Consider the following 56,368-nt stretch of genomic DNA (forward strand, 5'->3'; position numbering starts at 1 on the left):
GCGGCTCAATGAATTGCTGAATTAACTGCTGCAACTAAAAAGTTGCTTTGGTCACTTCATCAGACATTGAAAATCAAAAATTGTTTTTGATGCTCGATGCTGTGAGTGCCCACACAGATTGCTTGATTCAAATTGTTAAAGAGCAACGCAGCTTTTGACTGCTGCGGGAGTGGCATTCTACTCAACCGCCTTCTCGAGTCAAGCCTTATTTTTACAGGCTTTTCGAGGCTATCGACTCAGGCTTTCTGCGTTGCCGCTTGCCCTGTCGATGGAGGCGAATTATAGGGAGCGAATTCGTTCTGGCAAGGAGATAATTGCAAAAAGATGGCTTTCATCGTTCAACCGCTCACAAAGCCACCGCAGTGATGTATTAATGCACGAAAAGGATCTGCAGATTGATATTTCGGATGCTGTATTGAGGCTTGCAGGTTGGCAGATCAAGCTTGTGTCGATTTGGCTTTCCCCTGCTGCACAACCATGATGATCGGCTTTCCGCCTTCGGGTAACATAGCGCCCCTTTGCGATTCTCACACTCTTGGGCTTTGGAGAGTTTAATGCCTTTTGCACTTGGCCAGCGTTGGATTAGTGATACAGAGACGGATCTGGGTTTGGGGACTGTCGTTGCTGTTGAAGGACGCATGGTTACCCTGTTGTTTCCGGCTACCGGTGAAAACCGCATGTATGCCAAAGAAGAGGCGCCGGTGACCCGGGTCAGCTTCAATGTGGGCGATCAGATAGCCAGTCACGAAGACTGGACCATGACGGTCGAAGAAGTGCAGGAGAAAGACGGCCTGCTTATATATGTGGGTGTGCGCACCGACAATGATGAGCCCGTTGCCCTCAAGGAAGTGTTTCTCAACAACTTCATCAAGTTCAACAAGCCGCAGGATCGCCTGTTCGCCGGCCAGATTGACCGGATGTCCCGCTTTACCCTGCGCTACGAAGCGCTGGTCAACCAGCACCAGCGTCGCCGCAACCCGACTCGCGGCCTGGCTGGCGGGAAAGTCAGTCTGATCCCGCACCAGCTCTACATCGCCCATGAAGTGGGTCACCGCTACGCCCCGCGCGTATTGCTGGCAGACGAGGTGGGTCTGGGCAAGACCATCGAAGCAGGCATGATCATTCACCAGCAGTTGCTCTCCGGCCGCGCCCATCGGGTGCTGATCCTGCTGCCCGAAACGCTCCAGCACCAGTGGCTGGTCGAGATGCTGCGCCGTTTCAACCTGCACTTCTCCCTGTTTGACGAGGAGCGCTGCATCGAGGCGTTCGCCGATGCGGAGAACCCCTTCGAGACCGAACAGCTGGTGATCTGCAGCCTCGACTTCCTGCGCAAGAAGCGTCGTCGCTTTGAACAAGTGCTGGAAGCCGAGTGGGATCTGCTGGTTGTCGACGAAGCGCACCATCTGGAGTGGAGTGAGGAGGCCCCCAGCCGCGCCTACGAAATGGTGGAAGCGCTGGCCGAACAAGTACCGGGCGTGCTGCTGCTGACCGCGACCCCTGATCAGCTGGGCCACCAGAGTCACTTTGCTCGTCTGCGCCTGCTCGACCCGGAGCGTTTCTACGACTACGACGCCTTCCTCGCCGAGGAGCAGGCCTACGGTCAGGTCGCCGGCGCAGCCCAGGAGCTGCTGGATGGCGAGACCCTGAGCGATGACGCTAAAAGAATCCTTGCCAGCCAGTTGGAAGGGCTGGACTTAAACGATGCAGCCGCCCGTCAGCAGGCGGTCGCCAAGCTGCTGGATCAGCATGGCACCGGCCGGGTGCTGTTCCGTAACAGCCGCGCCAATATTCAGGGCTTCCCGGAGCGCCACCTCAACGTCTACCCCATGCCGCTGCCGGAGCAGTACAAGACCGCCATCAAGGTGATGGGCATGATGGGTGGCAATGGCGGCGATCTGCAGACCCGTGCCTTGCGCTACCTCTATCCCGAGAAGATCTTCCAGCAGTTCGAAGGCGACAACGCTACCTGGACCCAGTTCGACCCGCGCGTCGAATGGTTGCTGGAACTGCTGCTCTCCGCCCGTCAGCAGAAGGTGCTGGTGATCTGCTCCGAAGCAGCCACCGCCAACGCCCTGGAAGAGGCGCTGCGCACCCGTGAAGGGATCCGTGGCGCCGTGTTCCACGAAGGGATGTCGATCCTCGAGCGGGACAAGGCCTCCGCCTATTTCGCTCAAGCTGAGGGGGGCGCTCAGGTGCTGCTCTGCTCCGAGATCGGCTCCGAAGGTCGCAACTTCCAGTTTGCCAGCCATCTGGTGCTGTTCGATCTGCCCCTCAACCCGGATCTGCTGGAACAGCGTATCGGCCGACTGGACCGTATCGGTCAGCAGAATACCGTCGAGATCCACGTCCCCTATCTGGAAGGGACTGCCCAGCGAGCCCTGCAGCTCTGGTATCACGATGGTCTGGATGCATTCGAGCAGACCTGCCCGACTGCCCGCCCGGTGTTCGAAGCAGTACGTGACGAGCTGTTCGAGCTGCTGGCCGCCAACACCGACGAGCAGGGCCCCCTCGACGCCCTGCTGGTCAAGACCCGCGAACTGCACGAGCCGCTCAAGGCCCGGCTGGAACAGGGGCGCGATCGTCTGCTGGAAATCCACTCCAGCGGTGGCACCGCCGCCCAGCAGCTGGTCGACAAGCTCGCCGCCGAAGATGACGACACCGGCATGATCTCCTTCGCACTCAAGATGTTCGACGAGATCGGCGTCAATCAGGATGACAGAGGCGAGAACGCGCTGGTGCTGACCCCGGGGGATCACATGCTGGTCTCCAGCTTCCCGGGCCTGCCGCAAGATGGCATGACCATTACCTTCGATCGCAACACGGCCCTGTCGCGGGATGACATGGCGCTGCTCTCCTGGGATCACCCCATGATGCGCGGCGGTATCGACCTGATCCTGGGCTCCGAGATAGGTGCAACCTCGGTCGCGCTGCTCAAGAACAAGGCGCTGCCCATCGGCTCCATCCTGCTTGAGCTGATCTTCGTCGCCGAGTCTGCGGCCCATCCCCAGCTCTACCGCTTCATGCCGCCGACGCCTATCCGTCTGCTGATGGACAAGAACGGCCAGAATCTGGGCGAGAAGGTAGCGTTCGATGCCTTCAACCGCCAGCTGACCCCGGTCAACCGCCACCTCGGCAGCAAGCTGGTCACCGCGTCCCAGCCGGTGATCCACGGCCTGATTGGCAAGGGCCAGGTCATTGCCGACGAGCTGAAAGCCGGGATTGTCGACAAGGCCCGCGCCCAGATGGCGCAGACCCTGCAGCAGGATCTCGATCGTCTGGAGGCGCTCAAGGCGGTCAACCCGAACGTGCGCGACAGCGAGCTGGAATATCTGCGCAATCTGCAGGCAGAATTGCACCACCTGATCGACCAGACCCAGCTCAAGCTGGATGCCATCCGCTTTATTGTGGTGACCCATAACTGATAAAACGGTGAAATGGCCAAACCCAACGCGAGTTGGCTGCCATGCACTTTTTATCGTGGTAACCCATAACTGATGGGGGCTTGCCCCCGCTTTGACCAAAGATGCGAGACGCTATGTTTGTATACTCACCGCCCCTGGAACCCTGGCTCGATATCCTGTTCAAGGACAAGGACATCATGGTGGTCAACAAGCCCACTGGCCTGCTGAGCGTCCCCGGGCGCGGCCCCGAGAACGAAGACAGCGTGCTCCATCGGGTCAAGCAGCAGCACCCCAAGGCGGCAGCAGCCCATCGCCTCGACATGGCGACCACCGGTGTGCTGGTAATCCCGCTCAACCCCAACTCCCACCGGGAGCTGAGCCGGCAATTCCGCGAGCGGGAGACCGAGAAGCACTACCTCGCCTGGGTGTGGGGTGAACCGGAACAGGATGCGGGTGAAGTGGACCTGCCGCTCTGCGTCGACTGGCCCAACCGGCCGAAACAAAAAGTTGACCATGAGGAGGGGCGTCATGCCCTGACCCTGTGGCAGAAGCTGAAGGTGGAGAACGGCAACAGCCTGATCAAGCTGACCCCGATTACCGGTCGCTCCCATCAGCTGCGGGTCCATATGCTGGAGCTGGGTCACCCCATCCTCGGCGATAACCTCTACGCCAACCCGGATGCGCTGGCGGCGGCACCGCACCTTTATCTGCATGCGGCCAGCCTGACCATCAGCCACCCCCGCAGCGGCGAGCGGATGACCTTCGAGGCGCCAGCCCCTTTCCCGGTCTGAGCCTGACAGGTAACTGCCAAATAAAAAGAAAGCCCCCATCGAGAGATGGGGGCTTTTTTATCGCTCAGACGCGGATATCGATATTGCTTCCGAGGGAAGCGCTGGCCGATGTCGGCGCAGCCGGAGCGGATTGCGCTGCGGTTTGCAGCAATTTCAGTGCGGATTCGCCTTCCTGGGTCTGCTGCTTTTTGGCCAGGCTGGCCACCATCAGTGCAGAACCGAACGACGCATTTGCAGAACTAGAAATATCCATTGTGTACCTCCTGCCAAGAGACTATCGGCCGGGACCGGTGAGACATGAGCCATATCGTTCAACGCAGATATGCCTTGTCCGGCGAGCGCCGGGCCAACCAGCGCTCTTCCATCTCCAGCAATGTCTGATAGGCCTTTTCAGCATGCTCCGGGCGACTGAACAGATATCCCTGCCCATACAGATGTATGTCGGTCAATGAGCGCAGCACATCGAGCTGCCCCTGGGTCTCGATCCCTTCACATACCAGTTTCTTGCCAAGCATGGAGCCCATACGGCAGATGTTGGCGACCAGTTCGGCCGCCTCAATGGAGGTGTCGATACCCTGGATGAAGGACCTGTCTATCTTCACCTTGCTCACCGGCAGCTTCTGCAGATAGCTGAGGGAGGAGTAGCCGGTGCCGAAGTCGTCAAGGGCCAGATGTACCCCCTGCTGGCTGAGATCCTGCATCAACTGCAGCGAGTTCTTGACCTCGCGCATGGTGGTGTCTTCCGTCACCTCCAGCACCAGGCTGGACGCAGGGATATGGTGCTCCATCAGCGCTCTGGCCACCAGCTTCAAGAGGTTGCGCTGGTACATGCCCGGGGAGATGTTCACGCACATCTGCAAGTCCACCAAACCCAGGTGCTGCCACTGATGCAGTTGTTCACATGCGGTATTCAATACCCAGCCACCCAGTTTCTCGGCCAGCTGGAACTCTTCCGCCACCTGGATCACCTCGTTGGGGGGAATAAAGCCAAGCTCGGGATGGCGCCAGCGCAGCAGCGCCTCCACGGCTTCACAGCGGCCACTTTCCAGATTGACGATGGGCTGGTAATAGAGCTCGAGCGCATTGTGCTCCAGCGCCATCACCATGTCAGACGCAAGATGCTTGCGCCTGGCCGTCTCGTTGAGCAGGGAACTGTCATAGATGACATAGGGAACATGGGTCTTGCGGCTGTGAGAGAGGGCCTGCTCCGCCCGGCTGAGCAACTCCTGGGTCTGGTTGCTGTCGGTCGGGAAGAAGGCGATACCAATACCGACCTCAAGCCGGAAAGGGTAGTTGTCGATGATGATGTCTTGCTTGATGGAGTGGAGCACTCTGGCCACGAGCTCCCTGACCTGACGAAGATCGCTCCCCTCCCGTTGCAGCATGGCAAGCTGATCTCCCCCCAAACGCGCCACCCACTCCCCGTTTTCGCACAGGGCGCGCAGCCGCTTTGCCACCTCCTGCAGCAGGAGGTCCCCTGTGTTGTAGCCAAACTTGCTGTTGATATCACGAAAGTCGTTGATGTCGACCAGCACCAGTCCGAAGGAGGTGTCACGGGTGACATAGGCATCCATCTTTTCCAGCAGCGCCAGCCGGTTGGCGAGCCCGGTGAGGGGATCGATCCTAGCGGTCCTGAAATGGCGCCTGGCTTCTCGCACCAGCAGGCCGCTGAGCAGAATGACGGACACCACCAGCCCCGACACCATGAACAACAGGGCATTGCGCAACTGGCCAAAACGCGCGTCGTTGCCCGTATAGACGTTGATGTTGTTCTGCATGACGGAAGCAAGAGAGTAAGAGAGGGGTTCCTGCAAGGGCGCCAGTGTCATCATGACTTGCTGGTAATCCGGCGTCCCCGGTTTGAGCCTGACCAAATCAGGCTCCAGCTTGCGGATACTGCTTTCGGTCAGTTTCACCAGCCGCAGCGTCTTCGGATTGTCCGCGAGGCTTTTTCTCAATTGGCCGCTCAGGAGGATGGGGGTACGACTCCAGAGAATGTCATAGCGGAGCAGCAGGGCTTCCTGGTCTATGCCACCATAGTGGTAAATCTCGACGGCATTGAGAAAGCGGCCCAGCTCGAGCTGCAACTGCATCAATGCCCAAGAGACGTCATAGGTGTACTTCTCCATCACCCGGGTCGCATTTTGTATCTGCACCAGGCAATAGAGGGTGCTACCCGTGAACAACAGAATGGATAGATAAAGAACGCCGAGTAAGGGCCAGGCCCTGGTCTTCGCTTTCACCCAGTACTCCCGTAAACCACCGTTTTTACTGCTGAATGTCGATCGCACTCAGTTGCCAGATCATCATGTCGGTGAACTCGGAACGCCTGAGTTCGGGATGCTGATCCAGTGGCAGGATAAACCAGAGCGGCCCCTTGTCACGTACCCGCATGGTCATCCCGTCATCCTGCCAGGCCAGGATAGGATCGTATTGCTTGACCTTATCCCAGTTGATCCGGATCTGGAAACTGTTCAGGGCGGTGAGCGTGATGCTCTTGCCGTTGGCCTTCACCTCCGTCAGCACGTCCGCCAGTTTCGGCCCCACGTATTTGTGCGGTTTGTCCACCCAGGGATTGCTCGTCACCACCTCATGCTGCGGCAGTGCCTGGATCATGGCCATATCGAACAGCACCTCTCCATCTGCCGGATCGGCAGGGTCCAGATTCCCCGTCACCTTGAGAATGACCGGCCCCTGCGGTGTCGCCTGCGCCATGCCCGGCAAGGCCAGGGAAAGGAGTAACGGGAGAAACCCTAAGTATCGCATGTTCACCTCAGATCATTTCACTATCAACAACTTCAGCTTAGTAGCACTAAAAAAAACGGCCCGCAAAAGCGAGCCGTTTGATGACTTGACGGGATTACATCATACCCATACCGCCCATGCCACCCATATCAGGCATGGCAGGTGCATCTTTCTTCGGCAGCTCGGAGATCATGCACTCTGTGGTGATCATCAGGCCAGCGACGGACGAGGCGAACTGCAGGGCAGAACGGGTTACCTTGGTCGGATCCAGGATACCCATGGCCAGCATGTCGCCGTACTGTTCGGTGTAGGCGTTGTAACCGTAGTTGCCTTCACCGTTCTTCACGGCATTGGCGATGACGGAGGCTTCTTCGCCGGCGTTGATGACGATTTGACGCAGCGGGGCTTCCATGGCGCGCAGGGCAACCTTGATGCCGACGTTCTGGTCTTCGTTGTCACCACGCAGGGAGGCCAGCTTGGCAGCAACGCGCACCAGCGCTACACCACCACCGGCAACCACGCCTTCTTCCACGGCTGCGCGAGTGGCGTGCAGGGCATCGTCAACACGGGCTTTCTTCTCTTTCATTTCAACTTCAGTGGCAGCACCCACCTTGATCACGGCAACACCGCCGGCCAGCTTGGCCACGCGCTCTTGCAGCTTCTCACGGTCGTAATCGGAAGAGGTCTCTTCGATCTGCTGACGGATCTGGGCCACGCGGCTTTCGATCAGGGCAGCATCGCCCACGCCATCGATGATGGTGGTGTTCTCTTTGGTGATGACGATGCGCTTGGCACGGCCCAGATCTTCCAGGGTCGCTTTTTCCAGCTCCATGCCCACTTCTTCGGAGATCACGGTACCACCGGTCAGGATGGCGATATCCTGCAGCATGGCCTTGCGGCGATCACCGAAGCCCGGCGCCTTGACGGCGGCCACTTTCACGATGCCACGCATGGTGTTGACCACCAGGGTCGCCAGCGCTTCGCCTTCCACGTCTTCGGCCACGATGATCAGCGGTTTGCCCGCCTTGGCCACACCTTCCAGCACCGGCAGCATTTCGCGGATGTTGGAGACTTTCTTGTCCACCAGCAGGATGAAGGGGTCATCCAGTTCGACGGAGCCGGTTTCCGGCTTGTTCACGAAGTAAGGGGAGAGGTAGCCGCGGTCGAACTGCATGCCTTCTACCACAGCCAGCTCGTCGTCCAGGCCCTGACCGTCTTCCACGGTGATGACGCCGTCACGGCCGACCTTGTCCATGGCTTCGGCAATCAGCTTGCCGACCTTCTCGTCGGAGTTGGCGGAGATGGTGCCTACCTGGGCGATGGCATTGTTGTCGGCACAGGGAGTGGACAGTGCTTGCAGCTCGGCAACGGCAGCCACAACGGCCTTGTCGATACCACGCTTCAGATCCATGGGATTCATGCCGGCGGCAACGGCCTTCAGGCCTTCGTTGACGATGGCTTGAGCCAGTACGGTGGCCGTGGTGGTACCGTCACCGGCGGCGTCATTGGCCTTGGAAGCGACTTCCTTGACCATCTGGGCACCCATGTTCTGGAACTTGTCTTCCAGTTCGATTTCACGGGCAACGGAGACGCCATCCTTGGTGATGGTCGGGGCGCCGAAGGACTTGTCCAGCACCACGTTGCGGCCTTTCGGGCCCAGGGTCACCTTGACGGCATCGGCCAGGATGTTGACGCCTTCCAGCATTTTGATGCGAGCTTCGTTGCCAAACTTAACTTCTTTAGCTGCCATGTTCTTCAATCCTTAAATCAATTCGGGAAAAGAGGGAGGGTGATTACTCTTCGACAATCGCCAGGATGTCGGTCTCGGACAGGATCAGTACGTCCTGGCCATCCAGCTTTTCGGTCTTCACGCCGTAGCCTTCGTTGAAGATCACCTTGTCACCCACCTTGACGGCCAGTGCTTTGACATCCCCATTGTCCAGAATTCGACCAGTCCCCACGGCAAGAACTTCACCACGGGTGGACTTCTGGGCCGCAGTGCCAGTCAAGACGATGCCGCCAGCGGATTTGGCTTCAGCTTCGATGCGCTTGATGATGACGCGGTCGTGCAGTGGACGAATTTTCATCGATAACTCTCCCAAAATGAGTCTCTGTGTTGCTTGAGGAATGGCCGCAATCGGCCAAATTTGTCATGCCCCTGATCTGGGGCAACAGGGCTAGCCCTTCAAGGGCAAATACAAAAAAAATATTTTCACGTACTATGAACACCTTCGATGGATCACCCATCCCCAATCAGGAAGGCGGATGGAGACGGCCAGCATTCAGGCCCAAAGCACCTAGAGACTCTGCCTTGAGCCGACCCAACCCCATGCTGACCGCCCCCATGACGCCCATGCTGCTGCGCATGACGGGCCCCATGATCCTGGGCATCATCGCCATCCTGGCCTTCAACCTGGTCGATACCTTCTTCATCGGCATGCTGGGTACCCAGGCGCTGGCCGCCATCAGCTTCACCTTCCCGGTCACCTTTGTCGTCACCTCCCTGACCATGGGGCTGGGAGCGGGCCTGTGCGCCCTGCTCGGTCATGCCCTGGGGCAGGGTCGCCATGACGAGGCTGCCCGCATCACCACAGACTGCCTGTTCCTCGCCGTCATCCTGGTGAGTCTGCTTGCCGGACTGGGGGCAATGACCATTACCCCTCTGTTCACCCTGCTGGGGGCCAGCCCCGAGCTCATCTCCCTCATCCACGATTACATGCTCATCTGGTATCTGACCGTCCCTATGCTGGTCGTGCCCATGGTCGGCAATGCGGCCATCCGGACCACGGGGGATACCAAGACCCCCAGTCTGGTGATGGGGGTCGCCGGTCTGGTCAACGGCGTGCTGGATCCTCTGCTCATCTTCGGGCCGGGCCCCTTCCCCGAGTGGGGCATCCGGGGAGCCGCCATCGCCACTTCCCTCTCCTGGTTGATGGCCATGCTGGTCAGCCTCCATCTACTGCGCAAGCGGGAGACGCTGCTGACCTGGCGCCTCTCTCCCCGCCCTCAGCTGCTGGCCCATTGGCGCGCCCTGCTCCATGTGGCTGTGCCCGCATCGTTTACCAACATGCTCAACCCACTGGCCAACGCCGTGTTGATGATCATTTTCGCCGGGCTGGGAACCGAGGTGGTCGCCGCCTACGGCGCGGCATCCCGGGTCGAGGCCTTGCTGCTCATCGTGATGATGGCGCTCTCTTCCGTGCTGGCCCCCTTCATCTCGCAGAACTGCGGCGCCGGGAATCCGGCCCGAGCCAAGGCCGCCCTGCTGCTCTGCATGCGCTTTGCCCTGCTGTTCCAGCTTGGGGTCTACGCGCTGACCTGGCTTCTCGCCCCCTTCATCGCCGATCTGTTCAGCGATCATCCGCAAGTGGTGCGACTCATCGTGCTCTATCTGCATCTGGTCCCCATCGGCTACGGCTTTCAGGGCATGGTGATGCTGCTGGCATCGGCGCTCAACGGCGTCAGGGCATCGGCGGTGTCACTGCTGATAAACGGCATCAGACTGTTTGTCTTCTTGCTGCCAGGGGCCTGGCTGGGGGCAAAACTGGGGGGAGAACAGGGGATCTATCTGGGGATGCTGCTGGCGAACCTGGCCGCCGGATTGCTGGCATGGGGGTATGCCCGCCACAGATTCGAGCGGCTGTGCCATCAGGGGAGATCCTGACGGCACAGCCCGAGGCTCGCGATTACTCTTTGCGTTCGAACTCCCCTTCGATGGTGTTGCCACCCGCTCGCGGGGATTGTCCGGGCCTGTCATCGCCGGGACCCGGCTCGAACGGATGCTGGCGAGCCTGGAAGCCCCCCATCTGCATCCTGAACTGATTGCTGCCAATCAGCTTGTCGGCCAGCATGTTGCGCAGCCAGGGCTGCAGCAGCAGGATGCCGACAATATCGCTCACAAACCCCGGGATAATCAGCAGCAAGCCCGCCAACGCCAGCATCATGCCACCCATCACCTCGCGGCCGGGCATCTCCCCCATCTGCATCTTCTGCTGGGCAGTGAGCAGGGTCTTGATCCCCTCGCTGCGCACCAGCGACGATCCCAGCACGGCCGTCAGCACCAGCAAGCCAACGGTCGGCAAGGCCCCGATCACGGAGCCCACCTTGATCATGACGGTGAGCTCCAGCAATACCAGCCCGACCAACAACAGTAACAACTTGCCCATAGCAACCTCGGAGCGATGAATGAATGGACCCGGGGTGTCCGGTCGGCAGCCGCACAACGCTGATGCTGATGCTGATGCTGACGCGCCGGGTTCAGGTCTTCTGACATTAACATGGGGCTGGTTGATCATTTTTCAAGCCTCTCCTGCCGCAGGCCCCGGAATACGGATAAATATTTGTCCGCCCAACTGGGATTGAGGTGGTTGTTCTGTCAAAGTTAATCGCCCGATTGCAATATCTGTTTAATGACCACAAGAAATTTGAGGTTGCCTCAAATTTAGTGATCCAGGTCTAATACCGGATACCTCAATTGGGGTAACATCAACACCAGTCATTGCACAGGGAGCAACTGGCTCCCAACTGCCCCACCCGATGTGTGGTGCTTCAGGATGAAATGTGCGTAGGGAAATCGCGACCACTCGGTGAGGATCGTTTCCATTTATTTGATTTCTGAGGCATAACAATGAGCGACATCAAGAACGTCCGCATTGAAGAAGACCTGCTGGGCACCAAAGAAGTTTCCAACGACCTCTACTACGGCGTGCACACCCTGCGCGCTGTTGAAAACTTCAAGATCAGCACTCAGAAGATTTCTGACGTTCCCGAGTTTGTTCGTGGCATGGTCCTGACCAAGAAGGCGGCTGCACTGGCCAACGGTGAGCTGGGCACCATCCGTCCCGAGATCGCAGACAAGATTGTCGAAGCCTGCGACCTGATGCTGAACACCGGCAAGTGCTTCGATCAGTTCCCGGTCGATGTCTATCAGGGCGGCGCCGGTACCTCCGTCAACATGAACACCAACGAAGTGCTGGCCAACATCGCCCTCGAGCTGATGGGACTTGAAAAGGGTCGCTACGACGTCATCAACCCCAACGATCACGTCAACAAGTGCCAGTCCACCAACGATGCCTACCCCACCGGTTTCCGCGTGGCCGTGGTCAACAGCACCGACACCACCCTGCACGCTCTGGAAGCCCTCATCGCCGCCTTCGATGTCAAAGCCAAGGAATTCAAACATATCCTGAAAATGGGCCGTACCCAGTTGCAGGACGCCGTGCCCATGACCCTGGGTCAGGAGTTCCACGCCTTCGCCGTCACCCTGCGTGAAGAGATCAAATCCATCAAGCGTTGCCAGGAGCTGCTGCTGGAAGTGAACCTGGGCGCCACCGCCATCGGTACCGGTCTGAACACTCCGCCCGAGTACTCCGGTCTTGCCATCAAGCGTCTGGCCGAGATCACCGGTCGTGCCTACGTGCCGGCAGAGGACCTCATCGAAGCGACCTCCGACTGTGGCGCCTATGTGATGCTGCACGGTGCGGTCAAGCGCCTGGCCATGAAGCTCTCCAAGATCTGTAATGACCTGCGTCTGCTCTCCTCCGGCCCGCGCACCGCGCTCAAAGAGATCAACCTGCCCGAAATGCAGGCTGGCTCCTCCATCATGCCGGCCAAGGTCAACCCGGTCATTCCGGAAGTGGTCAACCAGTCCTGCTTCAAGGTATTCGGCAACGACGTCACCATCACCTTCGCCGCCGAGGCCGGTCAGCTGCAGCTGAACGTCATGGAGCCGGTGATTGGTCAGGCCATGTTCGAATCCCTGAGTTTGATGGAAAAAGCCTGCATCTCCCTGCGCGAGAAGTGCGTGGAAGGCATCACCGCCAACCCGGACATCTGCATGAACCACGTGCTGAACTCCATCGGCATCGTGACCTACCTGAACCCCTTCATCGGTCACCATGAAGGCGACATCGTCGGCAAGATCTGTGCCCAGACCGGCAAGAACGTCCGCGAAGTCGTGCTGGAACGCGGCCTGCTGACCGCCGAACAGCTGGACGAGATCCTCTCCATCGAGAACCTGATGAACCCGCAATACAAAGCCAAGCGTTACACCCGCGAAGCCACCGTATAAGCGAGCAGATGGGCCGGGGTTATCCCGGCCCATTTAAAGTCAATTCCCGAGCGGTCTCCCCACAGCCCCATCGGGAATTGGCTTTTCAGCCTAATAAAACCTAAAAAAAACTGGAAAATGGAGTGTTCGCTATGATTGGAATCGAGTTACTTGTGGTGCTCGCCGCTATCTATCTGGGGGCCCGGATAGGCAGCATAGGTATCGGCTTTGCCGGTGGTCTGGGGGTATTGGTGCTGACCTGGGGGCTGGGCATGCCCATCCCGAGCGATCAGCTGGTGACTTATCTCCCGTGGGACGTGATCATGATCATCGCGTCCGTCATCTGCGCCATCGCCTGTATGCAGCTGGCCGGCGGGATGGATTATCTGGTGCACCTGGCCGAAAAAGCCCTGCGCAAGAATCCCAAGCACATCACCTTCGCCGCGCCGGTCGTCACCTACCTGATGACCATGCTGGCCGGTACCGGTCACACCGCCTTCTCCACCCTGCCGGTGATCGCCGAAGTGGCCAAGGAGCAGGGCATTCGCCCATCCCGTCCGCTCTCCATCGCGGTCGTTGCCTCCCAGATTGCCATCACCGCCTCCCCCATCTCGGCGGCCGTGGTCGCCTTCTCCGGCATGCTGGAGCCGCTTGGCGTCGACTACCTGACCCTGCTGGCCATCTGCATCCCGTCCAGCTTCATCGCCTGTCTGTTGGGGGCCTTCATCGCCAACCTGCTGGGCAAGCCGCTGGATCAGGACGAAGTCTATCTGGAGCGCAAAGCCAAGGGACTCATCAAGCTGCGCGGTACCAGCCAGGTTGAGATCAAGCCTTATGCCAAGCTCTCCGTCGGCATCTTCGTCGCCTCCATCGTGGCCGTGATGGCCTATGCCACCGCCATCTCCGGCAACGTCGGCCTCATCAGCAGCCCGCCGATCCCCCGCGATGGCGCCATCATGGGCATCATGCTCTCCGCCGCCACCCTGATGGTACTGTTCTGCAAACTGGACGCGGCCCAGATCACCAACATGCCGACCTTCAAGTCCGGTATGTCCGCCTGTATCTGCGTGCTGGGCGTAGCCTGGCTGGGCAACGTCTTCGTGAAGGGCAACATGGTGGAGATCCAGGCGTTCGCTGGCGATCTGCTGAGCCAATACAGCTGGCTGCTGGCCGTGGTGCTGTTCTTCTCCTCCATGCTGCTCTACTCGCAAGGTGCCACCACCAAGGCCCTGATGCCTGCCGCCCTGGCACTGGGTGTCAGCCCGCTGGCGGCCATCGCCTCCTTCGCCGCCGTGAGCGCCCTGTTCGTGCTGCCGACCTACCCGACCCTGCTGGCCGCGGTCGAGATGGACGACACCGGCTCCACCCGCATCGGCAAGGCCGTGTTCAACCACCCCTTCTTCATCCCGGGTGTGGCCACCATCGCCATGGCAGTGGCGCTCGGCTTCTTCTTCGGTGGTCTCATCCTCTGACCGATGAACCACCCCATGCAAAACGGCCCGAACGGGCCGTTTTTTATGCCCGGCCGCCGCCGGGCTCCCATGAAAAAGCCGCTCCCGGGAGCGGCTTTCGTCATCCTGGCGGCATCCTCAGACCGTGGTCTGGCGGGTACCGAAATAGTCAGCCAGGAAGTCGTCGAACGACAGACTGTCACTGCGTTCCCGCTCCCGCTGCTTGGCCAGGGAGTCCCGCGCCTCGCCGGCAAAGTAGGCCTCGTCCCAGTATTGCAGCTCGCCGGCCAGCATCTCTTCCCGGTAGCGGCTCGCCAGCGCATCGCCGAAGCAGCCGTTGTCCTGGCCGCTTGAAAGCAACTGCTTGAGCAGGCGGGCGGAGTAGGTCTGCTCGGGGTCGAGCAGCTTCTCACGGTGCATCGCCAGCGTCTCGCGATAGCGGTTGCGACCACAGCAGCGATCCAGCAGCGCTGCGACCTCGGCCAGCTCGTCGAACAGCTTGAGGCCGTACTCCTTGAGGCCGATGGCATTGCCCTGCTCATCTTCAAGCGTCAGGCCGGGGCGACGCCCCTCCAGCACCACCTTGTTCTGGTTGCGGCGGTTGCGGGCAACCTCGTCATCCGAGAGCACGGGGGACGGGCGCAACAGGCACCAGACCAGGAAGAGATCGAAGAAGCGGATCTGATCCACCTCGATACCGAACGGGGTAAAGGGATTGACGTCCACCGTGCGCAGCTCGATGTATTCGATGCCGCGCTGCTCCAGCGCATCCGAGGGCTTCTCGCCGCTGCGGGGAGTACGCTTGGGGCGGATCGGCGCGTAGAGCTCGTTCTCCAGCTGCAGCACGTTGTCGTTGAGCTGGCGGTACTCGCCGTTCACCTTGACCCCTATCCTGGCGAAGTCGGGATCATGGGTATTGATGGCCCGGCGCAGACTGCTCACATAAGCGGGCAGGCTGTCATGACTGATCTTGAGCCCCGCCTGGGCGCTGTTGGTGTAACCGAGATCGGACAGGCGCAGAGCCGTGGCATAGGGCAGGTAAAGGGTGCCCTTGCCGGTCTTCTGGAACGGCAGGCTGCTCTTGCGCCCCTTGAGGAAGGAGTCGCAGATGGCCGGAGACGCGCCGAACAGATAGGGCACCAGCCAGCCGAAGCGGTAGACGTTGCGAATAAGCCCCATGTACTTGTCGGAGATGAAGCGCTGGCTGCAGCAGCCCTCTCCCACCAGATCCTGCCACTCGCACCAGAAGCTGTCCGGCATGGAGAAGTTGAAGTGCACCCCGGCGATCACCTGCATCAGGCTGCCGTAGCGGTTCTTCAGACCCTGGCGATAGAGGGTCTTCATCCGCCCGATGTTGGAACTGCCGTACTGGGCCAGGCGGATGCTCTCCTCGTCACCGACGAAGCAGGGCATGGAGAGGGGCCAGATCCGCTCCTCTCCCAGATGATGAATGGTGTGGCGGTGAATGTCGCCGAGCTGCTCGATCAGGCTCTCGATGGAGTCGGTGGCCGGCGTGATGAACTCCAGCAGGCTCTCGGAGTAATCGGTGGTGATGTTGGCATGGGTCAGGGCCGACCCCAGGCTTCTGGGGTGATCGGTCTGGGCCAGGGTCCCTTCGGGGGTGATGCGCAGACATTCGCGCTCGATCCCGCGCCGGATCCCCTTGAGGGCGGTCACCCGTTCCGGGGTGCCCAGCGCAGCCAGCAACTCGGTGAGCGACAAGCTAGTAGTAGTCATATTCACGGCTCATGTGTGGCCGCCCCACCCGGGGCGGCACTTATTGTTGCGACGCCCCTCAGGGCAGTTGCAGTGGATAGATGGGAAGATGAAGCTCGCTCAGGGGTTTTTCAAGCTTTTGCTTGTCTCCCACCACCACAATCACCATCTCGGCCGGATCCAGCCAGCGGGCTGCACTGGCCTTCAGCGTCTCGGGTGACACCGTTTTGATCAGGTTGTTCTGGGCCTGCACATAGTCCGGCTTCAGGTCGTACATGATCATCTGCAGCAGGAAGCCAGCCTTCTGCCCCAGGGTCTCGTAGGAGAGCGCATCCTGCTGGGAGACGGCGCTGCGCATGTAGGCCAGCTCCACCGGGGTCGGCCCGCTCTTGCGGTAGCCATCCATCTCCTTGAGGAACTGGCGGATGGCATCCACGGTCGCATCGGTGCGCACATTGGCGCCGGTCGCGAAGACACCCGCCTCGCGGTTGGCCTGGAAGCCCGAGCTGGCACCATAGGTGTAGCCCTTGTCTTCCCGCAGGTTGAGGTTGATGCGGCTGTTGAAGTTGCCACCCAGGTTGAAGTTCATCAGGTTGGCGATGAAATAGTCTCCCGTGGTGTCAAACGGCATGGCGCGGCGGCCGATGCGGATCACCGACTGGGGGGCCCCCGGCTTGTCCACCAGATAGATGCCTGGCTTGGCCTGCTCTCCCCCTGGCTTGAGATCCCCCAGGGTCGGGGCGGCCCCCTGCCACTGGGTCAGGAAGGCGAGACCGGATTCCACCTGCTGGGCGGTCACATCACCTGTCACCACCACCTTGGCATTGGTCGGATTGTAATAGGCCTCATAGAAGCGCTTCACATCCGCCAGGGTCAGCTTATCCACGTCCGCCAGCACCCCGTCAGAGGGTTGGCCAAGGCGGTTCTGCTTGCCATAGACCAGTTCACAGAACGCCTGACCCGCCAGCCACTCGGGTTGCTGCTCGCTCTGCTTCATGCCTTGCAGCATCTGGGTCTTGAGCCGCTCGAAGTCCGCTTCCCGCAGGCCGGGTTGCAGCAGCACTTCCCGCACCAGCGCCAGGGTTTCGGGCAGCTTGTCCGCCAGACTGCTGATGGTGATGAGGTTGTTGTACTGGGCGCTGGAGACGCTGATGCTGGCGCCGAGTTTTTGCAGCTCGTCGCTCAGCTCGGCCTCGGAGAGGCGCGTCGTCCCCTGCTCCAGCATGGCGGCGGTAAGACTCGCCAGCCCCAGCTCTCCCTTGCCTTCGGCCCGGATGCCACCCGGCAGGGCGATCATGATGGAGACGGCCGGGATCTCGTCGCTGTGGGTGCCGATGATCTCGATCCCCTTGTCGAGCTTGCCACGCCAGATGGCGGGCACCTTGACACTCACCGCATCGGCCGCCTTGGGCTGCACGCTGCGATCGAAGTCATCTTTCACCGGCCGCTCGGCCAGCACCTTGTCATGCTTGCTGTAATCCGGCAGCTCCCGCTTGGCGGGAGTGAAGTTCGGGGTCGCGGCCTGCCAGTCGCTCTTGCCCTTGGGCACCACGCTCAGCACCACGGCAGGCTTGTTCTGGATGAACTTGTCGTAGGCAGCCTTGACGTCAGACCCCTTGACCCGGGCGATGGCATCCAGATTCTTGAACACATAGTCGGGATCCCGGGCCAGCACCTGCCCCATGGCAAGCTGGCTTACCTTGCCCTCGATGCTGTCGAGTCCCCAGATGGCGGACGCGCGATAGCTGCTGATGGCCTTCTCCAGATCCGCGGGCTTGATGCCGCGCTGGGCGAACTCGCCGATCACCTTGTCCACCTCGCCCTTGAGGGTCTTGAGGCTGCCATCCGCCGCCGGATTGGGGTAGGCATAGACCGTCAGGGTACAGGCAAGCTCTTCGCAGGAGTGGGAGGCACCCGCCTCGATGGCCTTGCCGGTTTTCACCAGGGACTGGTAGAGCATGGAGCTGGCAGAGCCCCCCAGCACATCGGCAAAGATGTCCAGCGCCGGCTCCTGCGGGTCACCCAGGGAGACGGTCGGGTAGCTGATATACAGGAGCGGCAGATGCACCTTGTCTTCCAGCGTCACGTAGCGGGTTGCCGGCAGGGTGGCAGGCTGGGGCGTCGGTTCTGCCACATCCGGACCGCGCGGGATGGAACCGAAGTACTGCTCAATCCAGGCCAGCGCCTGCTTGGTATCAAAGTCGCCGCCCAGGGTCAGGGTCGCATTGTTGGGGCCGTACCAGCGCAGGAAGAACTGCTTGAGGTCGTTGACGTCGACCCGGTCGAGATCCTCCACATATCCGATGGGTTGCCAGGAGTAGGGGTGGGTGCGCGGATAGAGTGCCTCCCCCACCCGCTCGCCCACCAGGCCATAAGGCTGGTTGTCGATGCGCTGAGCCCGTTCGTTCTTGACGGTGGCGCGCTGGATCTCGAACTTCTTCTGGCTCACCGCATCGAGCAGGAAGCCCATGCGATCCGCCTCCAGCCAGAGCACCTTCTCCAGCTGGTTGGCCGGCACGGTTTCGTAGTAGTTGGTGCGGTCCTTGTTGGTGGTGCCGTTCATGTCACCGCCCGCCTCGTTGATGATCCGCATGTGTTCCTGATCACCAACGTGCTTGGAGCCCTGGAACATCATGTGCTCGAAGAAGTGGGCAAAGCCCGACTTGCCCACGGTTTCCCGGGAGGAGCCGACGTGATAGGTGACGTCCAGATGCACCAGGGGATCGGAGTGGTCGGGGGCCAGGATCACGGTCAAACCGTTGTCCAGCTTGTACATCTGATAGGGAATGCCGAGCTTGCCCTCCTGCTTGACCTGCTCGGACACCAGGGTCGGGGCCGCCAGCACGGGAAGGGAGAAGCCCAGCAGCATGCTTAATGGAATGAGTTTGTTCACGGGTACCTCGTGAGTGACAAAAGGGCTAGAAGATCTGACTGGCCAGCAGAAACACCAGGGCATAACGAAGCAATTTGCCGAGCCCGATCAAGATGAGGGAGCGCCAGAAGGAGAGGCGCAGCCAACCAGCCAGCAGACAGAGACCATCGCCGACCACAGGCGTCCAGGCAAGCAGCAGACACCAGTGGCCATGACGTTTGAGCCAACCAAGGGCTTTTTGTTCCCCACGGCCTTGAAAATCTTCCGGTTTTTTCTTGTGGGTGGCGAGCCAGCCGAGCCACCAGGTGGTCATGGAACCCAGGGTATTGCCCAGCGTCGCCCAGAAAAGCAGGCTGGTCATGCTCCACTCCCCCTTGACCGCCATGGCGCCCAGCAGCACTTCCGAGCTGCCGGGCAACAGGGTGGCGGAGGTGAAGGCGCTCAGAAACAACCCTCCCAGCCCCATCCCGGTGAAGTCTATCATCCGGGCTGGCCGTCTGCGGCGGACATGCGCAGCAACAGCTTGCCGCGCACATGGCCCTGCTCGATGGCCTGATGGGCCAGCGCCCCTTCTGCCAGCGTGTATTCACCGGAGACAGTGATCTTCACCTCCCCCTGGCGAAGCAGCGTCAGCATCTGGGTCAGCTGCGTTCGATCGGGATGGACCAGCATGCCGACAACCTCGACGCCGAGCTCGGCCCCCGCGTCCTTGATCTGCTGGGCCGTGATGGTGGGGACCGTCACCAGACGGCCGCCCGGCTTGACGCAGGCCAGCGCCGCCTTGCCGCTCTCGCCCCCCACCAGATCCAGCACCAGATCGAACGGACCATCGGTGATCGCCTCGGTGCACCACCCGGCCTGGTGGTAATCCACCATCCGGCTCGCCCCGAGACTATGAAGGAAGCTGTGATTGTCGCCGCTTGCCGTGGCAACCACATGGGCACCATAGGCGGCGGCAAACTGCACCGCCAGATGGCCGACGCCACCGGCACCGGCCAGGATCAGTACCCGTTGCCCCGACTGCAAGCCACCGTGCTCCAGCAGCCCCTGCCAGGCGGTGAGTCCCGCCAGCGGCAAGGCCGCGCCCTGCCTGAGGCTCACCCCATCGAGCTTGACCAGCTCCTCCTCGCGGGCCACCACGGATTCGGCATATGCACCGGCGGCGAGGGGGAAACCCACCATGCCGCACACCTGTTCCCCCTCGGCCAGGGAGGTCACGCCGGGCCCCACCTTTTCCACCACACCGGAGACGTCATAACCCGGCGTCCAGGGCAGCTTGTCCTTGTTCTGGGCGGCCGCCCAGCCGAGACCGGCACGGGTCTTGGCATCGATGGGGTTGACCCCCGCAAAGCAGATGCGCACCCGGACCTCGCCCTCCGCGGGCACCTTGTCCAGGGAAGGGTTGAGCCTGAGTACCGAGGGGTCACCGAATGCGGTAATCTGTAGCTGCGTCATTGCACAATCCATCCTGTTGATTGATCAAGGGTCAACAGAATAACAGCGAGGACACCATGGCTCGAATGTTTCTTATTCCTCTGTTGCTGGCCCTGGGGTGGTGGGCGTTTCTGCTCTACTTCCGCATTCCGCTCAAACAGGGGGCCAGGGGCTTTTACTGGATCATCGGCATCGGCGGCGGGCTTGCCGCCTTCCTCAGCCTGATGATGGTGCTCACTCACTAGGGTTCAGGGACAAGGGGGAAGAAGAAAAGATGCTGCATGGACTGAACCATCTCACGCTGGCAACCGGCGATCTCGACAGCAGCGTTGCCTTTTATGTCGACTTGCTGGGATGTCGCCCCAGGGTGAGATGGGCACGGGGAGCCTATCTCACCCTCGGCGATCTCTGGCTCTGTCTCTCCTGCGATCCTCCCCAACCGGCCAGAGATTACAGCCATGTCGCGTTTGGCATCTCGCCTGAACAGTTTCCTGCCTTCTGCACCCGTCTGCGCGCGGCGGGCGTCGTGGAGTGGAAGAAGAACAGCAGCGAAGGGGATTCACTCTATCTGCTGGATCCCGACGGGCACCAGTTGGAAATCCATGCAGGCAACCTGGATAGCCGCCTCGCCTCCCTCAGACAGCAACCCTATGAGGGTCTTATCTGGTTCGACGGAGCCGGATTCACCCCTGCTCGGCACGAAGATGGTAGTGACGATTGCTGCCCTGCCCCAGCACGCCCTGCGCCAGCAGATGCTGGAACACCCGGTCCACCTCCTCCAGAGACAGTGACAATGCCTCTGCCACCTTGCGTTTGCTGCATTTGAGCTCGCCGCTCTCCAGCGCGCCGCGCACCTGGGCGACCACGGCTGGCTCGGGCATGGGTCTGCTGATGGCTGGCGGCTCCGGGGTCGGCACTGCGACCCGGGCCTCGGCTTGCGCCTTCTCCCGTTGCCACATCCATTGACGGCGGAAGCGGTTCTCCTCACCGATCAGGCTGACGAAAAAGGCACCAAACGCATCGAGCAGGATAGACAGGAAGCAGACCAGCAGGAACTGCACCTGGCCGATGCTCATGCCCACCCCGTCCGCCAGACTGCTCATCAGCCCCAGCATGGAGGACTGCTCCCCCAGCGGCTTGGCGTCCCGCTCCTGGCGCAGCTCGTCCTGACGCAGCCTGAGCTTGGTGTTGGCCTGCTGCAGACCGCTGACGCCGCTCGAGATACGCGCCATCTCGATGTATTTGCGGGCCGCCTCTTCGTTGAGCTGGATCTGCCGCTCTATGCTGGCTATCTGCTCGTCGAAACGGGCTATCTCCCGCTCGTGACGCGCCTGCTGGCTCAGGATGGTGTTGGTGGCGCTGTTGATGCCGCCGATACTGCCCCCGATGGAGATGGCGGCCAGCACGCTGTAGAACAGCAGCGACCAGAAGGCGCCGCCCAGATCCCGCCTCGCCTTGCACTCGCCGTACTCGTACCAGACATAGAACTTGCCCAGCTCGAAGATGATGGCCAGCCCGCCGAACAGCCACTTCATCAGGGGGTTTTCGTCGATGGAGAGAAACAGCAGCAGGGAGAAGACGATGGAAGCCAGAATGGCCAGCCCGGTAAAACTGTAGACAGTCGTGAGGGCGAACCATCCCTTGGGGTAGCGCAATGCGGCGCAAGCCTGAGTAGTCATGATGAAACGGGAAACGTCTGCAGGAAAAGTTGGCTGCCGATTATAGTCGCCACTCCCCCGGAGAGAAGGGCAAATCCCCGAATTCCCGCCCATGGACGATCAGCTGCCCAGAGTGCGACCAAAACGTGCAAATCGGCAGCAGAAAAACACTACAATCGACCCCGTACCTGAAGGACATCTGCGGTTATGCTCGGGTTAAGCCCGCCGCATTACACTCATTTCCACCGAACACGACTCGAGGACATCATGAACAGAACGACGGCTTTGTTGCTCTCTCTTTTTCTGATCACCGGTAGCGCCCTGGCACAGGACGAAGGGAGCCAGACCTTCTCCGTGGATGCGCTGACCTTCAATCTGGACTGGAATGACACGCAGTTTGACTGGTCCCAGAGCAACTGCTTCGATCTCGGGAGCGGTGACGCGGCCGCCGCCGACTGCAAGAGGACCAACCTCAATCTGGAGGACGAGACGCAGCGCAACCAGCCCCCCAGCACCAACCAGATCAGCACGCAACCGGATCAATGATCCCCCTGACAGGAGCCTTGATGCGATGACCCACATGACCATGACTTCCCGCGGCGCACTGCTGCTCTCCCTGCTTCTGGTTCAGGGAATGGCCTTTGCTGCCCCCCCTTCCAAACACGATGACGACATCCGGATCTCCACCGACCGGGGCCGGGTAAGCCTGGATTGGGACGACAAGGAGTACGAGTGGTGGCAGCACAACTGCCTGGATGTCAGCACCCGGACCAGCCGCATCCAGCTCAACTGCGACAACATGGATGGCAAATACCGCGACCATTACAACCGCAGCATTCACAGTGGCAACAACCCGGGTCAGGGCCATGACAAGCCCAGGAACAAGCACGGCGGCAACGGCCACCAAAAACACTGACCAGCATGCCCATGGACATGGTTGAGGGGCCTGTGGCCCCTGGAGTCATGTCCCCTACCAGTAGTTTTCCATGCTGATATTGCCGGGGGCGCGACGCAGGTTCTTGGCAAGCCCCAGCCCGAGCAGGGTCTGCTGAGTCTCTTTCACCATGGCGGGGTTGCCGCAGATCATCACCTGGCTCAACTCGGGGGAGAAGTTCAGCCCCACCCTTGCCTGCAAGCTGCCATCGACGATGGCTGCCGGGATACGCCCTGCCATCGCCCCCGGCCAGGTCTCACGACTGACGAAGGGAACATAGCGAAAACGCTCGCCATGCTGCTCGGCAAAACTGGCGATAAGCGGCTGATAGCTGAGCTCTTCCCCTTTTCTCACCCCGTGTACCAGCACCAGATGCTCGAAGCGGTCGAAGACCTGTCCCTCGGCCAGCATGGCGAGGAAGGGGCCGATGGCGGTGCCGGTTGAGAGCAGCCACAGGTCCCGTCCCGGGGGAATCTCATCCAGGGTCAGAAAACCGGTGGCCTGGGACTGCACCAGCAGGCTGTCGCCCACCTGCAGGGAACCGAGAGAGGGGCTCAGTTCACCGCCGGGGATCTCCACCAGATAGAATTCGTGATAGGGCGTGCCGGGAGGATTGACGAAGGAGTAGGCACGCTGGACGCGACGCTCGCCCTGCTCCAGGGCCAGCTTGGTGAATTGACCCGCCTTGTAGGGGGCAAGTTCCGCCTCCACACGCAGGGAGAGCAGGGTGGGTGTCCACTCGATGCGCTCGATGACCCGACCTTCAACCCAGGCAGCCATAAAGGTTCTCCTCCAGAGGAACAGACCTTCACTTTACCCCTTGATCTGAAAATAAAAAACCCGCGCATGTGCGCGGGTTTTTCTGCAAGAGCGGAACGCTATTACAGAGCAACGACCTGGATTTGTACGGTTGCTTTGACGTCAGCGTGCAGCTGAACAACAACTTCGTACTCACCGGTGTTACGCAGAACATTGCCCATGCGGACTTCGCTCTTGGCAACGGCTACGCCGGCAGCAGTGATGGCTTCAGCCACGTCACGGGTACCGATGGAACCGAACAGCTTGCCTTCGTCGCCAGACTTGGAGGCGATGACAACGGCAGCCAGCTCACCCAGCTTGGCAGCGCGCTCTTCGGCAGCAGCCTTGTTGGCAGCCAGTTTGGCTTCCAGCTCAGCGCGACGAGCACCGAAGGCTTCGATGTTGGCCTTGGTGGCCATAACAGCTTTGCCTTGCGGGATCAGGTAGTTACGGGCATAACCAGCTTTTACGGAAACTTGGTCACCCAGACCGCCCAGTTTGGCGATCTTATCGAGCAGGATAACTTGCATTACCTTTCCTCTATAAATTTCGTTGAGTTAGGCGTAAGCGCCGGGCCGATTCTTACTTGTTGTGCAGATCGGTGTACGGCAGCAGAGCCAGGTAACGAGCACGCTTGATGGCGCGTGCCAGCTGACGCTGATACTTGGCGCGGGTACCGGTGATACGGCTCGGTACGATCTTGCCAGATTCAGTGACGTAGTTTTTCAGAGTAACGATATCTTTGTAGTCGATCTCGGTAACGTTCTCGGCGGTGAAGCGGCAGAACTTACGACGACGGAAATAACGTGCCATGGCCTTTATCCTCTAATGCGGTGATCTAAGAATTACTCTTCGGAAGACGCTTCAACAGCATCTTCGCGACGCTCGTCGTCACGACGGGTAAAGCGCTCTTCCTTGGCCTTGGCCATCGGAGAAACTTCAGTCACGGCGTGCTTGGTGCGCATGATCATGTTGCGGATAACGGCATCGTTGAAGCGGAAGTTGGTTTCCAGCTCATCGATAACGGCCTGTTCAGCTTCTACGTTCATCAGAACGTAGTGAGCCTTGTGCAGCTTGTCGATCGGGTAAGCCAGTTGACGACGGCCCCAATCTTCCAGGCGATGAATGGTACCACCAGCGGTGGTGATAGCGCCGGTGTAACGCTCGATCATGCCAGGTACTTGCTCGCTCTGGTCCGGATGAACCATGAAGACGATTTCGTAATGACGCATTTTAGCTCCTTACGGATTAATTCAGCCTCCGCCCAGGTGCAGCCAGACCTCGGAGGCAAGGAACATAGTGATGTTTAGACGCTGCTTTCTAGGGCGGCGTATTGTACGAAATCACCTCTCCCACTGCAACTGGCGAAGCAAGATGTTTTTCTCGATGAGCCCGATACAAAACTTTAATTGATAACAATTATCATTTAGATCCATACTCTCCTCATATCCCCACGGAGGATGACAGTATGCAACCTGCGCTCACCACGGCCATCCCGGCCCGCAAATTCAAGCTGACCCTGCTCGGCCCCGCCTTCATCGCCGCCATCGGTTATATCGACCCGGGCAATTTTGCGACCAATATCCAAGCCGGCTCCACCTTCGGCTATCAACTGCTGTGGGTAGTGGTGTGGGCCAATCTGATGGCCATGCTGGTGCAGACCCTCTCGGCCAAGCTCGGCATCGTCACCGGCAAGAACCTGGCGGAGCACATTCGCGACCGGCTGCCCAAGCCGGCGGTCTGGGCCTACTGGGTACAGGCGGAGATCATCGCCATGGCCACCGATCTCGCCGAGTTCATCGGCGCTGCGGTCGGCTTCAAGCTGCTGCTCGGCATCACCCTGCTGGAAGGTGCCTGCATCACCGCGGTGGTCACCTGGGGGATCCTGATGTTGCAATCCCGCGGCCAGAAGCCGCTGGAGTTCGTGGTGGGGGGCCTGCTGCTGTTCGTGGCCGCCGCCTACATCGTCGAGCTGGTGTTCTCGCGCCCCCATCTGCCGAGTCTGCTGGAAGGGGCACTCTTCCCCGGTCTCCCCAATGGTGATGCTGTCTATCTTGCTGCCGGCGTGCTTGGTGCCACCGTGATGCCCCATGTCATCTACCTGCACTCGGCCCTGACCCAGCATACCCAGGAGCAGGGCACGGTGACCCAGCGGCTGCACAGCACCCGGGTCGACGTGGCCATCGCCATGACCATCGCCGGCTTCGTCAACCTGGCCATGATGGCCATGGCGGCTGCCGCCTTCCACAGCTCCGGCAATCAGCAGGTGGCCGAGCTGGAAACGGCCTACCAGACCCTCACGCCCCTGCTGGGCCCGGCAGCCGCCACCCTGTTCGGCCTCTCCCTGGTCGCCTCCGGCATCTCCTCCACCGTGGTGGGAACGCTGGCGGGACAAGTGGTGATGCAGGGCTTCGTGCGCTTCACCATTCCGCTCTGGCTGCGCCGAGCCATCACCATGGCCCCCGCCTTCGTGGTGATCGCCATGGGCCTCAACACCACTGAAATCCTGGTGTTGAGCCAGGTAGTGCTGAGCTTCGGCATCGCCCTCGCTCTCATTCCGCTGCTGATCCTGACCGGTGATCGCGCCCTGATGGGGGCACATCGCAATCACCCCGTCACCCAGGCCGTGGGGCGCCTCATCGTCGCCCTGGTGATCGGCCTCAATGCCTATCTGCTGATCACCACCCTCTAACGCCATCTTGAGGCTCATTGACCCGGGTTGATGAGCCTCTTCGCACTTTCGCGTATGCTGCTCCTTTCCCTTCTCATCATCTCGTTGCGGGAGCCCTGCCATGGAACATACCCGAGCCAGCTTCGTACTGGGCCACCATCAGGAACAGGCCAGCGTCGTCTGTTGCAAACAGGGGGATCCGACCCTGCTGGTCACCGACCTCACCCCCTTTCATCCCCAGAGCCACCTCTGGCCCGATCAACCCGGTGACGTGGGCACAGTGCGCTGGGAAGAGGGGGAAGCGGCCGTGGGCCCCTGCCGCATGGGCGCCATCAGTCCCGAGGGCGAGCTGTTCGTGGATACGGAGATTCCGGTCAAGCGGGGGGCGGATGGGTGGGCTTTCGTGGTGGTGCATCCCCTCGCCGGTTCCCATCACCTTGCCATTGGCTCGCCTGTGGAACTGACAGTGGATGCCGAGGCTCGCCATGCCCTGAGCCTGGGCCACAGCGCCTGCCACCTGGTGGCACTGGCCCTCAATCGGGCGCTCACGCCCTATTGGCGAAAGGAGACAAGCGAGCTGGACGCTCTCGGGCAGCCGGATTTCGATCGCCTCGCCATCCAGCACTCCCGGGTCGAGCCCAGAGGATCAAAGGAGCAGTACCGGATCGGCAAGAGCCTTCGGAAAAAGGGAATCAACAGCGAGGCATTGCTGGCCGACCTCGACAGGATAGCGCTCCAGGTCAACGAGCAGCTGATGCGCTGGCTCAAAGAGGGAGGCGAGATCCGCCGCAGCCGGGCCGGTGATGCCATCATCGATTCCCGCTACTGGCATGGCATGGTGGACGGTCGGGAGATCACCATTCCCTGTGGCGGCACCCATGTAAGCACTCTGACCGAGTTGGGCCAGGTTCAGGTGACGCTGGCCTCCAGTGAAGAGGGATTTACCCTCACCACCCGGGTCACTCCCTGAACCACCACAGCCTTCCTGATGCCGCACCGCCCTGACCGGGGCGGTGTCCCGACAGAGAGACCGCAGGCAGATCAGCGCGGCGGTATCTCACCCCGGGCTGACGACCACATGGCCACGGGGTAGCAAAAAAACCATGCGATGCACCACGGATGAGGGGCCACTTGCCCCTTTCCTGGCACCTGACGATGTCAGGCAGGCTCCCTTCGCATCCCCATGTGAGGGATGTCATCTTCCAGATACCCTTCCCCTTCGGCCACGAAACCATGCTGGCCGTAAAAACCTTGCAGGTGGGCCTGTGCACCGAGCCAGATACTGTGTGCAGGCCAGCGTGCCTCGCACTCTCTGACCGCTTGCACCAGCAGGCGGTGACCCAGTCCGCCCCCCCGCGACGTGGGAGAGGTAACCACGCGGCCGATGGCGGCGCCGCTGCCATCACCAATGCCGGGTGCCATGATGCGGGCATAGGCGGCCAGCAGATCGCCCTGATAGCCGAGCAGGTGCCAGACCCCTTCGCGGCGATCGAGCCCGTCCAGATCCTGGAAAGGGCAGGTCTGCTCCACCACGAACACCTCGGCGCGCAGGGCAAGCAGCTCATACAATTCATCAGTGGTCAGCTCGGACCAGGATTTCATACTCCAGTTCATGAATGACTCCTGTTTAATGGGGTCTGACAGCATAATCTTGCTCCCGACGAGGGGCATTAACCTTGGTTAAGTTGCCCCCCTTCTCATCCAATGCGGACATGGCCGACAAAGAGCCGATCTCTGCCCAGGTTCATCGGCAATCCCTTCTGGCTCAACCCTGATCGCGCGTTTTCAACCGCCTGCGGATGCGGCTCAGGCTGATGGGGGTGATCCCCAGATAGGCGGCAATCTGGTGATCCGGAACCCTGGCATCCAGCGCGGGGAAGCTTCGCAGAAAATGCTGATAGCGCGCCTCTGGGCCCCCGGTCAGCAGCAACAGCTCTTTCTCCTCCTTGATGCGCAGTTGCACTTCAAGGAGATGGTGATACCAGGCGGGCCAGCAAGGGAGTCGGCGCAGATCCGCCAGCGGAAGAAGCTGCAGCCGGCAAGGCTCCAGCGCCTCCACGCTGTAGCGGGCGGGCTCACCACTGAGCAGGTGGTGGAAGTCGATAAACTCGTCCCCCTCCCAATAGAACTCCTTGATGTACTCGCGGCCATCCGCCAGCACCACCTTGGCCCGCAGCAACCCCTCCTCCACTCTGACCAGCAGCGCCGGACTGTCGCCGGCATGCCAGAGGCAGGTGCGAGGGGGCAAGGTCAGGGAGCGGACAAAAGAGAGGAGGCGCTCGGCCTCCTGCTCATCTGCAACCCGTTCCCAGACAAAGGGGGGTCTGTCGGTCATCGTCTTGTCAGACGCGGCGCTGGCGCACGGCTTCGAACAGGCAGACACCGCTCGCCACCGAGACGTTGAGGCTGGATACTGCCCCCGCCATCGGGATGCTCACCAGCTCGTCGCAATGTTCGCGGGTCAGGCGGCGCATCCCCTTGCCTTCGGCCCCCATCACCAGCGCCATGGGGCCGGTGAGTTTGGCCTGATAGAGATCGTGATCCGCCTCGCCGGCGGTACCCACGATCCAGACGCCGCGCTCCTGCAGCTCGCGCAGGCTGCGGGCCAGGTTGGTGACCTGGATGAGCGGCACCACTTCGGCGGCGCCACAGGCGACCTTGCGCACCACGGACGTGAGGCCTGTGGCCTTGTCCCGCGGCACGATCACCGCATGTACCCCGGCCGCATCGGCACTGCGCAGACAGGCGCCGAGATTGTGCGGGTCGGTCACCCCATCCAGTACCAGCAGGAAGGGCGCTGTCTCTTGCGCCGCCAGACCGTCCAGCAGGCTGGCCAGGTCGTGCTCGGCCAGCTTGGGCGCTTCAATCACCTTGGCCATGATGCCCTGGTGATTGTTGCCTTCCGCCTTGTCATCCAGCGTCTTGCGGTTCACGCTCTGCACCCTGATACCGAGGGATTCCAGCTCGGCCAGCAGGGGATGCAGCCGCTCGTCATCGCGGCCCTTGAGAGCCCACACCTCGATGAAGCGCTCGGGGGTGCGCTCCAGCAGCGCGGAGACGGCGTGAATGCCGTAGATCAGTTCAGTACTCATTTAGTGCTCTTGGCCTTGTCGCGAGCCTTTTTGCTCGGTCGTCTGTTGCTGGGCTTGGCACGGCCACCCTTGTCGGATTTACCGCTCTCCTTGCCCTCTTTGCGTTTCTCGTGGCGCTGGGCGCTCTTGGCCTTCTCTTTCTTGATCTCGGCCTGCTTGCGCGCCATCTCCTTGGCGTTCTTGCCGGTGGCCTTGAGGGGCTCTTCCACCATCACGAAGTCGATCTTGCGATCGTCCAGGTTCACGCCCATCACCTTGACCCGCACCTTGTCACCCAGACGGTAGCGGCGGCGGAAGTTCTCGCCGATCAGCTGCTGGTGCAGCGGGTCGAACTGGTAGTAGTCGTTGGTGAGGGTGCTGACGTGCACCAGACCGTCGATGTGGATCTCCGCCAGACGCACGAAGAAGCCAAAACCGGTGACGCTGGCGATGACGCCGTCAAACTCGTCACCCACGTGATCCAGCATGTACTCGCACTTGAGCCAGTCTGCCACGTCGCGGGTGGCATCATCGGCACGGCGCTCCGTCATGGAGCAGTGCTCGCCCATCGGGTCCACTTCTTCCAGCTGGTAGTGGTAGCCACCGCTCGGCGTCCACTTGTGGCGCAGGTTGCCCTGCTGCTCCTTGGCGGTCTGGTACTTGATCGCCCGGTGCAGGATGAGATCCGGGTAACGACGGATTGGCGAGGTGAAGTGAGCGTAGGACTTCAGGGCCAAGCCGAAGTGACCGATGTTGTCGGCCTGATAGATGGCCTGACGCATGGAGCGCAGCAGCATGGTGGAGAGCAGTTCCGCATCCGGGCGCCCTTCGAATTTGGCGGCCAGGTCGGCAAAGTCCTTCGGCTCGGGCTCCAGGCCCCCCTTGAGCTCCAGACCCAGTTCGGCCAGGAAGTCGCGGAAGCCGGTCAGACGCTCCTCGCCCGGGCGGTCGTGCACCCGGAACAGGGCGGCGGCCTCGTTCTTCTCGATGTAGCGGGCGGCTGCCACGTTCGCCTGGATCATGCACTCTTCGATGATCTTGTGGGCGTCATTGCGCACCAGCGGTACGATACGGTCGATCTTGCGCTGGGCGTTGAAGATGAAGCGGGTCTCCTCGCTCTCGAACTCCACCGCACCGCGTTGATGACGGGCATGCTTGAGCGCCTTGTAGAGGTTGCTCAGCTCCTCGATGTGGCCCACCAGCGGATCATACTGCTGACGCAGCTTGGGATCCCCGTCCAGGATCGCCGCTACCTTGGTGTAGGTCAGGCGAGCGTGGGAGTTCATTACCGCTTCGTAGAACTTGTAGCCGGACATGCGGCCGGCGGCGGAGATGGTCATCTCGCACACCATGCAGAGCCGGTCGACCTGCGGGTTCAGGGAACACAGACCGTTGGAGAGCACCTCCGGCAGCATGGGCACCACGAACTCGGGGAAGTAGACCGAGTTGCCGCGCTGATAGGCTTCGGTGTCGAGGGCCGTGCCCGGTTTCACATAAGCCGAAACGTCCGCGATGGCGACCCACAGGCGCCAGCCACCACCGCGCTTGGCTTCACAGAAGACGGCGTCATCAAAGTCGCGGGCGTCTTCCCCGTCGATGGTCACCAACGGCAGGGCGCGCAGATCGATGCGACCCTCTTTGGCCTTCTCCGGCACCTGCTCGCCGAGACCGGCGACCTCCTTGGTCACCTCTTCCGGCCAGGTGTGCGGAATGCCGTGGGTACGCAGGGCGATCTCGATCTCCATGCCGGGCGCCATGTTCTCACCCAGGACTTCCAAGACGGTGCCGACCGCATTGAAGCGGGCAGTGGCGCGCTGGTTGATGCGCACGACCACGACCTGGCTCTGGCGAGCTCCCTTGTTCTCCCCTTCCGGGATGATGATGTCCTGGCCGATGCGGCTGTCATCGGGTACCACGAAACCGACGCCGTTCTCGACGAAGTAACGACCGACGATGTCCGCCTCGCGGGATTTGAGCAGGCGCACCAGACGCGCTTCCTGACGACCCTTGCGATCGATCTCGGTCGGCTGCACCAGGGCATAGTCGCCATGCATCAGGCGCTGCATCTCACGGTTGTTCAGGAAGAGATCCGCTCCACCACCCTCGGGGCGCAGAAAACCGAATCCATCTTTGTGGCCAAGCACATAGCCTTTGACCAGATTCAGGCGATCCGGCAGGGCGTAACATTGGTTGCGGGTGAACACGAGCTGCCCGTCGCGCTCCATGGCGCGCAGACGACGTCGCAAGGCTTCCAACGGCTCTTCATCGGTCAGCTTGAGGACCTTGGCCAGCTCTTCCCGGGACATGGGTTTTTCATGGCCCTTGATGAGCTCCAGCAGCATCTCGCGACTGGCGATGGGGTTTTCGTATTTTTCGGCCTCGCGTTGGAGGAAAGGATCTTTTTGAGACATAAGCAGGCCTTAGGGTAGGTAATAACGCAGACATTATATCGGAGGGGGGAGCTAATGGCATCCATCGACTGCCTTTTGGCCATTCTCTCTGTCATACTGGACACAGTTTGCAGGTATGTGAGACTCGGAACTCATGAGCAAGGACTCGTTCGCCCAATCTGCCGCCTATTTGAAACAGGCGGTTCCCCTGATGATCAAGTATCAAATTCCCACCACGCCGAACAACTATCACCTTTGGTACAGCTATGTCTCCGGCGACATGCCCGAACTCAACCATGCCGTCGATCAGGCGATAAAACAACAGGGGACCTTCTCCCTGACCACCTGTGAGCGTCTCTACCACCAGCACCTTGCAGCCCAGGACGAGCAGCAGATCGAGGCGATGAAACTCAACCTGGCGGCAATGGCCAGCGAGCTGAGTCACTCGATGCAGGATGCCATCTCCGATACCGGGCTGTTTCAGGAGATGCTCGACAAGAGTTTCGACAAGCTGAGCAAGATAGACGACGAGGGGCTCAGCCTGGAAGACACCATGGGGATCCTGCGGGATCTCGTGCGCGAGTCGCGTGACGTACGCATGTCCACCCTCCACTTTCGCAACCAGCTCAGCAGCGCCGAGAAAGAGATAAAGGAGCTGAAACAGGCCCTGAACGAGACGAGGAAGCTGGCCACCGAGGACCCGCTCACGTCTCTGCTCAATCGACGCGCCTTCGATCTCGAGATGGACAGCCTCATCCGCAGCAAGCAGCCCTTCTCCCTGATCCTGACCGATATCGATCGCTTCAAGAACTTCAACGACGAATACGGACATCTGCTGGGGGACCAGGTGCTGCGCATCGTCGGCAAGCGACTGCGAGAGGCCAGCAAGGAGGGCATAACCGCCTATCGCCTGGGGGGTGAGGAGTTTGCCCTCTTGGTGCCAAACCGCGCCCTGGCGCTGACCCGCCAGATGGCCGAGAGCCTGCGTCGCGTCATCGAGCGGATGTCAATTCTGGATCGCAAATCCGGGCGACGCATCGATCACATCACCGCCTCGTTCGGCGTGGGGGAATACATCCCTCAGGAGACGGCAGACACCCTGATCGAGCGTACCGACAAGCTGCTCTACAAGGCCAAGGAGCTGGGACGCAATCGGGTGATGCCACTGCCCTCCTGATCCCACCAGATGCAAAAAGGCCGGTCATTGACCGGCCTTTTTCATGCTTTCCTTATCGGGATCAGAGGCTTTTCAGCTTCTCTTCCGGCAGGGCCAGCTCGTCATTGTGGTTGACACCGATACCGCGCTCCAGCACATGGCGGGCGATGGCATGGGCCTCTTCCAGCGAGTGCATGCTGTAAGTACCGCACTGGTATTCGTTCAGCTCAGGGATCTTGCTCTGCTCCTGCACGGTCAGCACGTCGCTCATGGCGGCCTGCCAGGCAGCGCCAACACGGGCTTCATCCGGCGCACCGATCAGGCTCATGTAGAAGCCGGTGCGGCAGCCCATGGGAGAGATGTCGATGATCTCCACCCCATTCCCATTGAGATGGTCACGCATGAAGCCGGCAAACAGATGCTCCAGAGTATGGATGCCGCGCTCGGAGAGGATCTCCTCGTTCGGCACGCAGAAACGCAGGTCGAACACGGTGATGGTGTCCTTGTTCGGGGTCTGCATGGTCTTCGCCACCCGCACTGCCGGGGCGGCCATGCGGGTATGGTCGACGGTAAAACTGTCCAATAACGGCATTTCTGACTCCTGATTTGGTTACCAGAACCAGCCCCCGCTGGAGAGCTGATCCTTGCATTGTCGATACTGGGCACCGTAGCGCTGGGCACGGGCCTCCACCTTGCGGGAGACCTTCATCAGCCATCCCTTGCTGCGGTAGCTGCCACGTCGGTAGCCCCCCCAGCCTTCGTGATAATTGAGATACTGGCCATAGGCATCCCACTTGGACGTGCCGTTGAGCCGCTGTGCCTTGTGAGTGTACCAGCCCATGAAATCGATGGCGTCGGCAAAGTCGTCGCGATCGCTCCAGCCGTTGCCGGTTTCCCGCTGGTAGTCGGCCCAGGTTTCGTCTTTCACCTGGGCATAGCCGTAGGCTGAACTGGCCCGCCCGGTGGGGATGAAGAGGAAATACTGCATCGGCGGCTGGGCATCGTGCACGAAGGAGGACTCCTGGTACATCATGGCCATCACTACCTGGACAGGTGTCCCCCACTTCTCGTTCATCTTGAGCGCCGCCTCGTGCCATTCGGGTTTCTCCCGAAAGATCTGGCACAGGTTTTCCGGCTGGGCCGGCGGCCGGGTACTGCACGCGGTGAGTGCCATCAAGCACGCCGCCACGACCCCGATACGGTACAACGACATCAGAACGACAGACTCTTGCTGTTCATCACAGGGCACATCCACCACATCAGATCGCGTCTTCGTTCTCTTCACCAGTACGAATACGAATGACGCGCTCTACCTCGCAGACGAAGATCTTGCCATCACCGATCTTGCCGGTACGCGCTGTGTTCTGGATGGCTTCCAGGCAGGCATCGAGATCCTCGTCCTGCACCACCAGCTCCACCTTGACCTTGGGCAGGAAGTCGACCATGTACTCGGCACCGCGATAGAGCTCGGTATGGCCCTTCTGGCGGCCGAACCCCTTGACCTCGGACACTGTCATGCCGTTGATGCCGATCTCGGCCAGGGCCTCGCGCACATCGTCCAGCTTGAACGGTTTGATGATGGCTTCAATCTTCTTCATGGTGACTCCTTACCAGTTCTGTTTGCCGAACCCGGACGTGATGGGATAGCGGCGGTCCTTACCAAAGTTGCGAGCCGTGATGCGGGGGCCGACGGCGGCCTGACGGCGCTTGTATTCGTTGAGATCCACCAGACGGATCACCTTGCGTACCACCGCCTCTTCGAAACCTTCCGCCACCATGTCGGCGACAGACGCATCCTCTTCCACGTAGCGCTTGAGGATGGCATCCAGAATGTCATAGGGGGGCAGGCTGTCCTGGTCCACCTGATCAGGTGCCAGTTCGGCCGACGGGGGACGATCGATGACCCGCTGCGGGATCACGTACTCCACGCTGTTGCGATATTCGCACAGCTTGAAGACCAGGGTCTTGGGGACGTCCTTGAGCACATCAAAGCCACCCGCCATGTCGCCATACAGCGTGGCATATCCCACGGCCATCTCGCTCTTGTTGCCAGTGGTCAGCACGATACGGCGGCGCTTGTTGGACAGCGCCATCAAGAGTACACCGCGGCAGCGGGCCTGCAGGTTCTCTTCGGTGGTGTCGCGGGCGTTCCCTTCAAACAGAGGTGCCAGCTGCGTCATGAAGCCTTCGAACATGGGTTCGATGGAGATGATGTTGAACTCCACCCCCATCCGCTCGGCCTGCTCCTTGGCATCCTCCACGCTCATCTGGGCGGTGTATCGGAACGGCATCATCACCGCCTGCACCTTGTCCGCCCCGATGGCGTCGGCCGCAATGGCCAGGGTCAGCGCCGAGTCGATACCACCGGAGAGGCCCAGCACGGCGCCCTGAAAACCGTTCTTGGTGACATAGTCGCGCACCGCCAGCACCAGGGCCTGATAGGTCTCGGCCAACGGCTCCAGCGGTGCGGCGGGTTCCCGCTCCTTCACCGGCTGACCATCGGCAAAGCGCACCAGCGCCAGCTCTTCGGCAAATGGAGCAAGCTTGTGGGTCAGCTCGCCCTGGCTGTTGAACACTTTGGAGCAGCCGTCGAAGATCAGCTCGTCCTGGCCGCATACCTGGTTGAGGTAGATGAGCGGCAGGCCGGTCTGATCGCAGCGTTCCGCCATCAGCTCGCGGCGGATCCAGGGTTTTTCCTGATCATAAGGAGAGGCATTGATGGTGAGCAGCAGCTCGGCCCCCGCCGCCTTGGCGGCCAGCGCCGGACCCGGCTGCCAGAGATCTTCGCAGATGAGTAGACCCAGATTGTGACCACGGAAGGGAACCACACAAGTCTCGGTCGAGACGGTGAAGTAGCGCTTCTCGTCGAATACCCCGTAGTTGGGCAAATCCTGCTTGAAGTAACGGGCAATCAGCTGGCCCTGCTCATAGAGGGAAGCCGCGTTGTAGAGCGCCTCTCCTTCACGCCAGGGATGCCCCACCAAAATGGCACAGTTGCCCTGCCATTCGACAACACGAGCCAACGCGGCTTCGACCCGGATCATCAGGTCGGCGCGCAGCAACAGATCTTCTGGTGGATAGCCGGTCAGGGCCAGCTCGGAGCAAACCAGCAGATCGGCACCTTGCTGTTCGGCCTGAGCGGCCGCAGCGAGCACTTTGTCAGTGTTATCTTCGATGGCGCCTACCGTCAGATTCAACTGGGCAAGCATCAGAGAGAGGGCTTTTGCCATGGCGATGCATCTTGAATTCGAAAATGATGGGGAATGATAAAGAAAAGGGGGGCAATCTGCCAGTTCAAGACAGGCGTAACCGTGTGACAGCAACCAGCGGGAAGGATAAGCTGTAGATAGTCACGGAACGACAGGCCTTCGCAGATATGAAAAACGCCGGATTTACCCTGATGGAGTTGATGATAGCCATTGCGCTGGGCGTCATTCTGTTGGGGATTGGTATTCCTTCCCTCTCTAACCTGCTTGGCAGCAATAATTTGGCGACACAGGAAAAAAGCCTTCTCAACCACTTAAACTATGCCAGACAACAGGCTATCTCTAACCAGCAAACGGTTACTCTCTGCCTGACCACTATCAATAATTCTGTAGAAGAGTGCGTTACTGCCAATCAAAATGGAGCGACCCGGCAGATCGCTTTTATCGATACTAATAGCGATCAGAAGCTCAATGGCAGCGAAACAACTCTGACGGCAAGTCCCGAGTTTCCTGCAGAACTGGCCATTTCTGCAGATGCACAGGCGCTGCGCTTCACCCCAGATGGCACCATTACGTCTGACAGCGAGGTCACCTTTTCACTTTGTGTAAGCGGCGAAAAGGGCGTTCAGATTGAAGTTATGCCTGCCGGACGTGCCCATAGCCAGGCAAGTGGTGCTGTATGTCCATGACCTGCGTTAACTACCGCGAAACACACACGAGCACAAAAGGATCCATTTCAATCCAATAACTATGCTTAGAGTCTCTTTTGAACAAGGACTCATACGCTATGGCACGAAATGGATTTACCCTGCTTGAGTTTTTGATATCGGCAAGCCTGACAACCATCCTGCTGACCTTGGGACTGCCGTCATTGGCAAATCTGCTAACATCTACCGACAGCGACATCTACACAAGAAACCTGCAGGACCACCTGATCTTCGGCCAACGGCAAGCCATCACACAGCAGCAACCCGTCACAGCATGTCTTGCCCTGCCTGTCAGAAACTCCACAAAAGAAGGTTGTGTACTCGCAAATCAAACCGGCGCTCAGCGCATGCTTATCTTTATCGACACCAATCAGGATCGCCAATTCGATATTGCAAATGGCGATATCTTGTTATCAGCAACAGAACCCTTTCTTGAAAAACATACCGTGACGGCCAATCGACAATTTGTGCGATTTAGTCCAGATGGCACTGCGATTGGCACCAATATGACACTCCGGTTTTGTATCGACCAGGCACCCCGAGTCGATATCATCGTTTCCCCATCCGGCAGAAGCAGAAGCGAAAAAAAGGGGCTGAGTTGTTCTTAGCCCCTTTACCCTACTCAATAACCAACGTTATCTGGGTTGGATTTCATCTTGTTTTTTTGCATCAGCCAGCGAAAAGGTAGCCGCCAAAGGAACGCACTCGATTACCTCTGTGACAAGATGCACCACCCCATCAATCTCATAACCTTTCTGTTTAAACACCCTGACCAGATTTGCCTTGCTCGTATCAGCAACCGGTTGCTGCAACACCATCTGCACGCCACCTTCCAGAGTGACATAACATTTCATGTCTTCCGTTTGAGCATGAACCAACAAGGGTAAGCCCACACACCAGAGCAGCATGCGTTTCATCCCTGTTCTCCTTCATAGAGATAGATTTTCTTGGGGGACATATCCATTTTTGCCTCTTCCGCACCTTGTGAGCATTCTCCTTCACCGGTACAGCGCTCAGGCTCTCCCTTCCCATCATCTTTGAGGATGACCTCCTTGCCCGGAGCACCACCTATAATCCTGATCCGGCCATCATCCCCACCATGAATAACCAGATCATCAGCAACCTTATTTTGCACCTCTACGTAACGCTGAATAACTTCCTGATTGTTGCTATCCAGTACATATTTGAACGAAGTGCCATAGTGCATATCAATCATATATTGGCGCATGGCACCGATCGATTGAATCGTACATTGTTGGAAGTCCTGTACCTGAGGTAAGAAGGAGGTGAAATAAAGCTTGCCTTGCAACACCAAACCAGCCCCCATTGATTTTTCACCGCTTTCATTGAGCCAGAATTTCCATCCCAACTTGCTGGTCAACGCCTTGGTGGTGTTTACAATCTGATCTTCATTCAAACCCGTAAAGGGATCACTGGTCACATCGTAGAGATCGTTCAGTGTGATACTTGATGGCACCGCTGGTTCAGACGTTGTCCCAAACAAGGTTGGATTAACATTGTAGTCACGTAGCATCACATACACATTTTGGGTTGTCGCTTCTGAGGAAGGACGATTTCTATCACCACTGCCTATCAATACGGCATCAAATGGACGCTCACTGTAAAGATAATTTGTACCATCATACTTCCAACCTTTATTGATGGTGCGCACCAATAAGGGCTGAGTAAAGAAGCGACGGTCGTCTGCCAGTTTCTTATCACCCTCACTTAAATGGGCATTACCCAAACTGGCAAATTTGATGGCCGTCCATTTGGATTTTTCTGTCCCCTTCATGTCGATGCGCCAGATCTGGCCACCGGTATCTCCTGCATAGATTCGGTCTGAAATACCATCTCCATCACTATCCAGCACGGAGACAGAGCCAGGCATGCTATAAACCATGCCTGCAACTTGTTTGTTGGTTGCACTGGCCGCATCTGGGGTAAAGCTGAACAACAGCGTGCCGGCCTCAGCATCCACGATATAAATACCCAACCCTTCACTGTCTTCAGCCCCCTGGCCCAAATAGCTCTTGGCCTGATCATAACCTCCAGAGAATATCAGGACTGGCTTATAGGTTTTTTTACCATTGGTTTCTGTGTAATAACCGGGAATAAACGCAACCTCGGGGATCGACCAGGTTTCACCCAGGTTGCTGAAACCGGCGCTGTTTTTATCCAACCGCCACATAAGCGAAGGGGAGTCCGGATCGGATATATTCAACGCATAATAGGCCTTGCCACCACCGCGCAACCCGGTAAATAACCACACTTTGTCACCTTGTGACGACTTGATATGACCATCTTTGACTTGCTCATTGACCAGCACAGTGGGCGATGAATCTACACCATATAGATGAGCCGATGAATCCAGGTTTTCTCGCAGCGCTTTCTGACTGGCAATAAATTGATAGGGCATAACGGCCCAGCTTTCATCAACCGTGGTGCCGCTGTCTTTAAACATATGCAAGAAGCCGGCATTACTTCCCATCACAATGCGCAAGTCAGGTGTACATGTAGTCTGTCCTGTCGACTTTGTACAACCGTAGTTGATCACTAATGGCCGTGAATGCAACGGGTCACCAAGAATATGCTCCCGATTATCTGTTCTATCACCATCCTGATTCTCATCAAACGCATCAATACCCTTGGTCCAATTAAGCAGGTCATCCATGCTATCAGCACTATCAAGTTTCATGACAGTGCGTAGCTGCGTCGCCCCGCCTGCCATACCCTCAAGAGCAGACTGGCTAAAGGGAGTTAATGTATTAGTGGAAGGGGGAATAATATAAAGATTGCGATTGGTTTTAGCTGCCAGCATCTCTTGTACCCCACCCTCGGCAACCTTGTTACCATCACTGGTGGATGACCAATAGGTTCTTGCTGACTCAAGAATTGTTCCATCACTGGATATCGCAGGTAAGCCACTCTGATCGACTACATAACCCTTATCTGGATTCAGAACCAGCTTTTTAAGATTGCCCTTCCATCGTGGACCAGAACCAGGCTCAAACATTGCATAATAAATATTATTCAGACTGCGAGTACGGTCAAAGTTATTAGTGGCAATGGCGGGAGAGACCAACGAGGTATTCATTTTCAAGATAGCTAGCAATGATGATTTTAATGCTTCGTTAAGTTGGGTTGCATCGGTTGCTGGATAGTATTTACCCCCACCACGACGAGCGGTCTCTGCCAATAATGCACCGGCCCCCTTAATTGCTTCATCTCCAAAACCCACGGTGAATGTTGTGACTGTTTGTTTGCCTATAGCCGAGGTGTTTACATCATTGTTTTTCATATATCCGGCAAGTGCAGCAAGATAGCTTTTTTCACCAGAAGACCCATAACTAACCAAGCCGCCATAAGCAACCTTATCCTCTGTAGATAACGTGCTGATCAGGTTGGCGACAAGGGAATCTGCTGCTTTATCATTGGTTGGTTCACCATCTGTCATATAGATGATATAACCATTATTGGAACATTTATCATAGGGGGTTTTATATATACCCGATGTTACTTCAGCATTGCTATCCCGCTTTGGAGTACGATTTACATCATCGTCACCAAAGTACACCCCCAAACCGCCAAAGTATCTATATGATTCATATAGTGTTTCACATAAGGGAGTCCAAGTGTCAGAGCTCAAACTATTTACCTTGTCAATCAAATCCTGCGCACCGCTTTTACCAGAGGTGAGGATGGCATCGTTACCTACAATATTGCGGATTATTCTTCCGCCATTTCTACTACCTGGTTCATTGCCATCATTGTAGTTAAAAACAGCCAGACCAAAATCGACAGCTGGCGTAGCCAAAACCAGTTCTTTGACTGCATCCTGAGCAACTTTCAATCGAGTTTGTGTTGACACACCTGTACTACCGTAATACCAACGGACATAATTTGCCGTAAATAATGAGATCTGGGTAGAACTACCACTAGCAAGAGCATTGGCTACATTTGATGTGTAAAACCAGCTTCCCGTTGTGCGATTTGGCTTGTCAACGGGATAACCATCAACAATATATGTTGAATATGGACCTGAATATTGATTGTTTGCGTTTTTCTCATCAATATCTTGCTGGCAATCTGCAATTATTATACTGTAAATATCAAAATCATTTAGAGAACGCCAACGCCCCTTTCTATTTTTATCATATATTTCATATCCCCAAACTCGTGACTGAAATCGGCCCACATTATTTAGAGGGCCTTTAGATGTCGCACATGCATTTAAGTTCTCACTAAAACGTTTGGTACTGTTGATAGTGGGAACTTTTCCATCACTGGAGAAATAGATGAAGCGATTACTATTATTAACATCTGGATCATTAGCCAATGATGGATAACTTATCGATGAGTCATAAGGCTCTTTAGCAACTTCGGTTGTATTTTTCATACTCCCCGAGTTATCGAAAATAAAGAGCACCTTAGGGCGGAAGTCCCCCGCCTTGGCAAAGTCATAAATAAACAACTCGGTATCATCGGAATAGCCAGTGCCTACAGCTAAAGATGTCCCTGATATTCCGCAACACAATACCAGCAAGCTTGTTAATAAACAGTTCCTTATGTTCATTACTGGCTCCCTAATTGGCACTGAGCAAGGGTTGTTCTACCCCGGCAGTAAAGGTCATTTGGCTATTCACCTTGCCATAAGCACTGGATGTGGTGGCTTCAGCATAACGACAAGCTGGCGTTACATTCTGGCTACTGGCTTCAAATTTGCGTTTACATACACTTTCTGTATTGACTGTCAGGGTTGTAGCTGGAGTAGTAGTGCCTATTGCAGCTGAAACCCCAATAGCCTGTGTTGCAATTTGTGTTGAGAGAGAAGTATCGCTCAATGCAGACTCCAGAGTACCTTCAACTTCGTGCTCCACTCGTTGCAAACTGGCACTAGAACCCGCCATCTTCAGACTCATACCACTGGACTGCATGACGACTACTGCAATCAGAGTCAAGGGAACCAGAATAACCAGTGCAACAATTAATGCTACACCCTGGTTTTTTTTAACCAATCTCATGTTCCACCTCGGGTGGTAATTTGTTGATTGCGTAATGCAATACTGCTTTCCAAGAGCAGACGGCGATAACCATCACCACCACCATCAACCGTGATATTACCGAGTTGATAGCTATTGTTATTCTTATAGCGACTTGACTCCCGAGCAGCTCTAATCAGCAAGAAAAGCCGAGCCCCCAATACTCGCCCTTCATTCCAGCGCTGTGTTGTCATTTGGTCCGTTGATATATATCTGTCTATACGTCCATCAGGGATCAAGGAGTCGTCAACACCATACATCAGCACCATATGTTCAACGCCTTCGGCCATAGCGCCACCAATCAGAGCAGAACCACCATTGACGGTCAAATAGCGCTTGCGTAAAACAGGAACACCATCTTCTTGTGACAGGTAATAAATATAGTGCTGGTATTCCCAGATCTGGCTCTCATTATTGGCACCAAAGAGTGGTCGGGTTTCACTTCCCTTGATGATTCTCGCCTCCTGACTATTGGCTGCCATATAAAAGCGGTTTGTATCCAATCCCTCTGATGCTGGTATAGGACGCCCTACCAGTCGCTTGATACTGATAACATCCGAGTTTTCCACCCGATCAGCAGCGAGAATACAAGCGAATCCAGCCAATCCTTTGGTGGTTGATACCCGGCTTACCCATAGCCCCCTGATGGAACCAGCATTTGATGGCAAACTACCGACAGAGCGCTCATCCAGGCAATCGCTACTAGCAGGAACAATGCTGCCAGCACTGAGGCTCAGAGAAGAACCAACTTGTGTTGACTGGCCGGTATAAGCCCCAAAAAAACCAGCCCATTTGATATCTTGGCTAATCAGCCGAATGGCCAGCCGACCATTCTCCTGTAATTCACTTTGATCAAAGGCATCTTCAGAGCTGGAGCGAGACATCACAAAAACAGTGAATACCCCCGCCAACAAAAATAGACCGAGCAGCATAGCGACCAGCCACTCTACCAGCGTGAAACCGCGAGAAATCATAAAGTCGTCGTCAGAATAAACTGGCGCCTCGAAAGATTATTTGCTGTCGAGAGTTGACACTCATTGATCAGCGTTGCTGCGGCAGCAGCAGCTCCCCCATCAGATATCTCTTGCTTGCCAGCCCAGAATATCCCGACAGCCAATACATTATTGGCCCGCCGCACCACGCAGCCTATCGGTGAAATCAAGGAAGATGCCGCCCCCGAAACACTGGCCCCAAGCAAGGCTTGTTGCCAGTAGTGAAGGTCGGCATTACGTAAATCTGCAGCACTGCACGCACTGATTGTGCCATCTGCAGCGGCGCATGTCGGGCGTGGCAAGTTGGCGGCAAGATTAACGGTTACTGCACCGGATGCGGTCCAGCTATCGCGATTTATTCGTACTCGTTCAACCATATCGTTAGCCAACCAGCTGGCGATAGTACGCTGACGAGCTTCATAACTGGCAAATTTGGAATGGGTTTGCAAAGCAACCAGACCAAGCAGCCCCAGTGACAGGATGACTGCGGTGATCATCACCTCCAGCAGGCTGAATCCTCTCTCATGTGATGAAACATGAATGGCCATGGCTATTCCCAACAGCTATTGCTAGCTGCACCAGAGGCACTTTTGACGCCCAACTGATTAATCGAAAACACCGTGCAATCGGTATCTTTGGCTTGGGCCGTCGCCGCGCCAGCACTGGCTGACAAGGTGTAGGTGTTGCCTGATACGGCAATGGATAATTGATACAGGCCATTTTCAGATGCACTACTGATACCAAGAGCAGCAGCAGAGGATGCATACTGATTGAAATCCATAAAATAGGTTTCTTGCCGATTGGCTGCATTGAGCAGCATGCTCTTGGCTTCGACACGATGGCTGGTCAGCACATATTGCTGATAGGAGGGATAAGCGATGGTGCCAAGAATCGCCACGATGGCGACGACAATCATCAATTCAATGAGAGAAAAGCCTCGATAGAACCCAATCATATCCCATCCTTGGTGACTGGCGGTTCATATAGTCTAATGCCGGATAGGTCGCAACGACAAATCCGGCATCAGGAACATAACTCTTTATTCTCAGGCCATCCTGGCCACATTCAAATAATTCTAAGCTCGGGCGGCACTTCAAACACCACATTCTCTTCTCGGCCAGGATGCTCGGTCACTATCTTGCCTCCCAGCTCGCGCAGACGAGCAATGACATTCTGAACCAGCACATCGGGGGCTGACGCACCCGCCGTGACCCCGATACGGACAACCCCGTCCAGCCATTGCGGCTCAATCATGGAGGCATCGTCGATGAGGTAGGCCTTGGCGCCCACCTTCTCGGCCAGCTCCCGCAGACGGTTGGAGTTGGAAGAGTTGCGCGACCCCACCACCAGCATGGCGTCCACCAGCCCGGCCATCTCCCGCACCGCATCCTGGCGGTTCTGGGTGGCGTAGCAGATGTCATCCTTACGCGGCCCCTGGATCTTGGGGAAGTGCGCACGCAAGGCATCGATGACATCCGAGGTCTCGTCCACGCTGAGTGTCGTCTGGGTCACGAAGCAGAGGTCGTCCGGGTTCTTCACCTTGAGTTTGGCCACATCTTCCGGCGTCTCCACCAGATACATGCCACCCTCACTGTTCTCGTACTGTCCCATGGTGCCGATCACCTCGGGGTGGCCGGCATGGCCGATGAGCACGGCTTCGGAGCCCTTGCGACTGGCGCGATGGACCTCCATGTGCACCTTGGTCACCAGCGGACAGGTGGCATCGAACACCTTGAGGGCGCGGGATTTGGCCATCTCGCGCACGACCTTGGCGACACCGTGAGCGGAGAAGATGACGATGCTGTCATCCGGCACCTCGTCCAGCTCTTCGACGAAAACGGCACCCGCCTCCTTGAGCTTGTTCACCACGTAGCGGTTGTGCACCACTTCGTGACGGACATAGATCGGGGCACCGAACTTCTCCAGCGCGCTCTCGACGATGCTGATGGCCCTGTCGACACCGGCACAGAAGCCACGGGGGTTAGCCAGCAGAATATCCATCAGTGCACCTTCTCCTCGTCATCAACCCCCAGGATCTCCACCTCGAAGGTGACGGTGTGACCGGCCAGGGGGTGGTTGAAATCGACCGTGACCGACATCCCTTCCACCGCCCGGATGATCCCGGGCAGTTCGCTGCCGTTGGGCTGGTCGAACAGAATGATGGTACCCACCTTGGGCTCAACTTCGTTACCGAACTTGGCGCGATCGAGATGGTAGATGTTGTCAGGATTGGAAAGGCCAAACGCCTCTTCCGGCGCCAGGGTAAAGCTCTTGCTCTCCCCTTCGCGCAGCCCCAGCAGGCATTGCTCGAAGCTCGGCGTCAGACTGCCGTCTCCCATCCGCAGACGGGCAGGCTTGCCGTGCAGCGCCGTGCTGTCCGCCACCGAGCCATCTTCCAGTTTGATAGAGAAATGGAACAGCACGCTGCTGTCCGCAGCAATCAGCTGGCTCATAAGGTCGCGTCCTGTTTTTTCTCACCACGGAAGCCATCCAGCACGATCATGGCGGCACCGATGAAGATGAAGCTGTCAGCCAGATTGAACGCCGGCCAGTGGGCGCGCTGCCAGTAAAAGTCGAGGAAGTCGACCACATGGCCCAGCACCAGCCGGTCAAACACGTTGCCGAGCGCCCCGCCGATGATCAGGCTGTAGGCGATACCGCTCCAGCGCTGGGTGACCGACTGCTTGCGCAGCCAGTGGATCAGCAGGCCGCAGATGGCGAACGCCAGCACGGCGAAGAACCAGCGCTGCCAGCCCCCCTGATCTGCCAGGAAGCTGAAAGCAGCGCCCTTGTTGTAGACGTGGACCAGGTTGAAGAAGGGGGTGATCTCCACCCCCGGGTAGCCAAATGGCAGCAGTTTGACCACGGCGAGCTTGCTCGCCTGGTCCAGTACGAAGGCCAGCACCGCCAGCCACAGCCAACGCAGGCCGCTTTTATGTTGAGTCATGTTCATCAGGCAAATTGACGCGTTTCGCCGTCACCCTCGACGTTGGTGACGCAGCGGCCACAGATCTCTTCGTGACCCGCGATGGTACCCACGTCCTCTACATGGTGCCAGCAGCGGTCGCACTTGGCGGCGGCAGACTGGGCAACGCAGAGCCACAGGTCATCGCGCTCAGTTGCCACTGCCTCTGCCGGTGCAGCATCGACGCTGACCACCTTGGCCTTGGAGGTGAGCAGCACGAAGCGCAGCTCATCGGCCAGGGCGTTCAGACGCGCGGCCAGCTCCGGCTTGGCGAACAGGGTCAGCTCGGCCTGCAGAGAACCGCCGATGCGCTTCTCGCCACGGGCCACTTCCAGCGCCTTGTTCACTTCACCGCGCACGGTGAGGATCTCGGCCCAGAACTCGTCGTTCAGCACTTCGCCCGCTTCCAGCCCGAACAGGCCGTCGTACCACTCCTCGGTGAACACGAACTCACCGCGCTCACCCGGCAGCAGGGCCCAGATCTCGTCGGCGGTGAAGCTCATGATCGGCGCCATCCAGCGCACCATGGCCTCGGCGATGTGATAGAGGGCGGTCTGGCAGGAGCGACGGGCCAGGCTGTCAGCCTTGGCGGTGTACTGACGATCCTTGATGACGTCCAGGTAGAAGGAACCCATCTCGATGGAGCAGAACTGCATCAGCTTCTGGGTCACGCCGTGGAAGTTGTACTCATCGAACGCGGTCACGATCTCGGTTTGTACCGCTTTGGCACGGCCCACGGCCCAGCGATCCACCACCACCATGTCGGCAGGCGCCACCATGTCGGTCGCCGGATTGAAACCGTTCAGGTTGGCCAGCAGGAAACGGGCAGTGTTGCGGATACGACGATAGGCGTCGGCGGAGCGCTTGAGGATCTCGTCGGAGACGGTCATCTCACCGGTGTAGTCAGTGCTCGCTACCCACAGACGCAGGATGTCGGCACCCAGCTTGTTCATTACGTCTTGCGGGCTCACCACGTTGCCGATGGACTTGGACATCTTGCGGCCCTGACCATCCACGGTGAAGCCGTGAGTCAGCACCTGGTTGTAGGGAGCCTTGTCTTTCATCGCCACGCCGATCATCAGGGAGGACATGAACCAGCCACGGTGCTGGTCAGAGCCTTCCAGATACATGTCGGCCGGCTTGCCGTTGAACTCGGGACGGGCGTCGACCACGGAGGCGTGGGTAGAACCGGAGTCAAACCAGACGTCCAGGGTGTCGGGCACCTTCTCATAGTTGTCGGCATCAGCGCCCAGCAGCTCGGCCTTGTCCAGATCCCACCAGGCCTGGATGCCGGACTGCTCGACCCGCTTGGCCACCTCTTCCATCAGGCGCACGGAATCCGGGTGCAGCGCCTGGGTATCCTTGTGAACGAACAGGGAGATGGGCACGCCCCAGGTACGCTGACGGGAAATACACCAGTCGGGACGGTTCTCGACCATCGCCTGGATGCGATTCTTGCCCCAGGCCGGGACCCAGCCGCTCTGGCCGTGTTCGGCAATGCCCTGAGTCTCGATACGCTCGATCTCTTCCAGGGCGCGCTGCCGAAGACCCTTCTGCTCCATGCTGATGAACCACTGGGGGGTGGCACGGAAGATGATCGGGGTCTTGTGACGCCAGCAATGCGGGTAGGAGTGGTTGAATACCTTGTGATGCAGCAGTGCGCCGCGCTCGGTCAGCACCTCGACCACGGCCGCATTGGCCTTAAACACGTGCTGGCCGGCAAACAGTTCGGTATCCGGCAGATAGACGCCGTTGCTGCCAACCGGGTTGGCCACTTCCAGACCGTACTTCTGACCGACCACGAAGTCTTCCTGACCGTGACCAGGGGCGGTGTGCACCGCGCCGGTACCGGCATCCAGAGTGACGTGGTCACCCAGCACCATAGGTACGTCGAAGCTGTAGAAGGGGTGGTTGAAGCGCAGCAGCTCGAGTGCGGCACCCTTGGCGTAACCCAGGTTGTGGAAGTGCTCGATGCCTGCGCGATCCATCACATCCTTCACCAGCTCAGCGGCCAGGATCAGACGCTCGGGATTGTCGCCCTCAACCTGCACCAGCGCGTAGTCGAGATCGGCATGCATGGCGATGGCGCGGTTGGCCGGCAGGGTCCACGGGGTAGTGGTCCAGATCACGGCAGAGAGCGCGCCCTTGCCGGTGTGGCCTTCGGCGCAATCAAACTTGGCGACAACGGCAGCCTCGTCGACGGCCTTGAAGCGCACGTCGATGGAGGGGGAGTTCTTGTCGTAGTACTCCACTTCCGCTTCAGCCAGCGCGGAGCCGCAATCGGTACACCAGTGCACCGGCTTGGAGCCTTTGTGCAGGTGGCCGTTTTCAACGATCTTGGCCATGGAACGGATGATGTTGGCTTCGGTCCCAAAATCCATGGTCAGGTAGGGGTGTTCCCAGTCACCCAGCACGCCCAGACGGATGAAGTCGGTCTTCTGCGCTTCGATCTGGGTTTTGGCGTATTTGCGGCACTCGGCGCGGAACTCGGCGGCGGAAACCTTCTCGCCCGGCTTGCCGACCATGCCTTCCACTTTCAACTCGATGGGCAGACCGTGGCAATCCCAGCCCGGTACATAGGGGGAATCGAAGCCAGAAAGGCCTTTGGACTTGATGATGATGTCTTTGAGGATCTTGTTGACCGAGTGACCGATGTGAATGCTGCCGTTCGCATAGGGGGGGCCATCGTGCAGAATGAAAGAAGGCTTGCCCGCTTTGGCGCGGCGAATGGCGCCGTAAAGATCCTGATCGTACCAACGTTTCAGCATGTTGGGTTCGCGTTTGGCCAGATCGCCACGCATCGGAAACTCGGTTTCCGGCAGATTCAGGGTGTGTTTATAGTCGCTCATCAGTCCTGGGTTCCCTTCTTTTCTAAAAGAGTGCTGGGTAAATGAAATTGTGGCAGCCCGAACCAGGCTCGGGCCGCCAGGGCATCTCGTTCGATCTGCTCTTTCAAGGCGGTGAAAGAGTCAAATTTCTGCTCTTCGCGCAGCTTGTGGCGAAGCAGCACCTTGACCTGCTGACCATATAGATCACCATAAAAATCAAATAGATGTACTTCCAATCTGGCTTGTGTACCGCTCAAGGTCGGGCGTACACCCACATTGGCGACACCGGGGAAAGTCTTGCCGGAACATATCACTTCCACCGCAAACACGCCACCGACCGGGACAACCTGGCGTTTGAGGGCCAGATTCGCGGTGGGAAAACCTATGGTGCGCCCCAGCTTGTCGCCATGGGCCACCCGGCCGCTGATGGCATAGGGGCGACCGAGCATCAACTCCACCTCCGCCATGCGGCCCGCTTTCAGGGCCTCGCGCACCAGCGTACTGCTGACCCGCTGGCGGGAAAGCTGGAAACTCTGGGTGCTGATCACCTCGAACCCGAAGCGCCGACCGGCCTCCTCCAGCAGGTGGAAGTCCCCTTCCCGCCCCTTGCCGAAGCGAAAATCGTCGCCGACCACCAGATAGTGCACGCCGAGTTTCTCCACCAGCAGTTGCTCGATGAAGGTGCTGGCCGCCTGCTCGGCAAAGCGATGGGTGAAACGCACGCAGAGCATGCGATCGATCTGCATTCCCTTGAGGGCTTCGTACTTCTCCCGCCAGCGGCTGAGGCGGGCGGGCGCGGCACTGCCCGCAAACAGCTCCAGCGGCTGGGGTTCGAACAACATGACGCAGGCTGGCAGGCCAAGTTGGGCGGCCTTATCCTGCAAACGGGCCAACACCGCGTGGTGCCCCTGATGAACCCCATCGAAGTTGCCTATGGTCAATACACAGCCCCGGTGACGGGGCTTGATATTGTGAATGCCGCGAATAAGCTCCATCAGTGCCTTGTGCGTTGCTGCCATGGAAATCGGCGGATTATATATCAGGCAGCAGGCAGGGTCAGCCCTGCCGTTGACCCGATTTAGCCATCACGCCCGCTTCTCGGACTCGGCCAGGAGCATCGCACCTCGTTGGCGGGCCAACCCGACAGCCCCTGAGGCCGCTCCCCCATCTCCCCTGTACTGTCCCCCTCCCTTGCAGCTGACTCCTTATTGCTGACCGGCTCTCAGATGCCGTGGCCGGATCCCCAATGCCAAGAGGACAATGCCATACAGCGCTCCGCCCAGGCAGAGCAGCAGGGTCAACTCCAGGCTGGCCTTGCCCATACTCCAGGCACCCCATTGGGTGAGATCCGGCGACAGATAGGCCAGAAGCCCCCCCATCAAGACCGTTGCCGCCAGCAGCTTGAGGCAGAACAGCCCGGTGTTGCGGGAAGGGCGATAGACATCCTGCTGATAGAGCCCCTTGAACAGCAGTACGGCGTTCAGCGTGCCGGAGCAGGCGGTCGCCAGCGCCAGCCCGACGTAGCCGAGCGGATAGATGAAAATGAGGTTGCACACCATGTTGGCTACCATGGCCATGATGCCGATACGCACCGGCGTCCTGGTGTCCTGGCGGGCGTAATAACCGGGGGCCAGCACCTTGATGAGCATCAAGGAGAGCAGCCCCGTGGTGGAGGCCAGCAGGCTCGCACTGGACATGCTCACCTCGTGCAGACCGAACTCACCGCGCATGAAAAGTACCCGCAGTATGGGCTCGCGCAGCACGGCGATGCCGACCATGGCTGGCAAGCCGAGCAGCATCACCATGCGTACCCCCCAATCCATGGTGCGAGAGAAATCAGCCGGATCCGCATCCACGTGTTTTCTGGCCAGGGCAGGCAGGATCACCGTGCTGATGGCCACCGCAAAGAGACCGAGGGGAAACTCCAGCAACCTGTCCGAGTAATAGAGATAGCTGATGGCACCGGTAGCCAGGAACGACGCCAGCATGGTGTTGATCAGCAGGTTGATCTGGCTGACCGAGACGCCGAACAGGGCCGGGATCATCAGGGTACGGATCTTAACCACCCCGGGATGGTGCCAACCCCACTTGGGCCAGACCAGCATGTTGAGCTGGCGCAGAAAAGGATACTGGAACAAAAACTGGACCAGACCGCCGAGGAAGACACCGATCGCCAGGGAGATTTCGGGGCGCTCCATCAAGGGTGCGATCCACCAGGCCGCCGCAATCATGGTGATGTTGAGGAATACCGGCGTGAAGGAGGACACGGCAAAACGGCCAAAGGTATTGAGAATGGCCCCCGCCATGGCGGTGAAGGTGATGAACCAGAGGTAGGGGAAGGTGATCTTGAGCATCAGACTGGCAAGCTCGAACTTCTCCGCCGCCGGTCCGCCGTGCAGCCAGTCCCAGAACCAGCCCCAGCCAAAGAGAGCCGTCAGGACACCGGAACCCAGCACCCCGAGCAGGGTGACCACGGTGACGATGCCACCCAGGGTGCCCGCCACCGCCGCCAGCAGCTCCCGAACCGCCTGCTCGTCACCGTTTTTCTTGTACTCCGTCATCACGGGCACGAAGGCCTGGTTGAATGCCCCTTCGGCAAAGAGCCGGCGCAAGAAGTTGGGAATGCGATTGGCGAAGAAGAAGACGTCTGCAGCCACCCCGGCACCGAGCAAATTGGCGATGACCACATCGCGCACCAAGCCCATCACACGGGATGCCAGCGTCATTCCGGACACTATCATGCCGGATTTGATCAATTTCTTACTCAAGACGAGGCCTCTGGAACTGTCGGAAAGAAAAGAATGCTGTTAGAATCGGCCGACAGTTTAACCGTCTCCCATCTGACACACCACCGGGGGGCGGTGTTTATTTGCACAAATCATTTGACAATATGTGGTTGGGAAGGCATATTTCCGGGCCTTTTCAATACACTCGCTAAGACAGTTTTAGGAGTTTTACCTTGGCTAACATCAAATCTGCTAAGAAGCGTGCTCTTCAGTCAGAGAAACGTCGTCAGCACAACGCCAGCCGTCGTTCCATGACCCGTACCTACCTGAAGAAAGTGATCGCTGCCATCGCCTCTGGTGACAAGGCTGCTGCCACTGCCGCTTTCGCTGTTGCTCAGCCGATCATGGATCGTATGGCGACCAAAGGCCTGATCCACAAGAACAAAGCTGCTCGTCACAAGAGCCGCCTGTCTGCCCAGATCAAAGCCATGGCTTAATCAGCATCCGCTGATGAAAGCTGAAAAAACCGGCCTAGTGCCGGTTTTTTATTTGGGGTCGCTACAGTACAGTCTGTGCAACAATCCGATCATCTCGCGCACCTCATGGCTGCGCAGGGAGTAATAGACCGTCTGGGCTTCCTTCCTCGTCGCCACCAGCTCATCCCGGCGCAACACCGCCAGATGCTGCGACATGGCTGACTGGCTCAATCCCAAGACCTCGTTCAGCTCGCCGACCGACAGCTCCCTATCCAGTAACTGGCACAAGATAAACAGCCGTCGCTCATTGGCCAATGCCTTGAGCAGGGTGACGGCACGCCCGGCATTCGCTTCCATCTCTTCCAATCGCATCTCACCCTCCTCTTCCAAGACTGGCATCATAGCGCCGTCACCCTCGATTTAAAACGAGAGGCTTGCCGGCTGAATGGCCGTGAAATCCTCCTGCCCCGCAAAGAGGAAGGAGAAATCACTCTCGCATACCCGCTTGACCGCAGGATGTTGGATCATCCGCTCGGCAAAGAGGACGTAATACTCCTCCATCAGATCCTGGGTTTCACCTAGCAGCATCACCTCCTCCCCCTCCAGGATCTCTTCCCGATAGATGGTCGGAGCCATGAAGATGCCCTGGTTGAAGAAGCCGAACGCCTTCATCAGCGCCGCATCATCGAATTCTCCCAGAATACTGGGGGAAATCCCCTGCTGCTCGAACCACTGGGTCAGTTGACGACCCATGGCGGTACGGCGGCCCGGGATGAGCAGCTTGCGCTCTTCCAGGCAAGCAGGGAAAGGCTGGGAGGGCAAAGGCGCCTTGCAGAAGAAACTGACGCCGCATCCCCCCAGGCGCTTGGACAGCAACCCGGCATGCTGGCTGGAGTCCACCGGGCAATCAGAGAGGATCATGTCGAGCTTGTGCTCGCTCAACTGCTCCAGGAGCAGTTCATGGGTCGACTCGAAGCAGCGCAGGTGAATGGAACCGTCATTGGGGATCACGGAGAGCAGTACCCGGCTCGCGAGACGCTTGGAGAGAGCATCGGCGATACCCACATCGAACAGGATCTGGCTCTCCTTGCGGTAGTTGACGATATCCAGCATCTCGTAGGAGAGGCTGAACATCTTGTCCGCATAGCGAAATACCAGTTGGCCAAGCTCGGTGGCCTCAAGGGAGCGCCCCTTTCTGATCAGCAACTTGCCGCCAAGACGCTGCTCAAGCAGTTTGATCTGACCGGTCACGGTCTGTGGGGTCAAAAAGAGGGCTTCCGCCGCCTGCGTGACGGAGCCCTTCTTCTGAGTCATCCAAAAATAGTAGAGATGGTTGTAGTTAAGGTGTGACATCCGATGGGGTTCCCGCACCAGGCGGGCTCCGGTAGCAGCTGAGTTCAACCGCCAGAATGTCATACATGTCGCTGATCGAGTCAACCTTGTTCGCGTCGAACTGTGCCTGTAGATGGGCCTTGAGACGACCGGCATCCGGCATTCGCTCGGTGCAGTAGCGCTTGTTGGACAGCTTGACTCGCTCGCCGGCACGACTGCTCAATGCCCGTTCGGCGAAGGTCTCGCCGAACCGGGCTTTTACCTGAGAGTCCCCCAGCATGAGTGCGCTGTCGACCACCCCGTTGAGATAGGCAGAACAACTTGCCGAGGTGGCATCCCGCTGACAATCAACCAGGCTATCTGCCCAGAGTGCAGGGCTCGCCAGCATGACTAACCATCCTAGTTTTCTCATAACCCCTCCGTACTTTGATTCGCCTCCCGATTGGGCAGCGATATCCGCAGTGCGATGTAACCGATCACGGCCGCGAGTGTGGAACCTGCCAGGATCCCGAGGCGCGAGTAGCTGCCGTAGTCCAGTCCGCCATGCTCGAATGCCAGCGATGCGATAAACATCGACATGGTGAAGCCGATGCCACACAGGATGCTGACGGCAAAGATCTGTCTGAAGTTCACTCCTTGCGGCAATTGGGCAATGCCTGATTTCACAGCCAGCCAGCTGATGGTGAAAATCCCGAGCGGCTTGCCGACGAAGAGCCCCAGGATGATCCCCATGGGGAGCGGATTGAGCAGAGCCGAGAAGTAGATCCCCTCCAGCGATACCCCGGCGTTGGCGAAAGCGAACAGCGGCAGGATCAGGAAGGCACTCCAGGGGTGCAGCACATGCTCCAGATGCTTGAGTGGCGATGCGTAACGCTTGCCGTTGAGGGGGATCATGAAGCCCACGATGACCCCCGCCAGGGTCGCATGGACACCGGACTTGAGCACGGCAACCCAGAGCACCAGGCCGACCAGCATATAGAGTCCAATCCTGTCCTCACCACGGCGATTCATCCAGAGCAAGGTCAGAGTGGCCACCACACCTATCGCCAACGCAGTCAGCGACAGTTGCTGGGTGTAGAAGAGGGCAATGATGATGATGACCCCCAGATCGTCCATGATAGCCAGCGCCAGCAAGAAGACCTTGAGACTGGTCGGTACCCGCTTGCCCAGCAGCGCCATGACCCCGAGAGCGAAGGCGATGTCGGTTGCGGCCGGAATCGCCCAGCCAGCACGGGTAGCCTCGTCTCCGTAGTTGAAGAAGCTATAGATGAGGGCCGGTGCCAACATCCCCCCCACGGCAGCAATGGCCGGGAAGGTTGCCTGCACCCGGGAGGAAAGCGCCCCCTCCAGCATCTCTCGCTTCACCTCGAGACCCACCAGCAGGAAGAAGATCGCCATGAAGCCATCGTTGATCCAGAGCAGCAGCGGCTTGTTGATGTCGAGCGCCGCGATGCGAACCTGTACCTCGGTATTGAGGAAGCCCTGATAGTGTTGCGCCAGCGCCGAATTGGCCAGGCCGATGGCAAGCAGGGCGGCCAGGATCAGAATGATCCCGGAAGCGGACTCCAGTTTGAGAAAACGCTTGAATACATCGCTCATATCTAACTACCCATAAAATTGCATCTTTTCAGTCTAGGGCTCGAGTAGCTCAATGAAAAATCGTTTCTAACGGCTGATAACAACGGAAAAACCGAAAGCAAAACGGATAATGCCTGCTATAAGCAGGTTATCTCCCCTTTTCAGGAGCCATCTCCCAGCCCGAAAATTGCATATTAATTCACAAAAATGCAAAAAGGCGCCCGCAGGCGCCTCTAATAGCTGAGTGTAGATTCATCGTCACCTGAGAGACGGGGCTCGCCCCGCACTCATAACATACTCAAATGGCGACAGGCGCCTTGATCCCTGGATGGGGATCATAGCCCTGGATCTCGAAATCCTCGAATCTGTAATCGAAGATGGAGTCAGGTTTGCGCTTGATCACCAGTTGCGGCAAAGGGCGCGGCTCGCGGGTGAGTTGCAGTGCTGTCTGCTCCATGTGGTTGGAGTAGAGGTGCACGTCGCCGCCGGTCCAGACAAAGTCCCCCACTTCCAGATCGCACTGCTGCGCCATCATGTGGGTCAGCAGCGCATAGCTGGCAATGTTGAACGGCAGGCCAAGGAAGACATCACAACTGCGCTGGTAGAGCTGGCAGGAGAGCTTGCCATCCGCCACATAGAACTGGAAGAAGGCGTGGCAGGGTGCCAACGCCATCTTGTCCAGCTCGCCCACGTTCCAGGCGGAGACGATGATGCGGCGGGAATCCGGGTTGTGCTGGATGTCATCCACCGCTTTCTGGATCTGGTCGATGACAGATCCATCGGCCGCTGGCCAGGAGCGCCACTGGGCACCATAGACAGGCCCCAGATCACCGTGCTCGTCGGCCCACTCATCCCAGATGCTGACACCGTGCTCTTTCAGATAGGCGGTGTTGGTATCGCCATTGAGGAACCAGAGCAGCTCGTGAATGATGGAGCGCAGGTGGCACTTCTTGGTGGTCACCAGCGGGAATCCTTCCGCCAGATTGAAGCGCATCTGATGACCGAACAAGGAGACTGTCCCGGTGCCGGTGCGATCGGATTTGACGGTCCCTTCATCCAGAATTTTCTGCATCAGGTCGAGATAGGCACGCATTACTTCGCCTCCTTCGGTGCATTGCCGAACAGACGGGGCTGCTTGTAGGCGGCCCAGACCATGAGCCCCCCCGCCACTATCATCGGGGTAGAAAGGATCTGACCCATGCTGATCTCATTGAAGTAGAGACCCAGCTGGCTGTCTGGTTGACGAACAAACTCCACCAGGAAGCGGAACAGACCGTAGAACAGCAGGAACATCCCGGAAATGGCGCCACGGGGTGGGTGCTTGCGCCAGAACAGGTTCAGGATGATGAAGAGCACCACCCCTTCCAGCGCGAACTGAT

General features: G+C 58.6%; 56 protein-coding genes and 1 pseudogene (1 of these 57 cut by a window edge). 16 read left to right on the forward strand and 41 right to left on the reverse strand.

What is annotated here, in order from left to right:
- Positions 1-169: 169 nt before the first annotated feature.
- The 3 genes from AB5Y70_RS17045 (at position 170) to rluA (ending at position 4,192) form a co-directional block, all read left to right on the forward strand.
- Positions 170-481 carry a hypothetical protein gene (locus AB5Y70_RS17045; protein WP_127904547.1) on the forward strand — a complete coding sequence of 104 codons (312 nt, stop codon included), beginning with the start codon at positions 170-172 and terminating at the stop codon, positions 479-481.
- Between the two features lie 73 nt (positions 482-554).
- On the forward strand, positions 555-3,422 hold the full coding sequence (rapA, locus tag AB5Y70_RS17050) for an RNA polymerase-associated protein RapA (protein ID WP_368176084.1): 2,868 nt from the start codon (positions 555-557) through the stop codon (positions 3,420-3,422).
- A gap of 113 nt (positions 3,423-3,535) precedes the next feature.
- The gene (rluA, locus tag AB5Y70_RS17055) at positions 3,536-4,192 is read left to right on the forward strand and encodes a bifunctional tRNA pseudouridine(32) synthase/23S rRNA pseudouridine(746) synthase RluA (protein ID WP_043852217.1); all 657 of its coding nucleotides are present in this window, start codon (positions 3,536-3,538) and stop codon (positions 4,190-4,192) included.
- Between the two features lie 64 nt (positions 4,193-4,256).
- On the opposite strand, the gene AB5Y70_RS17060 is transcribed toward rluA, so the two are convergent.
- The 5 genes from AB5Y70_RS17060 to AB5Y70_RS17080 form a co-directional block, all read right to left on the reverse strand.
- Positions 4,257-4,445, reverse strand: a complete 189-nt coding sequence (locus AB5Y70_RS17060) for a hypothetical protein (RefSeq protein WP_043153121.1) — start codon at positions 4,443-4,445, stop codon at positions 4,257-4,259.
- A 58-nt stretch (positions 4,446-4,503) separates the two neighbouring features.
- The gene (locus AB5Y70_RS17065; protein ID WP_029313817.1) at positions 4,504-6,435 is read right to left on the reverse strand and encodes a bifunctional diguanylate cyclase/phosphodiesterase; all 1,932 of its coding nucleotides are present in this window, start codon (positions 6,433-6,435) and stop codon (positions 4,504-4,506) included.
- Between the two features lie 25 nt (positions 6,436-6,460).
- Positions 6,461-6,958, reverse strand: a complete 498-nt coding sequence (locus AB5Y70_RS17070; RefSeq protein ID WP_210538003.1) for a molybdopterin-binding oxidoreductase — start codon at positions 6,956-6,958, stop codon at positions 6,461-6,463.
- A gap of 94 nt (positions 6,959-7,052) precedes the next feature.
- A complete protein-coding gene (groL, locus tag AB5Y70_RS17075) occupies positions 7,053-8,687 on the reverse strand; it encodes a chaperonin GroEL (RefSeq protein ID WP_010673136.1) in 1,635 nt (544 codons plus the stop codon).
- 43 nt (positions 8,688-8,730) lie between these two features.
- On the reverse strand, positions 8,731-9,024 hold the full coding sequence (locus AB5Y70_RS17080) for a co-chaperone GroES (RefSeq protein WP_005309514.1): 294 nt from the start codon (positions 9,022-9,024) through the stop codon (positions 8,731-8,733).
- A 242-nt stretch (positions 9,025-9,266) separates the two neighbouring features.
- Between AB5Y70_RS17080 and AB5Y70_RS17085 the strand changes: the two genes are divergently transcribed.
- Complete coding sequence (locus tag AB5Y70_RS17085) at positions 9,267-10,601, forward strand: MATE family efflux transporter (protein WP_225315726.1); 1,335 nt, start codon at positions 9,267-9,269, stop codon at positions 10,599-10,601.
- A gap of 22 nt (positions 10,602-10,623) precedes the next feature.
- Here AB5Y70_RS17085 and AB5Y70_RS17090 read toward each other — a convergent pair whose 3' ends face one another.
- Positions 10,624-11,103, reverse strand: coding sequence for an FxsA family protein (locus AB5Y70_RS17090; protein ID WP_368176085.1), 480 nt, complete (start codon positions 11,101-11,103; stop codon positions 10,624-10,626).
- 461 nt (positions 11,104-11,564) lie between these two features.
- On the opposite strand from AB5Y70_RS17090, the gene aspA reads away from it, so the two are divergent.
- Positions 11,565-13,007 (forward strand): aspartate ammonia-lyase, encoded by a 1,443-nt coding sequence (gene aspA / locus AB5Y70_RS17095; RefSeq protein ID WP_010673133.1) that lies wholly within the window; start codon positions 11,565-11,567, stop codon positions 13,005-13,007.
- 131 nt (positions 13,008-13,138) lie between these two features.
- Positions 13,139-14,458, forward strand: coding sequence for an anaerobic C4-dicarboxylate transporter (locus tag AB5Y70_RS17100; protein WP_041210978.1), 1,320 nt, complete (start codon positions 13,139-13,141; stop codon positions 14,456-14,458).
- Between the two features lie 117 nt (positions 14,459-14,575).
- On the opposite strand, the gene gshA is transcribed toward AB5Y70_RS17100, so the two are convergent.
- From gshA to AB5Y70_RS17120, 4 genes are read right to left on the reverse strand one after another with little or no spacing between them, the layout of a single operon-like run.
- Positions 14,576-16,174, reverse strand: coding sequence for a glutamate--cysteine ligase (gshA, locus tag AB5Y70_RS17105; RefSeq protein WP_029313807.1), 1,599 nt, complete (start codon positions 16,172-16,174; stop codon positions 14,576-14,578).
- Between the two features lie 58 nt (positions 16,175-16,232).
- Entirely contained in the window at positions 16,233-19,046 is a 2,814-nt protein-coding gene (locus tag AB5Y70_RS17110) for a pitrilysin family protein (RefSeq protein ID WP_323937337.1), read from the reverse strand.
- A 25-nt stretch (positions 19,047-19,071) separates the two neighbouring features.
- Positions 19,072-19,509 (reverse strand): YqaA family protein, encoded by a 438-nt coding sequence (locus AB5Y70_RS17115; protein WP_029313803.1) that lies wholly within the window; start codon positions 19,507-19,509, stop codon positions 19,072-19,074.
- Positions 19,506-20,480 carry an NADP-dependent oxidoreductase gene (locus tag AB5Y70_RS17120; RefSeq protein ID WP_323937335.1) on the reverse strand — a complete coding sequence of 325 codons (975 nt, stop codon included), beginning with the start codon at positions 20,478-20,480 and terminating at the stop codon, positions 19,506-19,508. The genes AB5Y70_RS17115 and AB5Y70_RS17120 overlap by 4 nt, the downstream gene beginning before the upstream one ends.
- 56 nt (positions 20,481-20,536) lie before the next feature.
- On the opposite strand from AB5Y70_RS17120, the gene AB5Y70_RS17125 reads away from it, so the two are divergent.
- Both AB5Y70_RS17125 and fos read left to right on the forward strand, forming a co-directional pair.
- Positions 20,537-20,704 (forward strand): hypothetical protein, encoded by a 168-nt coding sequence (locus AB5Y70_RS17125; RefSeq protein ID WP_162513465.1) that lies wholly within the window; start codon positions 20,537-20,539, stop codon positions 20,702-20,704.
- A gap of 29 nt (positions 20,705-20,733) precedes the next feature.
- A pseudogene (gene fos, locus AB5Y70_RS17130) lies at positions 20,734-21,126 on the forward strand (fosfomycin resistance glutathione transferase); the annotation flags it as partial.
- Between the two features lie 16 nt (positions 21,127-21,142).
- Here fos and AB5Y70_RS17135 read toward each other — a convergent pair.
- Positions 21,143-22,138 (reverse strand): hypothetical protein, encoded by a 996-nt coding sequence (locus AB5Y70_RS17135; protein WP_049636447.1) that lies wholly within the window; start codon positions 22,136-22,138, stop codon positions 21,143-21,145.
- Positions 22,139-22,384: 246 nt separating this feature from the next.
- Here AB5Y70_RS17135 and AB5Y70_RS17140 point away from each other — a divergent pair, with 246 nt between their 5' ends.
- Together AB5Y70_RS17140 and AB5Y70_RS17145 are read left to right on the forward strand one after the other, a co-directional pair.
- On the forward strand, positions 22,385-22,663 hold the full coding sequence (locus AB5Y70_RS17140; protein ID WP_053059839.1) for a hypothetical protein: 279 nt from the start codon (positions 22,385-22,387) through the stop codon (positions 22,661-22,663).
- Positions 22,664-22,688: 25 nt separating this feature from the next.
- Positions 22,689-23,033 (forward strand): hypothetical protein, encoded by a 345-nt coding sequence (locus AB5Y70_RS17145; protein WP_266110124.1) that lies wholly within the window; start codon positions 22,689-22,691, stop codon positions 23,031-23,033.
- 54 nt (positions 23,034-23,087) lie between these two features.
- Here AB5Y70_RS17145 and AB5Y70_RS17150 read toward each other — a convergent pair whose 3' ends face one another.
- From AB5Y70_RS17150 to rpsF, 4 genes are all read right to left on the reverse strand, one after another.
- Positions 23,088-23,831 (reverse strand): ferredoxin--NADP reductase, encoded by a 744-nt coding sequence (locus AB5Y70_RS17150; RefSeq protein WP_039040002.1) that lies wholly within the window; start codon positions 23,829-23,831, stop codon positions 23,088-23,090.
- Positions 23,832-23,932: 101 nt separating this feature from the next.
- On the reverse strand, positions 23,933-24,379 hold the full coding sequence (gene rplI / locus AB5Y70_RS17155) for a 50S ribosomal protein L9 (RefSeq protein ID WP_010673120.1): 447 nt from the start codon (positions 24,377-24,379) through the stop codon (positions 23,933-23,935).
- Positions 24,380-24,431: 52 nt separating this feature from the next.
- Positions 24,432-24,662: a 30S ribosomal protein S18 gene (rpsR, locus tag AB5Y70_RS17160; protein ID WP_005313392.1), complete on the reverse strand. Its 231-nt coding sequence runs from the start codon at positions 24,660-24,662 to the stop codon at positions 24,432-24,434.
- A gap of 32 nt (positions 24,663-24,694) precedes the next feature.
- The gene (gene rpsF / locus AB5Y70_RS17165) at positions 24,695-25,081 is read right to left on the reverse strand and encodes a 30S ribosomal protein S6 (protein ID WP_005331771.1); all 387 of its coding nucleotides are present in this window, start codon (positions 25,079-25,081) and stop codon (positions 24,695-24,697) included.
- Positions 25,082-25,317: 236 nt separating this feature from the next.
- Here rpsF and AB5Y70_RS17170 point away from each other — a divergent pair, with 236 nt between their 5' ends.
- Entirely contained in the window at positions 25,318-26,541 is a 1,224-nt protein-coding gene (locus AB5Y70_RS17170; protein WP_323937333.1) for an Nramp family divalent metal transporter, read from the forward strand.
- Between the two features lie 100 nt (positions 26,542-26,641).
- Positions 26,642-27,490, forward strand: a complete 849-nt coding sequence (locus AB5Y70_RS17175) for a hypothetical protein (protein WP_042014877.1) — start codon at positions 26,642-26,644, stop codon at positions 27,488-27,490.
- Positions 27,491-27,678: 188 nt separating this feature from the next.
- On the opposite strand, the gene AB5Y70_RS17180 is transcribed toward AB5Y70_RS17175, so the two are convergent.
- The 4 genes from AB5Y70_RS17180 to rnr all read right to left on the reverse strand — a co-directional run bounded on the left by AB5Y70_RS17180 (position 27,679) and on the right by rnr (position 32,002).
- A complete protein-coding gene (locus AB5Y70_RS17180) occupies positions 27,679-28,134 on the reverse strand; it encodes a GNAT family N-acetyltransferase (protein WP_042014879.1) in 456 nt (151 codons plus the stop codon).
- A gap of 151 nt (positions 28,135-28,285) precedes the next feature.
- Entirely contained in the window at positions 28,286-28,855 is a 570-nt protein-coding gene (locus AB5Y70_RS17185; protein ID WP_010673116.1) for a Crp/Fnr family transcriptional regulator, read from the reverse strand.
- A 7-nt stretch (positions 28,856-28,862) separates the two neighbouring features.
- Positions 28,863-29,612: a 23S rRNA (guanosine(2251)-2'-O)-methyltransferase RlmB gene (gene rlmB / locus AB5Y70_RS17190; RefSeq protein ID WP_041214488.1), complete on the reverse strand. Its 750-nt coding sequence runs from the start codon at positions 29,610-29,612 to the stop codon at positions 28,863-28,865.
- Positions 29,609-32,002: a ribonuclease R gene (gene rnr / locus AB5Y70_RS17195; protein ID WP_010673114.1), complete on the reverse strand. Its 2,394-nt coding sequence runs from the start codon at positions 32,000-32,002 to the stop codon at positions 29,609-29,611. The genes rlmB and rnr overlap by 4 nt, the downstream gene beginning before the upstream one ends.
- Positions 32,003-32,135: 133 nt before the next feature.
- On the opposite strand from rnr, the gene AB5Y70_RS17200 reads away from it, so the two are divergent.
- Positions 32,136-33,158, forward strand: a complete 1,023-nt coding sequence (locus tag AB5Y70_RS17200; RefSeq protein ID WP_010673113.1) for a GGDEF domain-containing protein — start codon at positions 32,136-32,138, stop codon at positions 33,156-33,158.
- Positions 33,159-33,219: 61 nt separating this feature from the next.
- Here AB5Y70_RS17200 and luxS read toward each other — a convergent pair whose 3' ends face one another.
- Genes luxS through AB5Y70_RS17220 form a run of 4 tightly spaced genes read right to left on the reverse strand, consistent with a single transcriptional unit; the run spans position 33,220 to position 36,367 of the window.
- Positions 33,220-33,729: an S-ribosylhomocysteine lyase gene (luxS, locus tag AB5Y70_RS17205; RefSeq protein ID WP_043153085.1), complete on the reverse strand. Its 510-nt coding sequence runs from the start codon at positions 33,727-33,729 to the stop codon at positions 33,220-33,222.
- An 18-nt stretch (positions 33,730-33,747) separates the two neighbouring features.
- Entirely contained in the window at positions 33,748-34,350 is a 603-nt protein-coding gene (locus AB5Y70_RS17210) for a transglycosylase SLT domain-containing protein (protein ID WP_041214486.1), read from the reverse strand.
- A gap of 46 nt (positions 34,351-34,396) precedes the next feature.
- On the reverse strand, positions 34,397-34,735 hold the full coding sequence (gene glnB, locus AB5Y70_RS17215; protein WP_005308848.1) for a nitrogen regulatory protein P-II: 339 nt from the start codon (positions 34,733-34,735) through the stop codon (positions 34,397-34,399).
- A gap of 9 nt (positions 34,736-34,744) precedes the next feature.
- Positions 34,745-36,367 carry an NAD+ synthase gene (locus AB5Y70_RS17220; RefSeq protein ID WP_319855189.1) on the reverse strand — a complete coding sequence of 541 codons (1,623 nt, stop codon included), beginning with the start codon at positions 36,365-36,367 and terminating at the stop codon, positions 34,745-34,747.
- 146 nt (positions 36,368-36,513) lie between these two features.
- Between AB5Y70_RS17220 and AB5Y70_RS17225 the strand changes: the two genes are divergently transcribed.
- Together AB5Y70_RS17225 and AB5Y70_RS17230 are read left to right on the forward strand one after the other, a co-directional pair.
- Positions 36,514-37,032, forward strand: coding sequence for a GspH/FimT family pseudopilin (locus AB5Y70_RS17225; protein ID WP_069554505.1), 519 nt, complete (start codon positions 36,514-36,516; stop codon positions 37,030-37,032).
- A 98-nt stretch (positions 37,033-37,130) separates the two neighbouring features.
- Positions 37,131-37,658 (forward strand): GspH/FimT family protein, encoded by a 528-nt coding sequence (locus tag AB5Y70_RS17230; protein ID WP_109111800.1) that lies wholly within the window; start codon positions 37,131-37,133, stop codon positions 37,656-37,658.
- Between the two features lie 27 nt (positions 37,659-37,685).
- Here the strand turns inward: AB5Y70_RS17230 and tapY2 are convergent, their stop codons facing one another.
- The 12 genes from tapY2 to murJ all read right to left on the reverse strand — a co-directional run bounded on the left by tapY2 (position 37,686) and on the right by murJ (position 51,645).
- The gene (gene tapY2, locus AB5Y70_RS17235) at positions 37,686-37,967 is read right to left on the reverse strand and encodes a type IVa secretion system protein TapY2 (RefSeq protein WP_019445572.1); all 282 of its coding nucleotides are present in this window, start codon (positions 37,965-37,967) and stop codon (positions 37,686-37,688) included.
- Positions 37,964-41,626 carry a PilC/PilY family type IV pilus protein gene (locus AB5Y70_RS17240; RefSeq protein ID WP_319855188.1) on the reverse strand — a complete coding sequence of 1,221 codons (3,663 nt, stop codon included), beginning with the start codon at positions 41,624-41,626 and terminating at the stop codon, positions 37,964-37,966. Before AB5Y70_RS17240 ends, tapY2 begins: the two co-directional genes overlap by 4 nt.
- Before the next feature lie 10 nt (positions 41,627-41,636).
- Positions 41,637-42,074 (reverse strand): type IVa pilus pseudopilin TppD, encoded by a 438-nt coding sequence (gene tppD / locus AB5Y70_RS17245; protein ID WP_102949173.1) that lies wholly within the window; start codon positions 42,072-42,074, stop codon positions 41,637-41,639.
- Positions 42,071-43,066 (reverse strand): PilW family protein, encoded by a 996-nt coding sequence (locus AB5Y70_RS17250; RefSeq protein WP_319855187.1) that lies wholly within the window; start codon positions 43,064-43,066, stop codon positions 42,071-42,073. The genes tppD and AB5Y70_RS17250 overlap by 4 nt, the downstream gene beginning before the upstream one ends.
- Positions 43,063-43,632, reverse strand: coding sequence for a type IV pilus modification protein PilV (pilV, locus tag AB5Y70_RS17255; RefSeq protein WP_102949171.1), 570 nt, complete (start codon positions 43,630-43,632; stop codon positions 43,063-43,065). The genes AB5Y70_RS17250 and pilV overlap by 4 nt, the downstream gene beginning before the upstream one ends.
- A 2-nt stretch (positions 43,633-43,634) precedes the next feature.
- Positions 43,635-44,039, reverse strand: coding sequence for a type IV pilin protein (locus AB5Y70_RS17260; RefSeq protein ID WP_102949170.1), 405 nt, complete (start codon positions 44,037-44,039; stop codon positions 43,635-43,637).
- Positions 44,040-44,149: 110 nt separating this feature from the next.
- Entirely contained in the window at positions 44,150-45,085 is a 936-nt protein-coding gene (gene ispH, locus AB5Y70_RS17265; RefSeq protein ID WP_042878840.1) for a 4-hydroxy-3-methylbut-2-enyl diphosphate reductase, read from the reverse strand.
- Positions 45,085-45,537, reverse strand: a complete 453-nt coding sequence (fkpB, locus tag AB5Y70_RS17270; protein WP_041210958.1) for an FKBP-type peptidyl-prolyl cis-trans isomerase — start codon at positions 45,535-45,537, stop codon at positions 45,085-45,087. The genes ispH and fkpB overlap by 1 nt, the downstream gene beginning before the upstream one ends.
- Complete coding sequence (lspA, locus tag AB5Y70_RS17275; RefSeq protein ID WP_039039988.1) at positions 45,534-46,037, reverse strand: signal peptidase II; 504 nt, start codon at positions 46,035-46,037, stop codon at positions 45,534-45,536. The genes fkpB and lspA overlap by 4 nt, the downstream gene beginning before the upstream one ends.
- Positions 46,037-48,898 carry an isoleucine--tRNA ligase gene (gene ileS / locus AB5Y70_RS17280; protein WP_368176086.1) on the reverse strand — a complete coding sequence of 954 codons (2,862 nt, stop codon included), beginning with the start codon at positions 48,896-48,898 and terminating at the stop codon, positions 46,037-46,039. The genes lspA and ileS overlap by 1 nt, the downstream gene beginning before the upstream one ends.
- Positions 48,898-49,872 carry a bifunctional riboflavin kinase/FAD synthetase gene (gene ribF, locus AB5Y70_RS17285; RefSeq protein WP_368176087.1) on the reverse strand — a complete coding sequence of 325 codons (975 nt, stop codon included), beginning with the start codon at positions 49,870-49,872 and terminating at the stop codon, positions 48,898-48,900. Before ribF ends, ileS begins: the two co-directional genes overlap by 1 nt.
- A gap of 210 nt (positions 49,873-50,082) precedes the next feature.
- Positions 50,083-51,645 carry a murein biosynthesis integral membrane protein MurJ gene (gene murJ / locus AB5Y70_RS17290; RefSeq protein WP_052814606.1) on the reverse strand — a complete coding sequence of 521 codons (1,563 nt, stop codon included), beginning with the start codon at positions 51,643-51,645 and terminating at the stop codon, positions 50,083-50,085.
- Between the two features lie 191 nt (positions 51,646-51,836).
- On the opposite strand from murJ, the gene rpsT reads away from it, so the two are divergent.
- A complete protein-coding gene (rpsT, locus tag AB5Y70_RS17295) occupies positions 51,837-52,100 on the forward strand; it encodes a 30S ribosomal protein S20 (protein WP_005308808.1) in 264 nt (87 codons plus the stop codon).
- A gap of 48 nt (positions 52,101-52,148) precedes the next feature.
- On the opposite strand, the gene AB5Y70_RS17300 is transcribed toward rpsT, so the two are convergent.
- The 6 genes from AB5Y70_RS17300 to lgt form a co-directional block, all read right to left on the reverse strand.
- Positions 52,149-52,451 carry a metalloregulator ArsR/SmtB family transcription factor gene (locus tag AB5Y70_RS17300; RefSeq protein ID WP_042878863.1) on the reverse strand — a complete coding sequence of 101 codons (303 nt, stop codon included), beginning with the start codon at positions 52,449-52,451 and terminating at the stop codon, positions 52,149-52,151.
- A 48-nt stretch (positions 52,452-52,499) separates the two neighbouring features.
- Positions 52,500-53,432 carry a transcriptional activator NhaR gene (gene nhaR, locus AB5Y70_RS17305; protein WP_052816308.1) on the reverse strand — a complete coding sequence of 311 codons (933 nt, stop codon included), beginning with the start codon at positions 53,430-53,432 and terminating at the stop codon, positions 52,500-52,502.
- Positions 53,419-53,799 (reverse strand): hypothetical protein, encoded by a 381-nt coding sequence (locus tag AB5Y70_RS17310; RefSeq protein WP_201969753.1) that lies wholly within the window; start codon positions 53,797-53,799, stop codon positions 53,419-53,421. The genes nhaR and AB5Y70_RS17310 overlap by 14 nt, the downstream gene beginning before the upstream one ends.
- A gap of 20 nt (positions 53,800-53,819) precedes the next feature.
- Positions 53,820-55,010 (reverse strand): Na+/H+ antiporter NhaA, encoded by a 1,191-nt coding sequence (gene nhaA, locus AB5Y70_RS17315; protein ID WP_103261680.1) that lies wholly within the window; start codon positions 55,008-55,010, stop codon positions 53,820-53,822.
- Between the two features lie 277 nt (positions 55,011-55,287).
- Complete coding sequence (gene thyA, locus AB5Y70_RS17320; RefSeq protein WP_042014892.1) at positions 55,288-56,082, reverse strand: thymidylate synthase; 795 nt, start codon at positions 56,080-56,082, stop codon at positions 55,288-55,290.
- Positions 56,082-56,368: the 3' end of a prolipoprotein diacylglyceryl transferase gene (gene lgt / locus AB5Y70_RS17325; RefSeq protein ID WP_043153049.1), read on the reverse strand. It continues 538 nt past the right edge of the window; only the last 287 of its 825 coding nucleotides appear in the window; its start codon lies off the right edge, out of view; the stop codon is at positions 56,082-56,084. The genes thyA and lgt overlap by 1 nt, the downstream gene beginning before the upstream one ends.

The sequence above is a fragment of the Aeromonas sp. s1(2024) genome, from assembly GCF_040908005.1.
GTDB lineage: Bacteria > Pseudomonadota > Gammaproteobacteria > Enterobacterales > Aeromonadaceae > Aeromonas > Aeromonas caviae.

Bases quoted from the DNA above. Each gene is read 5' to 3' on its own strand.
- rapA (WP_368176084.1), top strand. From the start codon at position 555: ATGCCTTTTGCACTTGGCCAGCGTTGGATTAGTGATACAGAGACGGAT.
- rluA (WP_043852217.1), top strand. From the start codon at position 3,536: ATGTTTGTATACTCACCGCCCCTGGAACCCTGGCTCGATATCCTGTTC.
- AB5Y70_RS17060 (WP_043153121.1), bottom strand. From the start codon at position 4,445: ATGGATATTTCTAGTTCTGCAAATGCGTCGTTCGGTTCTGCACTGATG.
- AB5Y70_RS17070 (WP_210538003.1), bottom strand. From the start codon at position 6,958: ATGCGATACTTAGGGTTTCTCCCGTTACTCCTTTCCCTGGCCTTGCCG.
- groL (WP_010673136.1), bottom strand. From the start codon at position 8,687: ATGGCAGCTAAAGAAGTTAAGTTTGGCAACGAAGCTCGCATCAAAATG.
- AB5Y70_RS17080 (WP_005309514.1), bottom strand. From the start codon at position 9,024: ATGAAAATTCGTCCACTGCACGACCGCGTCATCATCAAGCGCATCGAA.
- AB5Y70_RS17085 (WP_225315726.1), top strand. From the start codon at position 9,267: ATGCTGACCGCCCCCATGACGCCCATGCTGCTGCGCATGACGGGCCCC.
- AB5Y70_RS17090 (WP_368176085.1), bottom strand. From the start codon at position 11,103: ATGGGCAAGTTGTTACTGTTGTTGGTCGGGCTGGTATTGCTGGAGCTC.
- aspA (WP_010673133.1), top strand. From the start codon at position 11,565: ATGAGCGACATCAAGAACGTCCGCATTGAAGAAGACCTGCTGGGCACC.
- AB5Y70_RS17100 (WP_041210978.1), top strand. From the start codon at position 13,139: ATGATTGGAATCGAGTTACTTGTGGTGCTCGCCGCTATCTATCTGGGG.
- gshA (WP_029313807.1), bottom strand. From the start codon at position 16,174: ATGACTACTACTAGCTTGTCGCTCACCGAGTTGCTGGCTGCGCTGGGC.
- AB5Y70_RS17115 (WP_029313803.1), bottom strand. From the start codon at position 19,509: ATGATAGACTTCACCGGGATGGGGCTGGGAGGGTTGTTTCTGAGCGCC.
- AB5Y70_RS17120 (WP_323937335.1), bottom strand. From the start codon at position 20,480: ATGACGCAGCTACAGATTACCGCATTCGGTGACCCCTCGGTACTCAGG.
- AB5Y70_RS17125 (WP_162513465.1), top strand. From the start codon at position 20,537: ATGGCTCGAATGTTTCTTATTCCTCTGTTGCTGGCCCTGGGGTGGTGG.
- AB5Y70_RS17135 (WP_049636447.1), bottom strand. From the start codon at position 22,138: ATGACTACTCAGGCTTGCGCCGCATTGCGCTACCCCAAGGGATGGTTC.
- AB5Y70_RS17140 (WP_053059839.1), top strand. From the start codon at position 22,385: ATGAACAGAACGACGGCTTTGTTGCTCTCTCTTTTTCTGATCACCGGT.
- AB5Y70_RS17145 (WP_266110124.1), top strand. From the start codon at position 22,689: ATGACCCACATGACCATGACTTCCCGCGGCGCACTGCTGCTCTCCCTG.
- AB5Y70_RS17150 (WP_039040002.1), bottom strand. From the start codon at position 23,831: ATGGCTGCCTGGGTTGAAGGTCGGGTCATCGAGCGCATCGAGTGGACA.
- rplI (WP_010673120.1), bottom strand. From the start codon at position 24,379: ATGCAAGTTATCCTGCTCGATAAGATCGCCAAACTGGGCGGTCTGGGT.
- rpsR (WP_005313392.1), bottom strand. From the start codon at position 24,662: ATGGCACGTTATTTCCGTCGTCGTAAGTTCTGCCGCTTCACCGCCGAG.
- rpsF (WP_005331771.1), bottom strand. From the start codon at position 25,081: ATGCGTCATTACGAAATCGTCTTCATGGTTCATCCGGACCAGAGCGAG.
- AB5Y70_RS17170 (WP_323937333.1), top strand. From the start codon at position 25,318: ATGCAACCTGCGCTCACCACGGCCATCCCGGCCCGCAAATTCAAGCTG.
- AB5Y70_RS17175 (WP_042014877.1), top strand. From the start codon at position 26,642: ATGGAACATACCCGAGCCAGCTTCGTACTGGGCCACCATCAGGAACAG.
- AB5Y70_RS17180 (WP_042014879.1), bottom strand. From the start codon at position 28,134: ATGAACTGGAGTATGAAATCCTGGTCCGAGCTGACCACTGATGAATTG.
- AB5Y70_RS17185 (WP_010673116.1), bottom strand. From the start codon at position 28,855: ATGACCGACAGACCCCCCTTTGTCTGGGAACGGGTTGCAGATGAGCAG.
- rlmB (WP_041214488.1), bottom strand. From the start codon at position 29,612: ATGAGTACTGAACTGATCTACGGCATTCACGCCGTCTCCGCGCTGCTG.
- rnr (WP_010673114.1), bottom strand. From the start codon at position 32,002: ATGTCTCAAAAAGATCCTTTCCTCCAACGCGAGGCCGAAAAATACGAA.
- AB5Y70_RS17200 (WP_010673113.1), top strand. From the start codon at position 32,136: ATGAGCAAGGACTCGTTCGCCCAATCTGCCGCCTATTTGAAACAGGCG.
- luxS (WP_043153085.1), bottom strand. From the start codon at position 33,729: ATGCCGTTATTGGACAGTTTTACCGTCGACCATACCCGCATGGCCGCC.
- AB5Y70_RS17210 (WP_041214486.1), bottom strand. From the start codon at position 34,350: ATGTCGTTGTACCGTATCGGGGTCGTGGCGGCGTGCTTGATGGCACTC.
- glnB (WP_005308848.1), bottom strand. From the start codon at position 34,735: ATGAAGAAGATTGAAGCCATCATCAAACCGTTCAAGCTGGACGATGTG.
- AB5Y70_RS17220 (WP_319855189.1), bottom strand. From the start codon at position 36,367: ATGGCAAAAGCCCTCTCTCTGATGCTTGCCCAGTTGAATCTGACGGTA.
- AB5Y70_RS17225 (WP_069554505.1), top strand. From the start codon at position 36,514: ATGAAAAACGCCGGATTTACCCTGATGGAGTTGATGATAGCCATTGCG.
- AB5Y70_RS17230 (WP_109111800.1), top strand. From the start codon at position 37,131: ATGGCACGAAATGGATTTACCCTGCTTGAGTTTTTGATATCGGCAAGC.
- tapY2 (WP_019445572.1), bottom strand. From the start codon at position 37,967: ATGAAACGCATGCTGCTCTGGTGTGTGGGCTTACCCTTGTTGGTTCAT.
- AB5Y70_RS17240 (WP_319855188.1), bottom strand. From the start codon at position 41,626: ATGAACATAAGGAACTGTTTATTAACAAGCTTGCTGGTATTGTGTTGC.
- tppD (WP_102949173.1), bottom strand. From the start codon at position 42,074: ATGAGATTGGTTAAAAAAAACCAGGGTGTAGCATTAATTGTTGCACTG.
- AB5Y70_RS17250 (WP_319855187.1), bottom strand. From the start codon at position 43,066: ATGATTTCTCGCGGTTTCACGCTGGTAGAGTGGCTGGTCGCTATGCTG.
- pilV (WP_102949171.1), bottom strand. From the start codon at position 43,632: ATGGCCATTCATGTTTCATCACATGAGAGAGGATTCAGCCTGCTGGAG.
- AB5Y70_RS17260 (WP_102949170.1), bottom strand. From the start codon at position 44,039: ATGATTGGGTTCTATCGAGGCTTTTCTCTCATTGAATTGATGATTGTC.
- ispH (WP_042878840.1), bottom strand. From the start codon at position 45,085: ATGGATATTCTGCTGGCTAACCCCCGTGGCTTCTGTGCCGGTGTCGAC.
- fkpB (WP_041210958.1), bottom strand. From the start codon at position 45,537: ATGAGCCAGCTGATTGCTGCGGACAGCAGCGTGCTGTTCCATTTCTCT.
- lspA (WP_039039988.1), bottom strand. From the start codon at position 46,037: ATGAACATGACTCAACATAAAAGCGGCCTGCGTTGGCTGTGGCTGGCG.
- ileS (WP_368176086.1), bottom strand. From the start codon at position 48,898: ATGAGCGACTATAAACACACCCTGAATCTGCCGGAAACCGAGTTTCCG.
- ribF (WP_368176087.1), bottom strand. From the start codon at position 49,872: ATGGAGCTTATTCGCGGCATTCACAATATCAAGCCCCGTCACCGGGGC.
- AB5Y70_RS17300 (WP_042878863.1), bottom strand. From the start codon at position 52,451: ATGCGATTGGAAGAGATGGAAGCGAATGCCGGGCGTGCCGTCACCCTG.
- nhaR (WP_052816308.1), bottom strand. From the start codon at position 53,432: ATGTCACACCTTAACTACAACCATCTCTACTATTTTTGGATGACTCAG.
- AB5Y70_RS17310 (WP_201969753.1), bottom strand. From the start codon at position 53,799: ATGCTGGCGAGCCCTGCACTCTGGGCAGATAGCCTGGTTGATTGTCAG.
- nhaA (WP_103261680.1), bottom strand. From the start codon at position 55,010: ATGAGCGATGTATTCAAGCGTTTTCTCAAACTGGAGTCCGCTTCCGGG.
- thyA (WP_042014892.1), bottom strand. From the start codon at position 56,082: ATGCGTGCCTATCTCGACCTGATGCAGAAAATTCTGGATGAAGGGACC.